Source organism: Rhizobium sp. 05L419, assembly GCF_056397845.1.
Genome location: NZ_JBFTOF010000005.1, coordinates 282864 through 339412, shown reverse-complemented (window position 1 = coordinate 339412; position 56549 = coordinate 282864). Strand labels below are relative to the sequence as shown.

Here is a 56549-nt window from a genome sequence, read left to right as displayed (position 1 = left end):
CTCGAGGGTGACACCGTCGCCTCGGCGCTGATCGCCAACAACATCCATCTGGTCGGCCGCTCGTTCAAGTATCATCGCCCGCGCGGCATTCTTTCGGCCGGTGCCGAAGAGCCGAATGCGCTGATCGACGTTGCCCGCGACAGTGCTCGCAAGCAGCCAAACGTGCGCGCGACGGTCCAGGAGGTCTTCGACGGCATGATCGTGCAGTCGCAGAACCGTTTCCCCTCGCTCGCCTTCGATATCGGCGCCATCAACAACCTGATGTCTCCGTTCTTTGCAGCCGGCTTCTACTACAAGACCTTCATGTGGCCGAAGGCGGCATGGAAGCACATTTACGAGCCGATGATCCGCCGTGCGGCCGGCCTCGGCGTCGCGCCGACGGAAGCCGATCCGGACCACTATGCCAGCCGCTACGCACATTGCGACGTGCTGGTGGTCGGCGCCGGCGTTGCCGGCCTTTCGGCCGCTCTTGCGGCCGCGCAGGCCGGTGCCAAGGTTGTCCTGTGCGACGAGCAGGCGGAAGCAGGCGGAGCGCTCCGCTTTGACAGCACCGTCAAGATCGACGGTATCGATGGCTACGAGTGGGCGCAAAAGACGGTTGCAGCACTCAGAGCCATGGAGAATGTGCAGGTCCTGACCCGCACGACGGCCTTCGGCTACTATAACCACAACTTCGTCGCCCTCGCCGAGCGCGTCACCGATCATATCGCAAACCCCGGCCGCGACCTGCCGCGCGAGCGTCTGTGGCAGCTGCGCGCCAAGCGCGTCATTCTCGCCAACGGCGCGATCGAACGCCATATGGTGTTCCCAAACAACGACCGTCCGGGCATCATGCTGGCGTCGGCGGCGCGCATGTACCTCAATCAGTATGGCGTTGCCGTCGGCCAGAAGGTCGGCGTCTACACGGCGCACGACTCGGCTTACGAAGCAGCCTTCGACCTGAAGCGTGCCGGTGTCGAGATTGCGGCGATCGTGGATTGCCGCCAGACGCCGGGTGCCGCGGTGCTTGCAGAGGCCCGTTCGCTCGGCATCGACGTTCTCGCCGGCCAGTCGGTGGTCAACACGTCAGGCAAGCTGCGTATCTCCTCGATGACGGTCGCCCGCAATGGCGGCGGCTCGCCGCGCAAGATCGCGGTCGACGCCCTGCTGGTCTCGGCCGGCTGGACGCCCTCGGTGCACCTCTTCTCGCAATCGCGGGGCAAGGTGGCGTTCGAGCCGGAAACCCAGCGTTTCCTGCCGGGTACCTACGCTCAGGATTGCCTTTCGGTCGGCGCCTGCAACGGCACGGACGACCTGCAGCAGACGATCGAGGAATCTTTGGCAGCCGGCGAACTGATGGCCCAGGCAGCAGGCAAGTCCGCAGGAGGCAAGATCAGCCTCTCGGCCGAGCAGGCGCATCAATGGACGGGCGGCATGATCGGCGCTGCCGAAGGTGCCGGTCCCGAGACCAGCGCCAAGGCGTTCATCGATTTTCAGCACGACGTCTGCGCCAAGGATATCCGCCTTGCGGTGCGCGAGGGCATGCACTCGATCGAGCACATCAAGCGCTTCACGACCAACGGCATGGCGTCGGACCAGGGCAAGCTCTCCAACATGCACGGTCTGGCGATTGCCGCAGAGATGCTGGGCAGGGAGATTCCACAGGTTGGTCTCACCACCTTCCGCGCGCCCTATACGCCGGTCACCTACGGCACGCTGATCGCCCATTCGCGCGGCGAGCTATTCGATCCGACGCGCAAGACGCCGCTGCACCAGTGGGAGGAAGCCCACGGTGCCGTGTTCGAGGATGTCGGCAACTGGAAGCGTGCGTGGTTTTACCCGCGCGCCGGCGAGACGATGCATCAGGCGGTTGCCCGCGAATGCAAGACGGCGCGTGCTGTCGCAGGCGTGTTCGATGCTTCGACGCTCGGCAAGATCGAGATCGTCGGCCCGGACGCGGCCGAATTCATGAATCTGATGTACACCAACGCCTGGGACACGCTGAAGCCGGGCAAGTGCCGCTATGGCATCATGACCCGCGAAGACGGATTCGTCTATGACGACGGCGTCGTCGGGCGTCTCAGCGAAGACCGTTTCCATGTGACGACCACGACCGGCGGTGCGCCGCGCGTGCTCCACCACATGGAAGACTATCTGCAGACGGAATTCCCACATCTCAACGTCTGGCTGACATCGGTCACCGAGCAGTGGGCCGTCATTGCCATTCAGGGGCCGAAGGCGCGCGAGATCATCGCGCCGCTGGTGGAAGGCGTCGACATTTCGAACGAGGCCTTTGCGCATATGAGCGTTGCCGAGTGCACGGTCATGGGCGTGCCGGCGCGCCTGTTCCGCGTATCGTTCACCGGTGAAGTCGGCTTCGAAATCAACGTGCCGGCCGATTACGGCCAGTCGGTGCTGGAAGCGGTCTGGGCGAATGCCGAGCCGCTCGGCGCCTGCGTCTACGGCACGGAAACGATGCACGTTCTGCGCGCCGAGAAGGGCTACATCATCGTCGGCCAGGATACCGACGGAACCGTGACGCCCGACGATGCGGGTCTTTCCTGGGCCGTTTCTAAGAAGAAGACGGATTTCGTCGGCATACGCGGGCTTAAGCGTCCGGATCTCGTCAAGGAAGGGCGCAAGCAGCTCGTCGGCCTCGTCACCAGGGATCCTCAGCTGTTGCTCGAGGAGGGCGCACAGATCGTCGCCAACCCGAACGAGCCGAAGCCGATGACCATGCTCGGGCATGTGACGTCATCCTACTGGTCGGAAAACCTCGGCAAGTCGATTGCGTTTGCGCTGGTTGCCGGCGGACGTACGCGGATGGGCGAAACGCTCTTCGTGCCGATGCCCGACAAGACGATCGCCGTCGAGGTGACCGACATGGTGTTCTTTGACAAGGAAGGAGGCCGCATCAATGGCTGATACGGCAGTTCGCAAATCTGTTCTTTCCGGCCGTCATGGCGGTTCGGCCGCCGTACGGCTGACGCCTGCACCTGACGCAAGCCGCGTGGCGCTTCGTGCTCCGGCGGGTTCGCTCAAGGCTCTTTCTTCCGCCCTCGGCGTGACGATCCCCACAGCGCCCAAGACTTCGGGCCGCAAGGAGGGCCGCTCGGTACTCTGGCTCGGACCGGACGAATGGCTGGTCATCGACGAGAACGGCAGCGACCTGATGACGGCGCTGGCCAAGAGCGGCGTGCTGCATTCGGCGACCGATGTCTCCCACCGAAATGTCGCGATCGTCGTGTCCGGCCCTGGGGCCGAAGCGACGATTTCAGCGGGGTGCCCGCAGGATCTGTCGCTCGGCGCCTTCCCGGTCGGCGGCTGCACGCGCACACTCTTCGGCAAGGCCGAGATCGTTCTGTTGCGAACGGAAGACGATACGTTCCGCGTCGAATGCTGGCGATCGTTTGCCGACTTCGTCTTCGGGCTGCTCGCCGAAGGCGCGGAAGACGCCGCTCACTAGCGGGCGAACGGATCTGCACATGTTGAGAGGCCATCGACGCGGTTTTCGTGGCGTGGCCGTCGAAAGCATAGCCCCCTTGATGTTTGTCACCGGCGGCTTGTCACAATGGGTTGCTGGCCTTAGTCTCGGATGCTTCCGGTTGCGCATGCGCGACCAATGAGGGGCTACGTCCGATGATGCTGCATCACGTTTCCATCGTCACCGCGGATCTGGCGCGGTCGGCCGCTTTCTACAGCGAGGTCTTCGGTCTGCGGCAGATCGAGCGGCCACCGTTTGCCTTTCCAGGCGCCTGGTTTTCTTGCGGCGCGCTGCAGGTCCACATTATCGTCAATCCTGATGGTACCTTCCGAAAAACGGCGACCATCGATACCGCCGACACGCATTTTGCCTTTCGAACGGACGATTTCGAGATGGTGATTCGCAGCTTGACTGCAAAGGGTTTTCGCGAGGATGCCGTTGAAGGCGATCCCAAGCGGTTGCTCGTCAAACGCAATGGTCTCGCGGGCTTCCCGCAGGCCTACCTGCTCGATCCGGATCGCAACATTATCGAAGTCAACGGAGCACCTTGACGACAGTGGGGTGGCCGTAACGGTCGCGTCAGACGTTTTCCGGACGGTCCTTCGGGTCGAACTGGATGATCGTGGTCCATTTGGCCGTCAGTGCCGGCTTTCTCTCGTTCTCGATCTCGATCGAGACGTCGTAGGTGGTCATCAGCATGCCGGCGCCGCGGAAGCGGGCTTCGGAAAGGATGAAGTGGCCACGGATGCGGGCGCCTGCCTTGACCGGGGCGATGAAGCGGACGGTGTCGAAGCCGTAGTTGATGCCCATGGTCTGCTCGCGCACCTTGGGCAGGCAATTGAAATTCATGGTCGAGAGCAGCGAGAGCGTCAGGAAGCCATGCGCGATCGTGCCGCCGAATGAGCTTTCGGCGGCACGCACCGGGTCGACATGGATGAACTGATGATCGTCCGTCGCATTGGCGAAGGCATCGATCATGGTCTGGTCGACGACAATCCAGTCCGAAAGGCCGGTTTCAGTGCCGATCAGCCCACGTACGTCCGTGAGCGAGATTTCGTTGACCATTGATTCCCCATGAAAAGGCTGCTGTTCAAAGCCTTACAACGGCTTTGTGACGATTGCGACAAGGATTTTGTTGCAACCATGAAGCGGGCTAACTTTCGAGATAGAATGCGACAGTGCGTTGCGGCACGATGGTCTGCGCCTCGCTTTTCTGGGTCCCGCCGGCAGTGATCTGGCGCCAGGAGGCGCGCTCGCCAGGTAGCAAAAATGTCTGCTTCGACTGGGAGCGATTGAAGAGGACGGCGAGCCGCACCGTCTTGCGATTGCTGCCATCGACAGTCCGGAGAACCATGCCAAGCGTCGCGAAATCGGGCGTCTCCCAGTCGGACACCGTCATCGGCTGGCCGGACGGCGAAATCCACTCGACGTCGCCGTTTCCGGAGAAGAAGGAGGCTTGAGAAAACACGTCGAAGCGTTTTCGCAGCGCCGACACAAACGCTGCATGCGCAATCAACTCGTCATCCAGCGCTTCCCAGTCGACCCAGGTGATATCGTTGTCCTGGCAATAGGCATTGTTGTTGCCGCGCTGGGTGCGGCCGCCTTCGTCTCCTGCGGTCAGCATGACGCTGCCGCGGGTGACGAAGAGGGTGGACAGCAGAGCTTCCACGTCGTCGCGACGCTTCCTGACGATGTCGGGATATCGGGTTTGGCCTTCGACACCGTTGTTCCACGAGTGGTTTTCGTTGTGACCGTCGCGGTTCTCCTCGCCGTTCGCCTCATTGTGCTTGCCGCCATAGGAGACGAGGTCCTTCAGCGTGAAGCCATCGTGGGCGGCGAGGAAATTGACGCTGCGCGTCGCGATGCCGCCGTTGCGCGAGAAGATATCCGAGGAGCCGGCAAGGGCGGAGGCGAGCGGCCCGGTCTTGTAGGCGTCGCCGCGCCAGTAGCAGCGCAGGTCGTCGCGCAAGCGGTCGTTCCACTCCAGGAACGGGGCCGGAAAATTGCCGAGCTGGTAGCCGCCGGGGCCGATGTCCCAGGGTTCGGCGATCATGATGCGATCGGCCAGCAGGTCGTCGGAAAGCAGGGCCGCCAGGGTCTCGCCATGCGCCTCGAAACCGCCGGCGGTGCGGCCGAGGACCGGCGCCAGATCGAAGCGGAAGCCGTCGACACCCGCTGCGAGGACGAAATGGCGGAGGCTGTCGATGACCAGCTGCCTGACATAGGGGTGATCGCAGGCAACCGTGTTGCCGGTACCGGTGTCGTTGACGAGCTCGCCGGGTCGATCGGGCAAGTGGCGGTAGAAGGAGAGATTGTCGAGCCCGCGCAGCGACAGCGTGGTGCCGTAGCGATCGCTCTCGCCGGTATGGTTGAAGACCAGGTCGAGGATGACGCCGATGCCTTCGGCGTGGAGCTTGGCCACCGTCTCGCGCAGTTCCGCCATGCCGCCGGGGACGATACGCGGATCGAGCGCCATGAAGGCGACGGGGTTGTAGCCCCAGCCGTTCCTCAGGCCGAGCGGGGGAAGGTGGCGTTCGTCGATCCAGGCGGTCACGGGCATCAGTTCGACGGCATCGACGCCGATCCGTTTCAGATGCGCGATGATCGACGGATGGGCGAGTGCTGCGACGGTGCCCCGTTGTGCCTCAGGCACGTCGGGGTGCAGCATCGTGAAGGGCTTGACGGCGACCTCGTAGATGAAGCCGCCAGGCCTGAAGAGCGGCTTTTGAGGCTTCACATACACATCGCGAGTCACGATGGCCTTCGGGATGAGATGCCGGGTGTCTGCGCCAAAGGTGGCGAGCAGCGGGTCGTGATGGAATGGCCGGTCGAGTTCCTTGGCATAGGGATCGACAAGCAGCTTCGACGGATCGAACCAGAGCCCGTTGTCGGGAGCGTAGATGCCGTCGGCGCGATAGCCGTAACGCGCGCCCTCCTTCAGGCCGTCGACGAAGAGGCGATGCACATGGTCATCACCGCGCGCCATCGGCAGGCGAGTGAACTCCTTGTCGTCCTGATCGAACAGGCAAAGCTCGATCTGTCCCGCATGGTGCGACCAGACGGCGAAATCGACGCCGGTTTCGAAGATGACCGCTCCGCCTTGCCCCGATTGGTTCGCCGCCATGTCGCTCCGGTCAGGTTATGACGGAGGGAGCGTCGCGCCCCGTGCGGCTGCGAATATCGGCGATGGCTTCAGCTGCGGCGATCAGATCGGAAAGCGCTTCCTGGGTCTCGATGTTGTGACGGCTGGAATCCGCCTCGTAGCGCTCGATATAGACGCGCAGCGTGGCTCCCGAGGTGCCGGTGCCGGAGAGGCGGAAAACCACGCGCGAGCCGCCTTCGAACAGGATGCGGATGCCCTGATGCTCGCTGACCGATTTGTCGACCGGATCGTGATAGGCGAAGTCATCGGCCGCTTCGACCTTCAGCGCGCCGAAGGTCTTGCCCGGCAGCGTGGCAAGCTGGCTGCGAAGATTGTCCACCACGCCGTTGGCCGCATCGGTGTCGACGCCTTCGTAGTCGTGGCGCGAATAGTAATTGCGGCCATAGGTCTGCCAGTGCTGGGTGACGATGTCCTGGACGCTCTCGCCGCGCACGGCAAGGATGTTCAGCCAAAGCAGAACGGCCCAGAGACCGTCCTTTTCTCGGACGTGGTTGGAGCCGGTTCCGGCACTTTCCTCGCCGCAGATGGTCGCCATTCCGGCGTCGAGCAGGTTGCCGAAGAACTTCCAGCCGGTCGGCGTTTCATACATGCCGATGCCGCGCTTTTCTGCGACCCGGTCGGCGGCGCCTGATGTCGGCATGGAGCGGGCGATGCCGGCGAGACCGCCGGAATAGCCGGGCGCGAGATGGGCGTTTGCTGCCAGGATCGCCAGGCTGTCGGAAGGTGTGACGAAGATGCCGCGGCCGATGATGAGGTTGCGGTCGCCGTCGCCGTCGGAGGCTGCGCCGAAATCGGGCGCGTCGTCTCCCATCATCTCGTCGTAGAGTTCCTTGCAGTGGACCGGGTTCGGATCCGGGTGATGGCCGCCGAAATCAGGCAACGGCATGAAGTTGCGAACCGAGCCCGACGGCGCACCGAGACGGTTTTCGAAGATTTCCTTGGCGTAGGGGCCGGTGACGGCGCTCATGGCGTCGAAGGCGATGCGGAAGCCGAGGCTCACGAGATTGCGGATGGCGCCGAAATCGAAGAGCTCTTCCATGAGAGCGGTGTAGTCCTCGACGGAATCCAGAACCGCGAGCATCATCCCGCCCGGCATTTCGTCCTTGCCGATGCGGTCGAGATTGACGTCGGGGAAGTCGGCGATCTTGTAGCTGTCGATCACCTTGCTGCGGGCAAAGATCGCGTCGGTGATCTTTTCCGGGGCAGGGCCGCCATTGCCGATGTTGTACTTGATGCCGAAGTCTTCGGTCGGGCCGCCGGGATTATGGCTGGCGGACAGAATGATGCCGCCGAAGGCCTTGTATTTGCGAATGATATGGGACGCCGCCGGCGTCGACAGGATGCCGCCCTTGCCGACGATGACCTTGCCAAAGCCATTGGCGGCGGCCATCTTGATCGCCTTCTGGATGACTTCGCGGTTGTAGTAGCGTCCGTCGCCGCCGATGACGAGGCACTTGCCCTGGTAGCCTTCCAGCGAATCGAAGATCGACTGGATGAAGTTCTCGGCGTAGTTCGGCTGCTGGAATACGGGAACTTTCTTGCGGAGACCGGAGGTGCCGGGCTTCTGATCCTGATAGGGCGTAGTGGGTACGGACTTGTTCATTTTCTGTCACTTGCCTTTCGGGGCGAGGCTTGAATAGAGGGCAGCATAGCGCTCGGCGCTCTTCTCCCACGAAACATCCGATTTCATGCCCTGCTTTTGCAATTGGGTCCAGACCTTTTGATCAGCGTAGAGATGTAGCGCACGGCGGATTGCCTGCAACAGACCGGACGCGGTCACCGGTGAGAATTGTATGCCCGTTGCCACTTTGGCCGCAAGTGCCGCGTGATTGGCATCGATCACGGTGTCGGCGAGACCGCCGGTGTGGGCGACGATCGGCACGCATCCGTAGCGCAGCCCGTAGAGCTGCGTGAGGCCGCATGGCTCGAATCGCGACGGGATGATGATCGCATCGCAGCCGGCCTGCATGAGATGCGACATCGGTTCATTATAGCCGATGGAGATGCCAATGCGGCCGGGATGGCGCGCTGCTGCCGCCAGCAGCGACCCTTCCAGCGCCGGATCGCCGGAGCCGAGGATCGCAAGCTTGCCGCCCATCGCGACGATCTCGTCGGCGGTGGCGGCGATGAGGTCCATGCCTTTTTGCCAGGTCAAGCGGCTGATGATGCAGAAGATCGGCGCATTGTCGTCGTGCAGGCCGAAGAACTCGCAGATCGCGGCGCGGTTTGCCGCCCGGCTCTTCAGCGACGTTCCGGTGTAATGGGTGTGGACAACCGGATCGGTGGCGGGGTTCCAGACCTCGTGGTCGATGCCATTGACGATGCCGTGCAGATGCTCGATGCGGCTCCCAATCACGCCTTCCAGCCCCATGCCGAACTCCGCAGTCAGGATTTCGCCCGCATAGGAAGGGCTGACGGTGGTGATTGCATGGGCGGTCTGCAATCCGCCCTTGAGGAAGCCGATATGGCCATAATACTCGATGGCTTCGACGGAGAAGGCTTGCGGCGGAAGGCGCAGGCCGGGGAAAATCTCGGGGCCGAACTGGCCCTGGAACGCAATGTTGTGGATGGTCAGAACACTCGGCACTTCAGGCGTCGGGTAGTAGCGCATGTAGACCGGCGTCATCGCGCCCTGCCAGTCGTGCGCATGCACGATATCGGGCCGCCAGTCCGGTATCAGGCCAGCGGCGATCTCGGCGCCGGCCAGCGAAAGGGCTGCGAAGCGGCGCCAGTTGTCGGGGTAGTCCTTGCCGGTTGAATCGAGATAGGGGCCACCGGCCCTGTCGTAGTAGGCGGGGGCGTCGAGGATCAGGATATCCAGACCCTCGTGCCGGGCCTCCAGAACCGTCGCGGGCTCTCCCAGGAGATCATCGAACTGCAGCCTGACGACGGGATCGCGAATGGCCTTCATGACCGCGGGATARCCGGGCATGAGTGTCTTCATCTCAATCCCGAACGGCTTCAGCGCGATCGGCAGGGCGCCCGCCACATCGGCAAGGCCCCCTGTCTTGACGAGTGGGAAGACTTCGGACGAAACCGACAGAACTTTCATCTGTTACAAATCCAGCTTGTCGATCATGGGCTGCGTGATCAGGCAAATGCCGCCTTCGCTTCGCCGGAACCGCTTGGCGTCGAGTTCCGGATCCTCGCCGACGACGAGTCCTTCCGGAATGATGACACCATGGTCGATCACCACGTTCCTGAGCTGCGCGTGCCGACCGACTTTCACGCTCGGCAGAACGACGGCGCTTTCCAGCTTGGAATAGGAATTGGCGCGCACACCGGTAAACAGCAGGCTGTTGTTGAGCGTCGCACCGGAGATGATGCAATCGCCCGCCACGACGGACGAGGTGGCCGAGCCCCGGCGATCTTCGTCGTCGTGGACGAATTTTGCGGGTGGCGAGATCTCTGCATAGGTCCAGATCGGCCAGGACTTGTCGTAGATGTCGAGTTCCGGAACGATCGCTGTCAGGTCGATATTGGCCTGCCAGTAGGCGTCGATCGTTCCGACGTCGCGCCAGTAGGGCTCGCGCTCGAAATCGGAACGGACGCAGGAGTTGGCGAAGCGGTGGGCGATCGCCTTACCGTTCTTGACGATATAGGGGATGATGTCCTTGCCGAAGTCCTTGCTGGAGTTTGGATCGGCGGCATCGCGGCGCAGCGCCTCGATCAGGAATTTCGTGTGGAAGACGTAGATCCCCATCGACGCCAGCGCGAATTCCGGCTTGTCGGGCATACCCGGTGGGTTGGCGGGCTTTTCGATGAAGTCGATGATCCGGTCGCTCTTGTCGACATGCATGACACCGAAGCCGGCGGCTTCCATGCGCGGCACTTCGAGGCAACCGATGGTGACATCAGCGCCTGAATCGACATGCTGCTGCAGCATGTATTCGTAGTCCATCTTGTAGATGTGGTCGCCGGCAAGGATGACCATGTATTCGACACCGTAATCCTCGATGATGTCGATGTTCTGGTAGACGGCGTCGGCGGTGCCTTCGTACCACTGCGTTTCCGAGACGCGCTGGGAGGCCGGCAGAATGTCGAAGCTCTCGTTTCGCTCGGGGCGGAAGAAGTTCCAGCCGCGCTGCATGTGGCGGATCAGCGAGTGCGCCTTGTATTGAGTGGCCACGCCGATGCGACGGATACCGGAGTTCAGCGCGTTTGACAGGGCGAAATCGATAATGCGCGATTTGCCGCCGAAATAGACCGCCGGCTTGGCGCGGCGGTCCGTGAGTTCCTTGAGGCGGCTCCCACGACCGCCGGCAAGAACATAGGCCATTGCATCGCGGGCAAGTGGCTGAATGCGTTTTTCTACCATGACTTTCCTCCCACCAGTCTTCAAGTCTCGGGTTCAAGCATAATCGTCGCCAATGGCGGCAAGGTCAGAGACGCGGCGATGGTGCCGCCGGCATTGACGGCCTGCACGCGGCCGCCATTGCCCTTGCCACTGCCGCCATAGATGTCGGCATCCGTGTTCAGGATTTCCCGCCAGCGTCCCTCCGACGGCAGGCGCACGGCATAATTCTCACGATAGACCGGCGTCAGGTTGCTGATGACCGCGATCGGCTTTTCGCCTGGTGCCTTGCGCAGCCAGGCAAGGACGGAGTTTTCGTGGTCGTCGGCAATCAGCCACTCGAAGCCTTCGCCTTCGCAGTCGCGGGCATGCAGTGCAGCCTTGCTGCGGTAGGTAAAGTTGAGATCGCGCACCAGCCGGCGCATGCCCTCGTGCATGCGGTACTGCAGGAGGTTCCAGTCAAGCGAGCCCGCCTCGTTCCATTCGCTCCACTGGGCGAACTCCTGCCCCATGAAGAGCAGTTTCTTGCCCGGATAGCCCCACATGAAGGCGTAGTAGGCCCTTAGATTGGCGAACTTCTGCCAATCGTCGCCGGGCATCTTGGCGATCAGCGAGCCCTTGCCGTGCACGACCTCGTCATGCGAGAGCGGCAGCACGAAATTCTCCGAGTAGGCATAAAGCAGGCCGAAGGTCAGCTCGTTGTGGTGATGCTTGCGGTGAATGGGCTCGCGGCTCATGTAGCTCAGCGTGTCATGCATGAAGCCCATGTTCCATTTGAAGCCGAAGCCGAGACCGCCTTCGTGGACGGGCTGCGACACCTTCGGCCAGGAGGTGGATTCCTCGGCGATGGTCATGACACCTGGATGCTCGGCGTAGATGCGGGTGTTCATGCTCTGCAGGAAGCGTACGGCTTCGAGATTTTCGTTGCCGCCATATTCGTTCGGGATCCATTCGCCGTGCTTGCGGGAATAGTCGAGGTAGAGCATCGAGGCGACGGCATCGACGCGCAGGCCGTCGAGATGGAACTTCTCGGACCAGTAGAGCGCGTTGTTGACGAGGTAGGAAACGACCTCGGTGCGCCCGAAATTGTAGATCGCGGTGTTCCAGTCGGGATGGAAGCCCTTTCGGGGATCCTCGTGCTCATAGAGCGCAGTGCCGTCGAACCAGCCGAGACCGTGCTCGTCGGTCGGGAAGTGGGCGGGCACCCAGTCGAGGATGACGCCGATGCCGACCTTGTGGGCACCGTTGACGAAACGGGCAAAGCCTTCCGGCTCGCCGAAACGGGCCGTGGGCGCGTAGAGACCGGTGGTCTGGTAACCCCAGGACGGGTCGTAGGGGTGTTCGGTGATCGGCAGGAACTCGATATGGGTAAATCCCATGTCGACGCAGTAGGGGATGAGCCTTGAGGCCATTTCGTCCCACGAGAGGAACGAGCCGTCGTTGCGGCGCTGCCAGGAGCCGGCGTGAACCTCGTAGATCGAGATCGGCTGACGCCGCTTGTCCGTCTCGCTCCAGTGCTTCAGGTGGGCTTCATCCTCCCATTCCTGCAGCAATTCGGGCGCGGTCACCGAGGCGGTCTTCGGACGCAATTCGCTACGCCTCGCAAAGGGGTCAGCCTTCAGCGGCAGCAGCACACCGTCCTGCCCGCGGATCTCGAATTTGTAGCCGACACCGGTCGGAACGTCGGGCGCGAAGATCTCCCAGATACCCGCTCCGGCGCGCAGGCGCATCACGTGGCGGCGACCGTCCCAGTTGTTGAAATCGCCAACGACGGAGACGCGTTGCGCGTTCGGCGCCCAGACGGCGAAATGAATGCCCTGTGCGCCTTCGTGCTTGATCCAGTGCGCGCCCATCTTGTCGAACAGGCGCAGATCCGAACCCTCGCGCGCGTAGTAGTCGTCCATCGGCCCGAGAACCGGGCCGAAGCTGTAGGGGTCTGTTACCGCCCATTCCGCATCGCCGCGGCGGGCGCGGTAGCGCACCGGCTGCAGCTTGGTCACTGACACGGTTCCGGCAAAGAAGCCGTCAGGATGCTGCGGCTTCAACTCCCCGACGGCGCTGCCGTCGAGCGACATCGCGGTCACTTCCTCTGCGCCGGGAATGAAGCATCGCGCAACGTAGCCGTTGCCTGATTTGTGAACGCCCAGAACGGCGAAAGGGTTGGCATGCGAACCGGCGAGGATTGCCTTTATCTCGTCCGCCGAAATTTCCCAGGGAAGCTTGACGTCGGGGGCAGCCTTCGGCGTTTTCATCCGGCTCTCCAAATTTCCTTGGCATACTGCCGTATCGTGCGGTCGGACGAGAACCAGCCCATGCGAGCCGTATTGCAGATCGTCTTCTGGTACCACGAAGGCGTGTCGGTCCACAGCTCGTCGACTTCGCGTTGCGCCTGGGCGTAGGCGTCGAAATCGGCCGCGACCATGAACCAGTCATGCGCGTAGATCCCGTCGATCAGCTCCGAGTATCGGTTGCGGTCGTCGGGGGAGAAGACGCCGGAGCTGATGGCCGACAGCGCCTGCGACAGTTCACGGGAACTTTCGATGATCGCACGCGGGTTGTGGCCGTCGGCGCGCAGGTTCGTCACCTCGTCGGCCCGCAGACCGAAGATCTTGATGTTGTCGTCGCCGACATTGTCGCGCATCTCGACATTGGCGCCGTCGAGCGTTCCGATCGTGAGCGCACCGTTCAGCCCGAATTTCATGTTGCCGGTGCCGGATGCTTCCATGCCGGCCGTCGAGATCTGCTCGGAGAGATCGGCGGCAGGAACCATGATTTCGGCCAGCGAGACGTTGTAGTTCGGCACGAAGACGATCTTCAGCAAGCCGCGCACGGACGGGTCGTTGTTGATGGTGCGGGCAACGTCGTTGATCAGTTTGATGATCAGCTTGGCGTTGTGGTAGCTCGGCGCGGCCTTGCCGGCGAAAAGCTTGACACGCGGCACCCAGTCGAGCTCGGGGTGCGAGCGGATCTGGTCGTACAGGGCAACCGCCTCGATGACGTTCAGAAGCTGGCGCTTATATTCGTGGATGCGCTTGATCTGGATGTCGAACATCGCCGACGGGTCGATCTTCACCCCCATGCGGCTGGCGACAAGATTGGCGAGGGCCACCTTGTTGGCCCTCTTGACCGCGGCAAACTTCTCCTGGAAGCTCGTATCGGTTGCGAACTTGTCGAGCGGCTTCAGCTTTTCGGCGTCGTCCAGAAAGTCGTCGCCGATCGCCTCGCGGATAAGGCCCGTAAGTCCCGGATTACATTGCTGCAGCCAGCGGCGTGGCGTGATGCCGTTGGTCTTGTTGTTGATCCGGTCCGGATAGAGCTTGTGCAGGTCGGCAAAGACCGTGACCTTCATCAGTTCGGTGTGCAGCGCCGACACGCCGTTGATCGAGTGCGAGCCGACGAAGGCGAGGTTGCCCATGCGCACGCGGCGCTCGCCGCTTTCCTCGATCAGGGACAGGGAGCGGATCTCCGTGTCGGAGAAGTTCTTGCTCTTGCGGGCTTCGAGCAGGATCTTGGCGTTGATCGCATAGATGATCTGCATGTGGCGCGGCAGCAGACGCTCGAAGAGCGGGACAGGCCAGCTTTCCAGAGCTTCCGGCAGAAGCGTGTGGTTGGTGTAGGCGATGGTGCTTCGGGTGATGTCCCAGGCCTGATCGAACTCCAGCCCATGCACGTCGCAGAGCAGGCGGATGAGTTCGGCGACGGACACGGCCGGATGGGTGTCGTTCAGCTGGACTGCGACCTTGTCGGGCAGCGAGGTGAAGTCGTCGTACTGCTGCAGGTGGCGGCGCAGGATGTCCTGCAGGGAGGCCGACGAGAAGAAGAACTCCTGGCGCAGGCGCAACTCCTGGCCGGCAGGCGTCGCGTCTGCCGGATAGAGAACACGCGTCAGGCTTTCGGCCTTGTTGCTTTCACGCAATGCGCCGATGTGGTCGCCTGCGTTGAATGCGGCAAGCAGGATCGGGTCGATCGGCTGCGCCGACCAGAGGCGCAGCGTATTGACGCGGTTGCCGCGCCAGCCGACCACCGGGGTGTCGAATGCGGCAGCAATGACGCGCTCAGCCGGCTTCCAGACGTAGCGCGGCTCGCCTTCGGCGCTGTTGGCGACGTCCACCGTGCCGCCGAAGCCGATTTCGTAGGCGCTCTCGCGACGTTCGAATTCCCAGGGATTGCCGTGGGCGAGCCARCTTTCCGGCAGCTCGACCTGCCAGCCGTCGGCGAGCTGCTGGCGGAAGAGGCCATGCACATAGCGAATGCCGTAGCCATAGGCAGGCACGTCCACCGTTGCCATGCTTTCCATGAAGCAGGCGGCGAGGCGTCCGAGGCCGCCATTGCCGAGCGCCGCGTCGGGTTCGAGGCCGGCGATGACGGCGACATCGACGCCGAGCGAGGCGAGCGCATCGCGAACCTGCTCCATCAGCCCGAGGTTCGAGACGGCATCGCGCATCAGGCGGCCGATGAGAAATTCCAGAGAGAGATAGTAAACGCGCTTGTCACCGGTCGCATAGACCTTGCGGGTCGATTCCATCCACTTGTCGATGATCCGGTCGCGCACCACGAGAATGGTCGCGGTCAGCCAGTCGTGCGGCTTGGCGACCTTGGCATCCTTACCGATGCGGTAGGTCAGGCGTTCGATAATTTCTTCTGCGAGGATGTCGGGCTTTGAACTGCGGGGCGCGGGGGAGGGGATAGTCGGCTTCGCAACGGTGTTCATCGTCAATCCTCGCCAATTCTGATTGGGTTTCAGTATGTTATGCTTAGTTCAATCGATTAGTCTGACGCACTAAAGCACAGTTTATGCACCGTTATTACGCAGTTGCAACAAGTGAATTGTGCAAACGAGAAAATTGACGAAGCCTCGCATCCGGCTGCTGAAAGAACTTGATTTCAATCGGTTTTCCGACTTTGATGGGCGGGATTTGCGACGCAACGAAAAGCCGCCCCGGATGTTCCGGGGCGGCTTTTCTTGTCTGGGGCATTTATGCCCTTGCTAGTTCGTCAGGCGGGTCGTCTGGTTCGCGGCCTTTGCGCCGATCTTCTTGAAGGCGTCGAGCAGATCGTTCAAGCTCTCTGCTGCGAAATAGTGAGACGCGTCTGTGGCGCAATATTTCAGCAACGCCTGTCCGGTGGGAGGCGCCATGAAGGCGACCGTATAGATTTCAATGCTCTTGCCCTTGGCGGCGTCGCATGTCGCTTCGGTCAAAGTGTCGTATGAACGGCCGCCACTGCTGTCGTTATTGTTGTCGCCGTCGGTCATGAAGACGATGTACTTTTTGGGCGTCTGGCCGGTCTTGGCCTGGTGCAGCGCATTCTCGTTGTCATTTCCCGCGCTGTTCTTGGCGGTCAAGGATGTATAGGCAGTGTTCATCGCGCCGCTGGAGTTCGTGCCGTTCGCCGCAGACAGCGCGTTGACGTAAGCAGTGACCGCGCTGGTGCCCCAGGCAAGCTTGCTTGCCGTGTATTCCTTGATATCGTAGGAAACGGCGCCGGTGCGGGCATAGATATGCGTGGGATCGGCGGTGTTCAATTGGGAGGTCATGCTGCCGACTGCAAGTTTCAGAGCTTCAATTTTCGTATAGTAGTTGTCGCAGGTCTTTGGCTTCTTCGTGGTTCCGCAGCTTATCGTCGGCTGCGAGGCGTTAATTGTGGCCGTGGGATCGCCCATCGATCCGGATTTATCGAGCGCGAGGAACATCGAGACGGAGCCCTGCGTCTCGGAATAACCGCTGGCCGTCTGGCTTGACGCGCCGACGGTCGTGGTCTTGAAACCGAGTACCTGCGCGAGACCGCTCAGCTGAAGGCTATAGGAAGACGAGACACTGACGCTGTAGCTCGTTGCATTGCCCGAGGTCGTCATCGTGGCGCTTGCCGTAGTCGCATTCTTGAGAGCGGTTGTGTCGCTCAAGTAGTTTGCCATCTGGCCAGCGATAAAATCCTTGGCAAAAGTGGAGGCGCCAGCGGTCGTGATCTTGCCATCCGCCAATGCAGATGCTGTAGCGAGGGCAGCGGAGTCCGATGCTTCCTGCAACTCCCCCTTCGATCGCGCCGCGTTGGAAATATCGATCGCAACACTCGCTGTTCCGATCACAATCGGCATGAGTATCGCCGTCATCATCGCGAAGTTTCCGCCGCGGTCGTTCAATAGCCTAAGCATGCTGGTCTTCAGCGAATGCGAGGTGCGCATCATGTTCACCTGAGTTGGTTGCCCCATTGATGCCACCACTCTTGCGCCGCATGTCTTGAAGCCAAATTTAAGCGTTCGCTATAATTCTAATGAATTGTCGCTTTCCTGCGCGGATTCGTGCCCGCTTCGATACCTGAGAGGGTAAAAATTAGCTATTCCCGCATAGAGTGTGGAGTCTTCGTCTTCCGCCGCTCGTGCGCTTCGCCTACTTCAGCGGGATAACATCCACGGCCTGAACGGAGCGCTGGCTGCCGTAGCTCTTCAACACGCCGATGACGGGCGCGACGTCGGAATAGTCGCGGCCATAGGCGACGACGATATGGTCGGAGCCGGCCGGAATGTTATTGGTCGGGTCGAGTTCGACCCAGCCCAGCGTCGTGCCGCACCACACGCGCACCCAGGCATGCATGGCGTCCGCACCTTCCAGGCGCTCCTTGCCCGGCGGCGGAATGGTGCGCAGGAAGCCGGAGACGTAGCCGGCGGGAATGCCGAGGCTTCGCAGCGCCAGGATCATCACGTGCGCGAAATCCTGGCAGACGCCGCGCTTCAGCCGGAAGGCTTCCAGCGGCGACGTATCCACGGAGGTGGCGTCGGAATCGTAGGTGAAATCCTTGTGGATGCTGGCACAGAGTGCATTGGCGATCTGCAGGACGGTGCGTGACGGCGCCAGCGCCTGTTTTGCGTAGTCGGAGATCGCCCGCGTCTCGGTCAGCCTCGGGCTGTTGCCGAGGAAATGATGCGGTGAAGCCGGCTTCAGCGACCAGACGCCTGCGATCTCGTCCGGCAGACGCGTCAGCAAGGGCGAGAAGTCCGCCGCAATCGAATGGCTGTCCACCTGCACGCGGGCCTGCATGCGGATATCGAGCTTCTCGTGCGGAGCGCGCACCATGAAGGCGGTTGCCGGATGTTCGAAGAAATCGACGAAGTTCGACTGCTCTTCCGGCGTCGGCGAGACCCTGATCGAGCCGGCGACCAGGCGCTGGCGATCGGGCAGCGACAGCGGCATAAGCCGCATGATGTGGCGCGCGCCCGAGGCCGGCGTGTCGTAGATGTAGCCCATGTGCAGCGAGAGATCGTAGAGCACCGGCGTTACCCCAGGTAGGTCTGCGCCAGGAGATCGGACAGATGCTCCAGCTCGCGTTCGAGACGGTGATAGACGTCGTCGCTCATGGCTTCCGGCGTCATCACGGCGAGGCCGGAGTGGAGGCGCATGGCCTCACGGTAGAAGGGAGACATCTGGCCATTGACGAGCGCATTCGGCAATTGCTCGACCTCGCGATGGATTTCGTTCATCTGAAACAGGATCGAACGCGGGTTGAGCGGATCGAGCGCCAGCAAATCGGTGACCGTCAGGCGCGCCGTGTTGACGTTGTAGCGCCGGCGGTGGGTCATGACGCTGTCGCCGATCTCCAGCAGCATGTCGAGCGCGCCGTCGGGGGCGTCGGTGCCTGACATGTGGCCGAGCAGGCGCGTCATATGCAGCGCTCGCTCGATGTGGCGGCCGAGCGACAGGAAGCGCCAGCCGGTGAAGCGGTACATGTTTTCATGCACGAGACCGGCAAACCCCGCGAGCTTGCGCAGCAGGATCGTCATCGCATGGCTGGCGTCGTCGCCCGGCGAAACCGTCGTGTGAAAACGCCGCGCCGTCTTGGCGAGATCGGTCAGCGCCAACCAGCCGTCCGGCGAGAAGCGGTCGCGGATGTTGCTTGCCGAATAGACGGCGCTGTCGATGTTGCGCAGCAGGGTTTCCGGCACCGCGTCCTCGGTGTCGATGTCGACCGCGGCGAGATACTGCGAAACGTCGGCCAGCAGCGGCTGGCTCGGATCGGCGGCTTCTGCGAAGCGGGCGTGCCAGGCGCGCAGGATGCGCAGTGCGCCTTCGGCCCGCTCGATGTAGCGACCGAGCCAGAAGAGGTTGTCGGCGGCGCGGCTCGGCAGGCTGCCGGGCATGTTGCGGGTGAAGCTGCCTTCGGCGGGAAGCAGCGTGTGGCGCTCGACAGGCTTGTCGCTGACGATCCAGACGTCGGCTGCAGCTCCTCCCGATTGCATGGCGATCGCGGCGACGTCGTCGCCGGCGCCGATGCGGGCGAAACCGCCCGGCATGATCTGCCAGCCGTTGGCGGTGCGGGCGGCGAAGACGCGCAGGCTCATCGGCCGCGGCGTCAGCTTGCCGCCGACCCAGGCCGGTGTGGTGGACAGCGTCACCGTTTCCTGGCCGACGAGCTTCGGACCGTCGGAATTCAGCCATTCGCCGATCGAATCCCGGGCATTGGCGCGCAGGGCGGACCCGAGCACGGACTCGCCGTTGTCGTCGAAGAACGGCGCGCGGGAATAGGCCGGGCCGATCACCATCTTTTCGATATTCGCGGCAACATGCTCGCGCTCGCTCTTCTGGCCGCACCACCATGTCGCGATCGACGGCAGCTTCAGTTCCTCGCCGAAGAGCTCGCGACAGATCGTCGGCATGAAGGCGAGGAGGGCGCGCGTTTCCAGAATGCCGGTGCCGAGGGCGTTGACGATGGTGACGTTTTCCGCGCGCAGCGCCTCGACAAGGCCCGGCGTGCCGATGTGCGAATTCTGGTTCAGCTCCAGGGGGTCGGCATAGCCCGAATCGAGGCGGCGCCAGAGGACGCTGATCGGCTTCAGGCCCGCGACGGTGCGCACCATGACCTTGCCGTTGACGACCGCAAGATCCTCGCCCTCGAGCAGCATGAAGCCGAGATAGCGGGCGATATAGGCGTGTTCGTAGTAGGTCTCGTTGGCCGGCCCCGGCGTCATGACAGCGATGCGGTCGTCGCCGCTGTGCTTCATGCCCTGTAGCGCGTCGCGAAAAGCGCCGAAGAAGGAGGCCAGCCGATGGACCGGGGTTTCGGCGTAGATGTCCGAGAAGGCACGCGTTGTCGCCACGCGGTTTTCAAGCGCAAAGCCGGCGCCGGATGGCGCCTGGGTGCGGTCGGCCAGAACCCACCAGTTGCCGTCAGGCCCGCGGCCGATCTCGAAGGCGCAGAAGTGAAGGTAGTGGCCGCCGGCCGGCTTGACGCCGACCAGCGGGCGCTGGAACTCCGGGTTGGCGGCAATGAGGGCAGGCGGCAGAACGCCTTCCTCCACCAGCCTGTTGGGACCATAGAGGTCGGCGACGGTTGCCTCGAGCAGATCGGCGCGCTGCACGAGGCCGGCGGACAGCGTCTGCCACTCGCGCTCGTCGATCAGCACGGGAACGTGAGAGAGAGGCCAGGAGCGCTCGGCGCTGCCTGTGCTGCCGTAAGCGCGGTAGAACACGCCGGCATCGCGCAGGTAGCGTTCGGCGCGGGCGAAGCGCTCGGTCAGGTCCTTTTCGGGGATGCGATTGAGATGCGAGATGAAACGTTGCCAGACGGGGCGGATCGCACCTGTGTTGTCGACCATCTCGTCTGCGATGCCGGGAAGCGGCGCATAGCCGCGGGCCGCATCGTTGCCGATACGGTCCCTGATGTCTGTCCTCAGCTCTCTTGCCGGTTTCTTGCCCATAAAACCCTAAGTCTAAAGTCCTGCCGGTCGCCTCAGGTCCAGCGTCAGCGGGAATTCCGGGGAACCCGTTTCGGCGTGCGGAACGTAGCTGCCCGCCGTATGTCCCCATGGTTCGAATCGCGCCAGACGCCTTGCTTCCGCTTCGTTACCATTGACCGGGAAAGTGTCATAGGTACGCCCGCCCGGATGGGCAACATGATAAATGCAGCCGCCGATCGAACGCTTCGACCATGTATCATAGATATCGAAGATCAGCGGTGTGTTGACCGGCAGAACCGGGTGCAATCCCGACGCCGGCTGCCAGGCCTTGAAGCGAACGCCGGCGACCGAGACGCCTGATGTGCCCGTTGGTGTCAACGGCATGGTGCGGCCGTTGCAGGTGACCGTGTAGCGCGACGAATTGCTGGTTTCGAGGCGGAGCTGCAGGCGCTCGACGGAGCTGTCGACATAACGCACGGTGCCGCCGATGGCACCTTCCTCGCCCATGACGTGCCACGGTTCCAGGGCCTGGCGCAGTTCGAGCTTCGAGCCCTCGTATTCGACCTCGCCACAGAAGGGAAAGCGGAATTCGAGTTGTGCCTTGAACCATTCCGGGCTGAGATCGAAGCCGTTCTGGCGGAGATCGGCCAGCACGTCGAGGAAGTCGGCCCAGACGAAATGCGGCAGCATGAAGCGGTCGTGAAGCGAAGTTCCCCAGCGCACGAACGTGCCGTCCGCCGGGTTCGTCCAGAAGCGGGCGACGAGGGCGCGGACGAGAAGCTGCTGGGCAAGCGACATGCGCGCGTTTGGCGGCATTTCGAAGCCGCGAAACTCGACCAGGCCGAGGCGCCCGGTCGGTCCATCCGGCGAAAACAGCTTGTCGACGCAGATTTCGGCCCGGTGGGTGTTGCCTGTCACGTCGATCAAAAGATTGCGGAACAGACGGTCGGTCAGCCAGGGGAGCGGCAGCGCGCCTCGGCCCGGCGCCGGCACCTGCGCCATGGCGATTTCGAGCTCGTAGAGGCTGTCGTGACGGGCCTCGTCGACGCGCGGCGCCTGGCTCGTCGGGCCGATGAACATGCCGGAGAACATGTAGGAGAGGGCCGGATGGCGCTGCCAGTGCAGCACCAGGCTCTTCAACAGATCCGGGCGGCGCAGGAACGGGCTGTCGCCAGGGTTTGCACCGCCGACGACCACGTGGTTGCCGCCGCCGGTGCCGGTGTGGCGGCCGTCGATCATGAACTTGTCGGCGCCGAGGCGGGTCTGGCGCGCTTCCTCGTAGATCGTCGTGGTGATGTCGACGCAATCCTGCCAGTTGGAGGCGGGATGGATGTTGACCTCGATGACGCCGGGATCTGGCGCGACGCGGATGACGTTGATGCGCTCGTCCGGCGGCGGCGAGTAGCCTTCGATGTGGACGGGGAGGCCAAGTTCGGCGGCCGCGTTTTCGGCGGCTGCGACCAGTTCGAGGTAATCCTCGATCCGCTCGACCGGCGGCATGAAGACGCAGAGCCTGCCGTCGCGCGGTTCGACCGAAATCGCGGTGCGCACGGCGCCGCCGATTTCGCCGACCGTCTGCTCGACACGGTTCTGGCTGCTGTCATCGCTCTGGCGGGACGCTTCCGGCATGGCGCGACCGGCGGGAACGAATACCTCGGGAAGCGGTTGGCGCGGGATCGAGGGATCTGCGGTGTGGATATAGGGGTAACGGGCCGGGGGGACATAGGGCAGGGTGCCGAGCGGCAGGCGATAGCCGACCGGGCTGTCTCCGGGCACGAGGAAGATCTTGCCGCGGCGGGTGCGCCATTTCTCGCTGACCCAGCGGTGGCCCGAGGCCTTGGCGTTCCAGGCCTGAACCGGCAGGATGTAGCCTGTCGGGGTGGTCAGGCCGCGTTCGAAGACGCGGGCGATGCGGCTGCGCTCCTCCGGGTCCTTCAGCCTGGAATTCGAAGGATCGACGTTCTCAGGCAGGCTACCTTCCTTGATGATCCATTCGGCCGGGTCCTCGTAGGCCGGCAGCACCATGTCGGGTTCGATCGCCAATTCCCTGGCAATCGCGTTGAGGAGGTTCGAGGCGTCTTCCGGCTTGACGCCTGTATCCTTGCCTTCACCGGCGATCAGCTCCGGGTTTTGCCAGATCGGCTTGCCGTCCTTGCGCCAGTAGAGCGAGAAGGTCCAGCGCGGCAGGCTTTCGCCGGGATACCATTTGCCCTGGCCGTAGTGCAGGAAGCCGCCGGGGGCGAAGCGCTCGCGCAGCCTGCGGATCAGCTGGTCGGCTTTTTCACGCTTGGTCGGGCCGACGGCCTCGGTGTTCCATTCCGCGGACTCGAAGTCGTCGATGGAGACGAAGGTCGGTTCGCCCCCCATGGTCAGGCGGACGTCCTCGGCCGCGAGGATGCGATCGATTTTGGCGCCGAGCGCGTTGAGTTCGTCCCAGCTGTCGTCGGAGAAAGGCTTGGTGATGCGCGGATGCTCGGCAACGCGCGATACCTTCATGTCAAAATCGAATTCGGTGTTGGCCTGGCCGAAGAGCGCGCCCGAGATCGGCGCGGCGTTGCGGTAATGCGGGGTGGCGGCGAGCGGGATATGGCTCTCGCCGGTCAGAAGACCGGAGGTCGGGTCGAGGCCGACCCAGCCGGCGCCGGGCAGATAGACTTCGCACCAGGCATGCAGGTCGGTGAAATCGACGTCGGTGCCGGAGGGGCCGTCGAGCGCCTTCAGGTCAGGCGTCAGCTGGATGAGATAGCCCGACACGAAGCGGGCGGCGAGCCCGAGGTTGCGAAGGATTTCGACCAGCAGCCAGCTTGAATCGCGACAGGAACCGAGGGCAAGCCGCAGCGTTTCCTCGGGCGTCTGGACGCCGGGTTCCATGCGGATGACGTACTCGATGTCCTGCTTCAGACGTGCATTGAGCCCGACGATGAAATCGATGGTGCGTGTCGGGGTGCGGTCGATGCCGGCGACATAGGCCGCAAGCGCCGGCTCCATCGGCTGCGGCTGCAGGTAGATCTTCAGATCGTCGCTGATGTCTTCCGGATAGGCGAAGGGCCAGGTTTCGGCGCTCTCCTCGATAAAGAAATCGAAGGGATTGTAGACCGTCATGTCGGCGACGAGATCGACCTCGATCTTGAATTCGGTGACCGGGTCCGGAAACACGTAGCGGGCGAGATAGTTGCCGTAGGGATCCTGCTGCAGGTTCACGAAGTGATTGGACGGCGTGACCTTCAGCGAATGACTGATCACCCTGGTTTTCGAATGCGACGCGGGTTTCAGGCGGATGACCTGTGGGCCGAGACGGACCGGCCTGTCATATTTGTAGTGCGTCAGATGATAGATGCTGGCTTTGATTGACATATCTTGCCTTATCCGGCGCCACGTCTTTGCGCGGCATTTGCTGTTCCCGAAGGCAGTGTGTGCAATGCAGCGAAAGAATGCAAGGCGGAAAGGTTAATGCCGCTAGGCGTTTAGACAGCGCTGGCGAAAGTCACTGTCGCTTTGAGCCCTTTGCCGCCGGCCGCCGGCTCCAGGTCGAGGGCGGCATTGAAGAGGCCTGCAATCTCTTCGACGATCGGCAATCCAAGCCCTGCACCGGGGGGGCCGGACTGGTTGCCGCGGGAAAAGCGTTGGCGCACGGCGGCCCGTTTCTCCGGCGGAATTCCGGGGCCGTTGTCTTCGACTTCGAGGCGGACGGAATCGTCCTTGCGGCGAATGCGGACCGTCACCTCAGCTCCCTCGCCGGCATAGGCGATGGCATTGCCGACCAGATTGCGCAGGAGTTCGCCGATCAAAAGCGGCTCGGCGCGGATGGTCTGCGGGCCGTCGCCTTCGAAACCGAGATCGATGCCGGCGGCTCCTGCAGCTGGAATGAGTTCGCCGGTGATGTCCTGCGCGATCGCCGTCAGATCGATCGAGGAGGCTGTCAAAGCCTCCCTTGCCGCAGCCGCGTCGATCTTGGCCATCAGAAGCAGCTGCGCCAGGATCCGCTCCGCATGGGCGACCGCCTGGTCGCCTTTGAGGGCTGCAACCTGCGCATCCGGGAGCGAGGTGGCGCGGGCGGACAGGGCAAGCTGGGTGCGGATGATCGCAAGCGGCGTGCGCAACTGGTGGCTGGCGTTGCCGGTGAAATTTCGAAGCGCGTCGAGCGCCGATTGCAGGCGTACCATGAAGCCGTTGACCGTATCGACCAGCGGCTGGACCTCGCTCGGAACGGACTGCCGGATCGGGTGCAGGTCGTCGGGGCTGCGTTCGCCGATGGCGTCGCGCAGCTCGTAGAGCGGGCGCAGCGCCACGGTGACGGATATCCAGACGATGATGGCCGCACCTGCTATCATCAGCGAGAGACGCAGCGCCGAACGGACAAGGATTGCTCGTGCGAGCTGGCGCCGGGCGATCGTCGTCTCGGCGACGGTCACGGTGAATGGTACGGAGCGGATACCGGTCGAGGCCGAGCGCCTGAGCGTTGCGACGCGGATCGGTTCGCTGCGGAACGTGTCGTCGGCAAAAGCTGCGTTGTCGCCGCGTGTTCCCTTGAGAACCGGAAGCGCCTGATAGCCCGTGATGAACGTTCCCGGCGGTCCGTCGACCCGGTAAAAGACGCGGTCCTGTGCTGCAGAGGTCAGCATCTCCAGCGCGACATAGGGAATATCGACCTGCAGCGAGCCATCCTCGGCCACGACGACGCGTTCGGCAATCGCAAGGGCAGAGCCGGCAAGCACGCGGTCGGAGACGATGTTGGAAGTCTGCACCGCCTCGCGATAGGTGTCGGCCAGCGCCACCATGCCAATGATGGCGGTCGATATCAGCAGCCAGAACAGCAGCCTGCGTCGAAGCGAATAAGCCGCCGTCATGGAGCCCCTGGCAGCTTGTCGAGATAGTAGCCGATGCCGCGCGCGGTCTTCACCGTCAGCCCATAGGGCGAGAGACGCCTCCTCAGGCGGCTGACATATTGCTCTATGGCATTTGTCGAGATGTCGTCGTCGAAGGCGGTCAGCGACTGGATGATCGCATCCTTGGCGACGACCTTGCCGGCGCGCATGAAGAGGATTTCGAGAAGTCCGAGTTCGCGGGCGGGGATGTCGATCGGCGTCGAGCCGGCCGAGAAAGCGCGCGACCTGAGATCGAGCGAGACGCCGCCGAAGCTCACTGTCGCCGAGTGAAGGCCGGCCTGGCGGCGCAGCAGCACCCGCACGCGCGCCTCGAATTCCGCAATATCGAAGGGCTTTATGAGGTAGTCGTCGGCGCCGAGATCGAGCCCCTTCACCCGCTCTTCCGGGGTACCGCGGGCGGTGAGGATCAGCACGGCAGCCTGGTTTTTCCGGGCTCGCATGGCGCGCAGCACGTCGAGGCCGTCCACCTCCGGAAGGTTGAGATCGAGCACGACGAGGTCGAAGGCCTCGGCGGCCGTGACTGCATTTGCCGAGGCGCCGTCGTGGACGACATCGACGGCATGGCCGGTGCCGCGTAGAATGGCCGATAGCCCATCGGCCAGCGCGATATTGTCCTCGACCAGTAGAATGCGCACGGATATTCCCTTGATTTTCGGTGCAGATTACAGGGCGGCGGAAACGCTGTCACCGTCCGTTGTCTGCGGACAGGGCCGCAAGGCCTCTACTGTTGCGCGATGGCCGCCATCAGCCTGTCGAAACGCGGGTCGGAGCGGATGTTGTCGAGGTCGGAATCGTTGGTGAACCAGCCGAGCTGGTAGGACGAACTGTTCGGCACCAGGCGCTCGAGAAGATAGATGGCGTGGTCTACGTCGCCGAGAACGGCGTGAACGCAGACGGCATTGTAGCGCGTGATGACATCGTTCGGGTCCATGGCAAGCGCCCGCGTGATCCAGGATAGCGCGCGGCTCCGGTCTCCGAGCTGCGCGTAAGCCAGCGCTGCGCGGTGGACGGGTGCAGAATTGCCGGGGTTCTGCTCGGACGCCCGCTCGGAACGGGCAATGCCTTCGATTGCCCATTTTCGCCTCTCCTCCACGCGGCCGAGCGAGCGGCAGGCAGCCGCCAAAAGGATCGGGGAGACGTAGTCGTCGGCATAGATGGATGCGGCGCGCTCGAAATAGACGATTGCCTGCTCGAACTGTCCTCGCTTGAAAAGCCGGTGGGCGAAATGGAAATTCGCCTCGAAAAGATTGGGATCCAGCGCAAGCGCCCGCTCGAAATACGGATCGGCCTCATTGTCCTGCCCATTGTGATGCAGGGCTATGGCCCGCGCCGCGTGGGCTTCGGCAAGGTCGGGATCCAGCGTCAGTGCCTTGGCGCTCATTTCGAGAATCTCCTGGATCGGCAACTCGGCTGCATACCAGACGTGAAGGGCAGAATCGCAATCGGCAATCCCCGCATAGGCGCGGGCATAGTCCGGGTCCAGTTCGATGGCTTTCGAGAACATCCGTCTTGCCAGGCTCAGGTAGGACATCGTCATCGAGCGGGCGAATTTGCGTCCGCGGAGGTAGTAGGTATACGCCTCGACATTGCTGGTCGGCTCGGTTTCGATCGCCCGTATTTCTTCCGGCCTGAGCTTGATTTTCAGCTGACCGACGATGGCGTGGGCAATTTCGTCCTGGATCGCGAAGATATCGGTCAGGTCCCGGTCGTAGCGATCTGCCCAGAGGTGATCTTCGTTTCCGGCGTCGATCATCTGCGCGCTGATCCTGACGCGGTCCCCCGATTTGCGCACGCTGCCCTGCAAAACGTAGCGCACCGAAAGCTCGCGGGCGATGTGGCCAATCTTCGCGTGCCGGCCCTTGTAGGCGAATGTCGTGTTGCGCGGCGTCACCAGGAGGCCGGAGACTTTCGACAGGTCGGTGATGATGTCTTCCGTCAGTCCGTCGGAGAAATATTCCTGATCGGGGTCGCCGCTCATGTTGGTAAAGGGCAGCACCACGATCGACTGCTGGTCGGGAATGCCAGCGCTGGCAGGCGACCCGGCTATCTCCGCAGGCTGATCGAAGCGCACGGCGTAGACGCGAACAGGGTGCTGCATGTTCTTCAGCGATTGCTGGCCGCGGTCCTCAAAATGCAGACCCAGCCGCGTGCCGATCTGATCGCAGACGGTCTGCGAGACGGCGATGCCGCCGGGCTCGGCCACTGCCTCCAGCCGTGCCGCAAGGTTCACTCCGTCTCCGAAGATGTCGCCGTTCTCGACAATGACGTCTCCAAGATTGATGCCGATCCGCAACTGGATGCGGCGCTCCTGCGCGATACCTTCGCTTCGTTGCGCCATGGCGCGCTGGATTTCGACGGCGCAGGCGACCGCGTTGACGACACTTGCGAATTCCGCCAGCAGCCCATCGCCGAGGAGCTTCACCAGCCGGCCGCTGTGCTTGATGATCGCGGGTTCCAGCAGTTCGCTGCGATGACGGTTGACGGCTGCCAGCGTTCCCGCTTCATCGACGCCCATCATCCTGGAGTAACCGACAACGTCGGCGGCGAGAATGGCGGTCAGTCGTCGCTCCAATGCATCCTCCGCGGTAGGTTTGATAGACTTTAGCGGTTTTGGCGGGCTTTGTCCTGCGTCGCCGATACGTCTTTGGAGGGCGTGTCGCAGTCGCGGCGCTGTCTGCCGGTCCCTTGTGCCGGTCCCTTGTGCCGGTCCCTTGTGCCGGTCTTCGCCGTCATGCATTCTAGGCGGATGAGGAGACTGACTTTACTTGCACTTTTGATGCTTTGCCCGGGCATTGCGCTCGCGGACGAAGTATTTTTTCCAGCGAAATCGGCCAACCCGAATGCGCCCGTGCTGGTGGTCTATTCGTCGCTCGACGAGCCGTTGGCGCAGCCGATGATTCGGGGATTTCAGGATGCGAACCCCGATGTGGCGGTCAAATACGAGGACATGCTCACCGGCGAGATCTATGATCGCATCGTCAGGGAAACCGATGCCGGGCAGCGAACGGCGGATTTTGCTTTTTCCTCGGCCATGGACCTGCAGGTGAAGCTCTCCAATGACGGCTACGCGCAGCCGAGCGACTTGCCGATGAGCGGGCGCTGGCCGAAATGGGCGAACTGGCGCAACACCGCCTATGCGTTGACCTTCGAGCCGGCGGTCTTCGTCTACCACAAGCCGAGTTTCGTCAGCGAGCCGCCGCCGAGTACGCGGGCCGAGTTCGTCGACTACCTGAAGCGCAAGGGGGACGCCGTGCACGGGCGCATCGGCACCTACGACATCGAGCGATCGGGCGTCGGCTTCCTGTTCATGGCGCGAGACCAGGAGCAGTTCGGCGATATCTGGTCAGTCATCGGAGCGATGGGAGCGGCGGGGGTGAAGCTCTATTCGACAAGCTCGGCCATTCTTGAGCGCGTGGCCGACGGACGTTTCGTGCTGGGCTACAATATTCTTGGCTCCTACGCCGCCGATTGGGCAAAACGGCACCCTGATGTCGGCATCGTGCTGCCGAAGGACTATACCGTGGTGATGTCGCGGATCGGTCTGGTGCCGCAGGCCGCAGCCGACCCGGAGCTCGGGCGCCGCTACCTCTCGTTTTTCATGTCGAAGGAGGGGCAGACCATCATGGCGCGCGAATTGCAGATCCCGGCCGTCAGCCCCGAGGTGACCGGCGAGAACACGGCCAATACCATGCAGGAACTGCTGGGCGCACAGTTGCGGCCGGTGCCGGTGAGCCCCGGCCTGATGGTCTATCTCGATCAGGTCAAGCGTGCCCGGCTGATTGCACGCTGGAACGAAGTGCTGCGCACGCAGTGACAGATGACGTCAGAGGAGGCCCGCCGCCTCTCGACTAGATTTTTCGACGCCGGGGAACCAACGTCGGGGATAGCCGTTTCCCGTACTCGCGCAGAAGAGCGCTTGATCGAGACGGGCAATTTCCGCATGAAAGTTCTCATTGTCGAAGACGAGTTGCTCATCGCGCTCGATCTTGAATCCATCGTTCAGGCTCTTGGGCACGAGGTGATTGGTCCGGCACGCAACTTCCATGAGGCCATCGAGCTTGCACGGGAGGCCGAGGTGGCGCTGGTCGACGTGCACCTTGCCGATGGCATCACGGGTCCCTCGATCGCAAAGTGCCTGGCCAGTGCCTACGGAGTGACTGTCGTTTTCATGACCGGCAATCCGGAAATGGTTCGCGACAGCGGCAGTGCGGTGGGCGTCGTCTCGAAGCCGTACTGGCCGGCAAAGGTATCCGAAGCCCTCGAATACGCCGCGGCGGTTCGGCGGGGTTATCCTTCGGCATCCCCACATTTTCTCACGCCCCTTGCTTCCTGAACGAGAGCTCGCCGCCGATGCGATCCGACGACGCGCTTCACGCTTCGGATCCCGGCCGTCGTGTCAAAGAGCCAGGCAGCCGCCGAGTAATCAGGCAGCCTCGGCAACCCCGTCTTCGTGGCGCTTAGCGGAAAAGGCACGGCCGCTGCCCGTTCGCTAGCAGCTCCTGTTTCGTCGCAAACGATCCGAACAGGGTCAGGAGGCGCTTCTCCTTGCCTTGTCCAATCTGTGGCGTCGCGCGAAATCCCGCACGCTCCATACGTCCCGCAGACGGTCATTGTCATTTATCTGGATATCGAGAGGAGCACTCACAGCGCCATCTCCCTCATTCAGACCCGAAACGCCGACGGCGCAATCAGGTTTCAGCGATGGCGTTTTTATTTCGCAGCACGCGGCAGGGTCACGGCAGGCCATGTCACATCCGCCAAATGCGGCAAAAAGGTGCCGGCGTTACTGGATAACCGGCGGATGTCAGCTAAATGACAGCTTATTGTGGTCCGTTTCGCATAACTTCTGGTCCGTGGAGGCGGAGAGCAGAAGTTTCGGGAGGAATTTCACTTGTTTTATCGGACCTCGAGTCCGTCTGCGGTGTGCCTTCCCGATTCCATCGAGAACAATTGCGCGGTCCTCAGCCGTGCCATGGAGGACACACTATGAAGCACACTTTCCTTGCGACCATTTTTGCAGCCGCGATCGCGCTGCCGGCTTATGCGGGCGACTACACCATCATGGCGCCGGCAGCGCCGGGCGGCGGCTGGGACCAGACGGCACGCTCGCTACAGGCCGTCATGCAGAAGGAAGGCATCGGCGGCAACGTTCAGGTTCAGAACGTTCCGGGCGCGGGCGGTACCATCGGCCTGGCGCAGTTCGCCAGCCAGAACAGCGGCAATCAGAATGCGTTGATCGTCGGCGGCTATGTCATGGTCGGCGCGATCCTCACCAACCAGTCGCCCGTCACACTGAAGGACGTCACGCCGATCGCCCGCCTTACCGGCGAATATGAAGCCATCGTCGTCCCGACTGCGTCCGACATCAAGACGATGGGCGATCTTGTCGCCAAACTGAAGCAGGACCCGGGCTCGGTCTCCTGGGGCGGCGGTTCGGCGGGGGGCACTGACCATATCGCGGTCGGCCTGATCGCCAAGGCTTCCGGCGTCGATCCGACGAAGATCAACTACGTCGCCTTCTCCGGCGGCGGCGAAGCGCTTGCAGCCATTCTCGGGGGACAGGTCACGGCTGGCATCTCAGGCTACGGCGAGTTCGAGTCACAGGTAAAGGCCGGCCAGCTTCGTCTGCTCGCGGTCTCCAGCGACAAGCGCATCGACGGCGTTGACGCCCCGACGCTGAAGGAAGCCGGCGTCGATGTCAGCGTGCAGAACTGGCGGATGATTGCCGCGGCACCCGGCCTGACGCCCGAGCAGACGGCTGCCGTGACTGCGGATTTCGACAAGCTGTCGAAGTCCGCAAGCTGGCAGGAAATCCTGAAGACCAAGGGCTGGGCCGACACCTACCTTGCCGGCGACGCCTTCAAGGCGCAGCTTGAGAAGGATGTTTCGGCGACCGAAGGCATCCTCAAAGAGATCGGACTTGTTCAATGAGCCAGGGTAGCGCACCCTTGGCAACGAAGCGTCGCCCGGATTGGGCGGCGCTGGTCATTGCCATCTGTCTTTTCGTTGTTGCTGCGGTGATGCTCTGGGACGCGACGCATCTCAAGACGATCGCGCAATATGCCCGTATCGGACCGGCCACCGCACCCAAGGCCGTTGCCATCGGGCTGATCGGCCTTGGGATCTGGACGGTCTTTGAGGCCTTTCGCGGCGAGTTCCCGGAGCGCGAACATCAGGAAATCGCTCCAGTCGTCTGGGTCATCGCCGGCCTTGCCGCGCAGATGCTGCTTCTGAAGACCGCCGGTTTCTCGATTGCGACCGGCATCCTATTCGCCTTCACCGCGCGCGGGTTCGGCCGCCGCAAGCTCTGGTTCTCGATCCCCTTCGGCATCGTCTTCAGCTTCGTCGTCTGGGCCATCTTCTCGCAGCTGCTGCAGCTCACCCTGCCAGCGGGGCCGCTTGAAAGACTCTTCTTCTAGGATTGGATGCGATGAGCACCTTCGAATTCCTCTTCCAGGGCATCCTGGTCGCCATGCAGCCGATGAACCTGCTTTATGCCTTCGTCGGCGTCACCCTCGGTACGGCCGTCGGCGTCCTGCCGGGCATCGGTCCGGCGTTGACAGTGGCCCTTCTCCTGCCCGTGACCTACCAGCTCGACCCGGCCGGTTCGCTGATCATGTTTGCCGGCATCTATTACGGTGGCATGTACGGCGGATCGACGACCTCGATCCTGCTCAACACGCCGGGCGAAAGCGCTTCTATCGTCACCGCGCTCGAGGGCAACAAGATGGCGCGTGCGGGCCGCGGCGGCCCGGCGTTGGCAACGGCGGCGATCGGCTCGTTCGTGGCGGGTCTGATCGCAACCTTGGGGCTTGCCTTCATCGCGCCCTTCATCGTCAAGCTGGCGCTGGTCTTCGGGCCGCGCGAGTATTTTGCGCTGATGGTTCTCGCCTTCGTCACCGTCTCCTCGGCATTCGGGGATTCGGCGTTGCGTGGGCTCACCTCGCTGTTCATCGGCTTTGCGCTCGCCATGGTCGGCATCGACCAGCAGACCGGGCAGGCACGGCTTTCCTTCGGCGTTCCCGATCTTCTCGACGGCGTTGAAGTGACGACGCTCGCGGTTGCCATGTTCGCGATCGGCGAGACGCTTTACATCGCAGCCCAGGGCCATCGCATCGAAGACAAGATCGAGGCGGTCAAGGGTTCGCTGTGGATGACGGCCGAGGACTGGTCGCGCTCGTGGAAGCCCTGGCTGCGCGGCACGCTGATCGGCTTTCCGATCGGCGCGATGCCGGCGGGCGGCGCCGAGATCGGCACCTTCCTCTCCTATGCCACCGAAAAGCGGCTGGCGAAGAACCCCGAAGAGTTCGGCCACGGCGCCATCGAAGGCGTGGCCGGTCCGGAAGCTGCCAACAACGCCTCGGCGGCCGGCACCCTGGTGCCGCTGCTGACGCTCGGCCTGCCGACGACGGCGACGGCGGCGATCATGCTTGCCGGCTTCCAGCAATACGGCCTGCAGCCCGGTCCGCTGCTTTTTGCGACCAATCCGCAGCTCGTCTGGGGCCTGATCGCCAGCCTGCTCATCGCCAATGCGATGCTGCTCGTGCTAAACCTGCCGATGATCGGCCTCTGGGTGCGTCTGCTGACGATCCCGAAGCCCTGGCTCTATGCCGGTATTTTGCTGTTCGCGACGCTGGGCACCATCGGCGCCAACCCCTCGGTGTTCGAGCTCGGCATGCTGCTCGCCTTCGGCATCCTCGGCTACATCATGCGCCTGTTCGGCTACCCGATCGCTCCGGCGGTCGTCGGCCTGATCCTCGGGCCGCTTGCCGAGCAGCAGTTGCGCCGGGCGCTGGCGATCAGCCAGGGTGACGTGACGACGCTGGTGATGTCGCCGATCGCCGCAGGCTTGCTGATTGTGGCCGCCGCAGCGTTCCTGATCCCGCTGATCCTCAGAATCCGCGGTCGCGGCCAGGTTCTCTCGCAATTGGCGGCCAACGAAGACTAAACAAAAAGACTATGCGAACCCACAGCTTGCGGCCGGCGATGGAGACATCTGCCGGCCGTTTTCCGTCTGGTCGATGGGCGAAATGGCGCCTAGGTGGCCGCTTTGCTTTGGCAGGCAACCCTGTGCCCAACCAGGACCAGTGGGCGAATTCCAGGCCTGTTCCTTGCGATGGACGATTGATGGCCGGTGAAGTCCCAGACCTGCGCACGGAATGCTCCGAGACTTTCGGCAGCGAAATGCCGCCAATTTGGAGCGGCAACTGTGCGCCATCTCCAGACATCGTACCAGGCTGGGCGCCGTTCAGACGAGGTTGGTCGCAACATGGATGTTGCCGTGGGTAGCCTTGGAGTACGGGCAGATGCCGTGTGCCGCGTCGAGCAGCTCACGCGCAACTTCAGGGTCGACGCCCGGCACGCTGACGTTGAGGCGCGCCCGCAGGAAGTAGGAGCCATCATCGACGTTCAGATCGATCTCAGCATCGATCGCAATCCCCGCCGAAAGCTTGATGTTTCTCTGGGCGGCGGCGGCCTCGATCGCTCCCATGTAACAGGCCGACCAAGCCGCGCCGAATAGGTTTTCGGCAGCCGGGTGCGGCTGCTTCAACTTGATGTCCAGCTGGCCGTCGCTGCTGCGTGCTGCGCCGTCGCGACCGTTCGTATTGTGGGTCTTGCCAGTGAAGAGAACTTTCTCAGTCATAACGCAGTCCTTTCTGATGTCATTAAGACGCATCCGATTGTACCACCACTCGCCCCTGACCTTCGCACGGGAAAGGGAATGGTCTGAGGGGGGCACAAGGGGAAGTCGGGGGCGCCAGCTAGCGCGCTTCTCTCAGTGGTTCGCATGTTCTTGCATGGCAGGGCTGAATTTCCGTCGCTTGTGATCACGCCTGCGCAGGCACACATGTGAGCAGTCAATCATAAAGCAGGAGAGAAAGAAAATGTCCTTCCGCCAGGCTATTCGCGACGGCTTGCTTGGTCGCGCCTTTGCGATGATCGGTGCTGCCAATGCCGTCAGTGCGACMATTGAATCCGGCCGTCACCCGAAGCATCGCGATCTGCGCGAACTCGGCATCGACCCGAGCATGTTCGCCAAAATCAACCACTGACGCCTCGCGCCTGAACAGGCGATATGGTCGCCGGCCTGTCAGATCGCCAGATACGAATTAGCCCGCAACCGGATGGTCGCGGGCTTTATTTTTGACGGGAGGCAAGCCACAGCCTGTGCTGCGGCTTCATGGGCGTCAGGACTGCAGCTGTTCTTGTGTCGCGGCGTGTTCCTCGGCCTGTTCCTTCCGGTTGTGGCGGATGGAGGACCATAGCGAGATGCCGATCAGCGTTGCGCCGCCAAGGCCGGTGATGACCTCGGGGATATGCACCATCGTCTGAACATACATGATCACCGAGAGGATCAGGATGGCATAGAAGGCGCCGTGCTCGAGATAGCGGTATTCGGCAAGCGTTCCTTTTTCCACCAGCATGATGGTCATCGAGCGCACGTACATGGCGCCGATGCCGAGACCGATGGCGATGACGAAGAGGTTCTGCGTCAGTGCGAAGGCGCCGATGACGCCGTCGAAGGAGAAGCTGGCGTCGAGCACTTCGAGATAGATGAAGGCGCCGAGGCCACCCTTGGCGGCAGCGCTCATCGTCTGCTGCGAGGCATCGAGCAGACCGCCGACAACCTCGACAGCGAGGAAGGTCAGCAGGCCGTAGATGGCGCAGTGGACGAAGGTGGTGGCATCCTCCGCTTCAAGGAACGAGGAGAAGACCAGCACGAGCGCCAGTACGAGCGCGATTTCGATGCCCTTGATGGTGGCGGAGCGCGCCATCAGCTTTTCCAGCCCGGCGATCCAGTGGACGTCCTTCTCGTGATTGAAGAAGTAGTTGAGGCCGACCATCATCAGGAAGGTGCCGCCGAAGGCGGCGATCGGCAGGTGCGCGTCGTTCATGATGCGGGCGTATTCGGCAGGTTCCCGTGCCGCGAGCACAAGCGCCTCCCAAGGGCCGATCTTGGCTGCGATCGCGACGATCGCCAGCGGGAAGACGATGCGCATGCCAAAGACGGCGATGACGATGCCCCAGGTCAGGAACCGGTGTTGCCAGGCCGGCGTCATTTCCTTGAGCTTGTTGGCGTTGACGATGGCGTTGTCGAAGGAGAGCGAAATCTCCAGCACGGCAAGGACCGTACACACGAAGAAGACGGTGGCCATGCCGCCGATCGTGCCGGTGGTCTGCCAGCCGAGGGCGGCCCCCAGGATCAGGCCGAGGACGGTGACGATGAAGGCCCAGCGGAAATAGCTGAGCGAGGATTTTTGGGTGGAGGTTGGGTTCATGGCCTCACCTCGCAGCCAGAAACGCTGTTTGGATACGGGGATACGCAGGAGAAACGCGACATACCACAACGGGCATGCGCGTGAGGCATGGTGTGCTTTTTCATAGGAAAAAATCCGCCGGCTCATTTGCAGGCGGTACCGACATCACGAGAGCGCCGCAAAAACTCTCGCCAGAGGGGCCCGGCACCAGGTTGCCCCGTCAGCCGATGTCTGAGGCCGCGGGATGAGGCAAAGGTAGTGAACTTCCGCTGCCAGTCAAGGCTGGGCGGTCGGCGGCAGAGCGCTTTTCTTTGGAACCATCGAGGCCTTCAAGTCGTTGGGGTTGGGTTGAGTTGAAAAGGAGGCCCATGATGCACACTTCGACCCACGTTCCCGACAAACGCACCGAAGCGCCGGACCGAATGAAAAAGGCACGGCCGAACCGCATGAAAATGGCGCAGGTGATGCCGCCGCATCAGGTTGATCTGACGTTGCCGCCTGGCGTGCTTCACGACGTCCATGTCCCCGCCCATGTGAGCGGTGCAGACCTGTCGCGCGGCGGCCCACAGCCTGCCGCAGACGAGGATGGAACGATTGCGAAAGCCCAGCCGCTGACACGGGCCGCTGGCGTTGGCCAATGATTGGCGAGAGACACATGAAGACAGATTTGGTGCCGCAGGACGTATACATGAAACACGAGAACGAGTGGCAGGCGCTACGCCAGGCTGCCGAAAACCGGATCGATATCGGATCGAGAGATCAGATGGGTCATATCAACGCTCCGGCCCTCAAGCCGGCTCGGCAGCAGAGGTTCCAAGCCATATCGAGCAGTCCCGTCTCGTCGCGGCCGCTCGGCTTTCGATCATCCGGTGATTAGAAACCGATGGTTTCCTCGAATTCATCCCAGGAACGGTAGACCGCATAACGGCTGAAACCGGGTATCGCGAAATGCCCGAAATAGGGGCTCAGTTGAAATTCGGCGAATGCCTCGCTGCGCTTGCTAACTGCCCCTACATAGATTGCCGCCGCCAGGCCGGTGCGGTTTGCGCCGTGTTCGCAGTGGATGAGAAGCGGTTTCGGCGCGTCGGCCATCAGCTGGGCCAGCCGGGTTGCTTCCTCGACCGGCAGATCGTTGGACGAAGAGATCGGAAAATCAATCAGTGTTATGCCGTTTCTCGCCGCTGCCTGTGCCTCCTGCTCGTACCAGTCCGTCCGTTTCTCGTCGCGCAGGTTGAGGATCGCCTTGATGCCGTAGGTATTGGCATAGGTCTGGATGTCGGACCCACTCGGTTGTGCGGAGCGGTAGAGCTCACCTGGGATGACTTCGTGAAAATTGCCGGACAGCTGTTCAACTCCGGCATGCGCAAGGACCAGCAAGCCGGCTGCGCCGACGAGCCGGATTGGCCACTTCAGAATTGAAAAAAGCCCGAGTGTCATACTCTCATCCGCAAACCAATTTCGCCTCGCCCCTCACATGGCGCACGCGGGCCTGGCGTGCCAGCGTTTCAAAAACAAATGTTCGTGATGTGTCCTCCCGACACGCCAAATGGCGCGATTGTGTGACGACGGGCTTTTTAAAAAAACTTGCCGGTGCCAAACGGCATTCGCCAACCTTTCCGAAAGGATTGCGCGGCGATAATCCGCCGATCACGGGATTCGGACACATGGCCAAGACAGCGACACGCCGCCGCAAATCATCGACACGGTCAAAAGGCAGGGGAGGCGGAAGCGCTCTCCCCTGGGCCATCATCGGCGCGATCGCCGTTGGCGGCATCGCGGTCTACGACAACTGGAAGAGCGTGAAGCCCATGCTGGCGGCGCATGCCCCCGCGCCCGCCGCCACGCGCCCCGTCACCGTTGCGAAAAGCGAGCCGGCACGCGATGCCGGGCCGAAACAGACCGCCTCGATCTCCGCGGTCTCGCGCGTGCTGCCTCCCGCTGCGATTCCCATCCCGGCAAAGGCGCCGGCCGCACCTGAAAAGGCGGTACCCGTTTCGGTTTCCCCGGCACAGACGCAGGCCGCGAAGGCGGCATTCGGCTATTGCGGACAGGGCGAGCACATCAACTGCGTCGCCGATGGTGGCACCTTCTGGTACAAGGGCGAGAAGATCGTCATTGCCGATATCGTCAGCCCGGGCATCGACGATGCGCGCTGCGACGGTGAAAGACGTATCGGCTTTGCCGCCAAACTGCGGCTCTTGAACATCCTCAATGCCGGATCCTTCGCGATGAACCCGGCCGGGCAGCCTGGCAAGGCCGGAGCGCCGCGCGTCATCTCCCGCGACGGGCGGTCGATCGGCGTGCAGCTCATCGACGAAGGCCTCGCCCGCAAGCCGGGCAGCGGCGCGTGGTGCGCTTGATCAGCCGCCTGATGGCGCAGCTGCTGTCGCGCATCGAACGCGATGGCCTCGTCCAGCGGCTCCCCGATCCCAAGGACGGACGGAGCCGCCTGATCACCCTGACAGAGCAGGCAGAGGAGCGCCTTCCCGGCGCGCAATCCTGATGGAAGGCAACCGGCAGGCATTGTCGGGCTTCACGGACGAGGAAGTCGACACGCTTCTGAAGCGGCTGAACCAGAATCTGGACGCCAACGCGGGCGATCCGACGGCGGGGTAGGCATCCGTATCCCGTTGACGCTACTTCTGCTTCGGCGACTTGCCGTTGGTGCGGAAGTTGCCGGCAAAGGCGGTATCGGCGCTCTTGGCCGTGCATTCGATGGCGACCGGCTTACCGCCGTAGGGGTTGCCCATCGTGCAGGTGCCCGTCACCTTCACCTGGCCGGTCATCTTCTGACCGACGCCGGTGACGACGAGGCTGAGGGGCAGGCTGACGTTGCCGGCGGATGCCGGCTTGATCTTCGTGCCGTCGCCCTGGAAACCGAGCATCTTGCCGCCGGAGGTGAAGATCAAGGTGACCTGGCCGTTGATCAGCGTCACGCTGGCGATTTCGCCCTGGCACTCCTTCGTCGCATCGACCTTGCCGACCACGAGCTTGGCGCATTTGCCGGCAAGCGTCAGCGCGCCCGGCGCGCCGGGGAAATTCTGGGGTGCGGCATTGGCCGTCGAAGCAAGCGCCGTTGCAAACAGCAAAGCCGTGGCCAGAGTTAGCAGTTTCACCTTCATACCTCGCAAGCGGTCCAGTGGCGGCGCGCCGCGAACGGGCGCCTCTCATGAGCAGTGCCATGCCATCCTTCTGTGTCCGAAATTGGTCGAATCAGCGGTCTGGCCGCGTCACTTCTGGCAAGGCTCGATGGAGAATGGAAGCCATGTGGCGTTTTCAGGCTGAACATCATGAGCCGTTCGGCTTGACCTTGTCATACGGCGTGGCTTAACTGCGCCCGACGGTTCCCCGACGATGACTCCGAGGGGATTAATAGGGAACACGGTGCGGACGACCCAACAAGGGACCAAGACCGTGGCTGCCCCCGCAACTGTAAGCGGATTGCCGATCATCCCAGTGGCGCCCTTTTCGGGCGCCATGCCACTGCGTGACACTCGTTTGCGCGGGAAGGCAGATGAGACGCATATATTCGCGAGCCAGGAGACCTGCCGTCGAAGATAGATCCAATCAACCGGGCGGGGATGCCCGGAACAGGAGCGAGCATGATCGATCTCGACATCGGTGCGAACCGCGTGGCCGTCGCCAATCCCAGGCTTGATTGGGCCATCCATCTTTAGCAACGGCTGACGCAAATCTGCGTCCCGACGCATGGACCGAGGTCCGGCGCCGGGCGGCAGCTGCGAACCCGTCTTCACCCTCGCGTTTCCCGCCCGATCGGCGGGCGCGACGCGTTTTCCTCCATTCTACAAAGGCACTCCATGCGTCACATGCTTCAATCGTTCAGTCTCGTCCTTTTCGTCGCCGGGCTGTCGGCTCCCGCCATGGGCGCGACCCAGTATCCTCTCGCGCTTTCCAATTGCGGCCGGACCGTCACCTTCGACAAGGCACCCGGCAGGATCGTTTCGATCGGCCAGGGCATGACCGAAATTCTCCTTTCGCTCGGTCTCAAGGACAATATCGCCGGCACGGCGGTCTGGGTCGGGCCGGTCCTGCCGCAGTTTGCCGCCGACAACCAGACCATCAAGCGTCTCGCCGACAATGACCCGAGTTTTGAATCCGTCGTTGGCCAGGAGCCCGACCTGGTTGCCGCGGAATTCGAGTGGCATGTCGGCCCCCAGGGCTCGGTCGGCAAGCGGGAGCAGTTTTCCGAGCTCGGCATCAACACCTATATCGCGCCCGCCGATTGCGTCGCGAAGGTCAACGCCGATGGTGGAGACGGCGTGCGCAAGGAGCTCTTCACGATGGAGCTGATCTATCGGGAGATCGGCGAACTTGCCGAAATCTTCGACGTCACGGACCGTGGCGACGCGCTGGTTGCAGCCCTGAAGGCGCGCGAGGCGAATGCGGCAGCATCGATTGCCGACGCCGGCGGCAGCAAGCTCCCCGTCGTCTTCTGGTTCTCCAGCAAGGAGGTGAACGGCGACGCCTTCATTGCCGGCAAGAACAGTGCGCCTGCCTATATCCTGAAGGCGATCGGTGCCAGAAACGTCGTGACGAGCGAGGAGGAGTGGCCGCTGGTCGGCTGGGAAACGATCGCCGAGGCCAACCCCGCGATCATCGTGATCGCGACCATGGACCGCCGCCGCTACGCTGCCGATGACCCGGCGGTGAAAATCGACTTCCTCGAAAAGGACCCGGTGACGAGCCAGCTCGAGGCGGTGAAAGGAAGGCGCTTCGTGATGATGGATGCGCAATCGATGAATCCGACGATCCGCACCATCGACGGGATCGAGGGTCTGGCAAAGGGCATCAAGGCCTTCGGGCTGAGGCAGTGAGCTCCGGGATCGCTGTTTGCGGCAGGTGGTGGGTGCTGAGTGCGCTCATTGCCGTCTCTCTGGTCCTTCTCGCCTTCATGATCAGCCTTGCCGTCTCGATCGGCGAGATCGCCATTCCGCTGCCGACCACGGCAATGGCCGTCGCCAACCGGGCTTTCGGCACGGCGTTCGAGCTCAGCCGCATCCATCAGGGCATCGTGTGGGACTACAGGCTGAGCCGCGCACTCGTGGCGGCAAGCGTGGGAGCGGCGCTGGCGCTCTGCGGGGTGATCCTGCAGGCGCTGCTCCGAAACCCGCTGGCGGAGCCCTACGTGCTCGGCATATCGGCCGGCGCCTCGACGGGGGCCGTGGCCGTCATGATCCTGGGGCTCGGCTATGGGGTGCTGACGCTGTCGTCCGGGGCATTTATCGGCGCGGTCATCGCCTTCCTGTTCGTCGCGCTGCTGGCGGCGGGAACGGGCGGGCAGAACGACCGGGTCGTGCTCTCCGGTGTGGCGGGCTCGCAGCTCTTCAATGCGCTGACATCCTATATCGTTACGACATCGGCCAATGCCGAGCAGGCCCGCGGCGTCATGTTCTGGCTGCTCGGCAGTCTTGGCGGCGTGCGCTGGCCGGATGTGTATCTGGCGGCGCCGATCGCCGGCGCCGGCTTTGTCCTATGCATGTTCCATGCCCGAGCGCTCGATGCGTTCGCCTTCGGTGCAGACAGCGCCGCAACGCTCGGCATCCCGGTCCGCAGGGTCCGCATCGTGCTGCTGGGGCTGACCGCGCTGATGACAGCCGCCGTCGTCAGCATCGTCGGCTCCATCGGCTTTGTCGGGCTGGTCGTCCCGCATGCGGCGCGTTTCATCGTCGGTCCCGGACACCTGCGGCTGCTGCCGGCGGCAACGCTGATGGGGGCAATCTTCATGGTCGGGGCAGACATCGTCTCGCGCATCATCATTCCGCAGCAGATCCTGCCGATCGGCGTCGTCACGGCACTGTTCGGCGCACCGGCCTTTGCGGTCATTCTTTACCGCGCGAGGAGCGTGACATGAGCATTTCAGCAAGTGAGGTCCGCTGGTCGGCGGGCAACAGGATGGTGGTCGATGGCGTCAGCATCGAGGTGGCGCCGGGCAGGACGCTCGGGCTGCTCGGTCCGAACGGATCCGGCAAATCCAGCCTGCTCAGGCTGATGTGCGGATTGCGCCATGTAAAGAGCGGTGTCATCCGTCTCGGCGATACCGACATTGCCGGGATGCGGCGCATCGACATCGCGCGGCGCGTCGCCTTCGTCGAACAGCAGACCGGCACCGACGCACAGCTGACTGTCGCCGACGTCGTCCGTCTCGGCAGGACCCCGCATCGCGGGCCGATCGCGCCGTGGGCTGAGGGCGATGAGCTTGCCGTCACCAGTGCGCTTGTGCAGGTCGGCATGGCGGATCGTGCGGCCCAGGCCTGGCATACGCTGTCGGGCGGCGAGCGGCAGCGGGTGCAGATCGCCCGCGCGTTGGCGCAGACCCCGAGCGAACTTCTGCTCGACGAGCCGACCAACCATCTGGACATCCAGCATCAGCTCGAAATCCTCTCGCTGGTTTCCAGGCTGGACGCCACCAGCATCGTGGCACTTCACGACCTCAATCTGGCAGCGATGTTCTGCGACAGTCTCGCCGTTCTTCACCAGGGCAGGGTGGTGGCAGCAGGGGGCCCGGACGAGGTTCTGACCGAGACCCTCATCCGCGACATCTTCGGCGTCGCGGCACGCGTGGCGCGCTCGGATTTTCACGGGCGGTATCACGTGCAGTACCGGATCGAGTGATCGTCAGCGGTCGGGGAAGGAGTTGGCATCTGGCGCAGAGCGGCACTTGCTTGCGCCAGAAAATCAGCTCGCCAAACCCCGAAAGGATCCATCGCCGGCAGACAATCTTTTGGGTTAGTAGAGCTTTTCTGACCTCGGTGACGATCTTATCGCCGACACTGCCGGGGGCGTCGAGCTCCGGCAAGGCTTGCAGCAGCTCATGTTCCTGAGGCTACGGTGTGATCAGAGCGAATGGAGGTGGTGGGCCTTCCGTGCCGAGCAACCGCGCCCCGAATTCGACCTCAAGGCTTTCGATCAGGTGGGTTTCCTCGGCCGTCAGATCGTCCTGGTAGATGAACCGCCAGTTGGCCCGATATAGGCTCCACGCGGTTTCCCGATCGATGGGAGCCGTCTTGCTCCTGTTCCAGCATAGGCTCTCAAGCCCGGGGAAGTCGGCAGGCGCGATTTCTGCTGTCATGTCCCTACTCCTGCTTCCCATAGTTCCTTCTTCTCGATCTAGCAGCAGGCGAGGCATAGCCGACGATCCGGCAGATACTTGTCCTCGCCGTTCACGACTTGCTGGCCGATCTTGAGGACGACTTCCGACGGCTTGCCGCAACGCCGGCAAGGGCCGGGGTCATATGGGGTGTCTTGCCCGGTCATCTGTTCAGATTACCTTTTCACCAGGCTTTCCACCACCTCGGGGCCGAGAACCCTTTCGAGGGCTTTCACCCCGTTCTTGGGCAGTCTCGCTAGGCCGCTGACTATGCCCTCTCTCCACGCACCCCCTCGCTCCCATGCTTCCTGCCAAGCATCGGCCAGCTCGTCGCCGTGGCGCGTCTCCACGAGGGCTTCGAAGAGCAAGGCGGCCTGCGATAGGTCTTTGTCGGCCTTCACGCGTCCCAGCGTGTCTGTGAGCCTTCTGGAGGACACGATGAGTTTGTGGACCGCATACCGCTCGGGGGTGGGGACAAGCACGGTTACGCCTTCACGATGGAGAAGCACCGTGCGGACAGGCTCGTAGATCAGGTAATCGAGGAACCGGAGGTTTTCCGCCGACGCGCCGCCGAGGGCAGGCATGGGCGACGGCTTGCCCGTGTGCTCGTCCGATCCCCGGTTTCCCGTCAGGAATTCCACCCGATAGCCCTTGGCGTTCTGGAAGGCGACCACCTTGGCTTTGTCCGCCTGGTGCGGAACCGCTCGGAATTCGGGATCGACCGACTGGAGGACTTCCAGCACCGGGGGCAGGCTGTCTTCGACCCCGGCCGAGATCGCGAAGTCTTGCGCGAAATCCGCGTCGCCCGTCTGCATTGCCGACGAGGGCAACCGAACGCCGATCATCCCCGCATAGGTACTGAATGCCACCGATCCGATCAGGACAGCCCGCAGCCGGAACAATCCGGCATCAGCGAGGGCCTTCGTGATATCGCCCGCGAACCCGTCGGGACCGGGGAGGCCAGCACGACGAAGCGAGCTTACCATACGCCTCCGCTCTTTGAGGGTGTCCTTGATCTCCTTGTGGGCTTTCACCCGCGCCGTGATTGCTGCGTCGCTGTGTGGGCCGACATAGCTTCGCTTGTCCTTGCCCTCGGGAGTAGGGAGATCAAAATACCAGTAATCGCGGCCCTTCACGGTAACGGTGGCGAACCATCCTTCCAGAGGGAAGTCAGCGAGAAACTGCCCGTCGTGCGTCCGCTGCACCAACTCCGCGAACATCGTCCGATAGCTGATGTCGATCTCTTTCATCATTGGCATCTGTTCCTTCTGGAGTGAGGCGGCTCTCTCGGCGGTAAGCTCGGCCCCACGCCTTGTCCATGCGCTCTTGCCTTCTTTTGAGGAAATCGTCTCAGCTCATTCTCCATCGCCGTTATAAGTGTCTGCCAAGACCTTATAACTCCCTTCGCAGTTGTCAATCCTTCTTGTTATAAGTCCCTGCCAAGACCTTATAACGAAGCCGGAACCCGCCCCCCATCATCCAAAGGTGGGCTGACAGCCGCCGTCGAATTTTTCTTGACCTCGGTGATGTCGACTTCTCCCCTCTCGGCCTCCCCAGCGCCGGTCTGCTCTGGCAATTGGATTTTGATGTTGTCGCGGTGGTCGCCACGCCCGTGCTGAAAAGCGGGATTGTCAAGCATTATAGCGATGGCGGCCAGATATTCGGGTTTGAGTCGCACGACGCCGAGACTGCGAGAAGGCTTGCGGCCATCCACGCCAAAGTGGGTACCGTCGTCGTGCGCGCTTCTAGCTCAGCCCAACTTCGCCAGCACATGCGCTGCCGTCATGTGGGTGTAGCGGAACAGCATCCGGGCATCCTTGTGCCCGCTGATCAGACTCACCTCCGGCACCGACAGGCCCCGCTCGAAGAACCGGCTGATTGCCTTGTGGCGGAGGTCGTGGAAATGGAGGTCATCGAGTGCGCTGCGGCTGGACGACTTGGAGCCGGGCGTCGCGGTATTCGGCAAATGCGGCCCCGTCGATCTGGGCGAGGGACTTGTTGCACCACGGTTGGCGGAGCATCGCGTTGACGATGATCGTCTCGATTTCGCACCCGCGCTTTTTGGGGATGACCTCGTCCCAGTAGCGCTCAAGGATTTTGCTCACGGTGATGCGGGTGAGGGCGCGGGGGTCTGCGGGTAGACCGGTTTGCTCGGCCTCAACCTCGGTGAGCCGTGCCCACGTCTTGGCGTCGTCCAATCGGGTGAATGTTTTGGAGATGAGGGTGTGCAACCCTGAATGCGGACCTGGACCTGAAACTTGCCGTTACGCTTGCGAATTGTCGCCATTGCAAAACCTCGTGCTGTGACCGTGGTGTGACAGCGATGATTTTCTATGGTTTTTGTGGCGACCGCCGCTCCGATAAGTCTTTGACTCAAAGGAGGATTTCGGATGGTGGGCGTGACAGGGATTGAACCTGTGACCCCTACGATGTCAACGTAGTGCTCTCCCGCTGAGCTACACGCCCATCCGATGGCGGCGCATAGACCACAAACCCTTTTTGCCGTCAATAGGCTTTTTTCGGATTTGCGACATGCGCCGTTCGAACCCTTACGCGGCAAGCATTTTGTTCACCTCGTCGACCAGGTCGCGCAGGTGGAAGGGCTTGGAAAGGACCTTCGCATCCTTAGGCGCCTTCGAATCAGGGTTTAGTGCGACGGCTGCGAAACCGGTGATGAACATGACCTTGAGGTCCGGATCGAGTTCGGTCGCACGGCGTGCGAGCTCGATGCCGTCCATCTCGGGCATGACGATATCGGTCAGCAAAAGAGAGAAGGGTTCTTCGCGAAGCCGGTCGTAGGCGCTGGCGCCGTTGTCATAGGACAGCACCTTGTAGCCGGCCTTTTCGAGCGCCTTCACGAGGAAGCGGCGCATGTCGTTGTCGTCTTCTGCAAGAAGTATCTTCTGAGTCATTATCCAGACCGCTGATCCGTGGGAATTTATGCGTGGGGCTTGAGCCATTTACACTAGAGTTCGCCCAGTAAACAACCGGTGAACTGCCCGCGCGAACCGTCATCCCCATGAGATAGTATGGACTTGGAGCCAAGCAACTGGCAACATGGGCGAAGCGGTAGCCTGCTGGCATGGTTAAGAGGGAAAAAGGTGCACGAAATCCCCGAATACGAGCTTTTTGAGATCCGGGAGCCTGTGTCGCATGCAATTCCCTTCGTTTATAACTCCCCCCACAGCGGCCGCATTTATCCACCGGAGTTTATCGCGCAGTCGCGGCTCCAGGGCATTTCGATCCGCCGCTCCGAAGATCACTACGTGGACGAGTTGTTCGCCGAGGCCAGCGCGCTGGGTGCGCCGCTGCTCGTTGCCAATTTTCCGCGGGCCTACCTCGATGTCAATCGCGAGCCCTACGAGCTCGATCCGCGGATGTTTGACGGGTTGTTGCCACCCTACGCAAACGTCAACTCGCTGAGGGTGGCGGGCGGCCTCGGCACGATCCCGCGCATCGTCGCAGAAAACATGGAGATCTACGGCCGGCGCCTTTCGGTGCAAGAGGGCCTCGACCGCATCGAGGCCGTCTACAAGCCCTATCATGCGGCGCTGCGCCGGCTGATTGCCCGCACGCACGTCCAGTTCGGGTTCGGCGTACTGATCGATTGCCACTCGATGCCCGGAAATGTCCGCGTTGCCGGAGCCACTACGCGGCCGGATTTCATCATTGGCGACCGCTACGGCACCAGCGCCTCGGCGGAGCTGTCGCGCACCGCGGTTGGCATCTTCGAGGAAATGGGCTTCGCGGCGATCCGCAACAAACCTTATGCCGGCGGCTTCATCACCGAACATTACGGCCGACCGTCGCGTGGCCTGCACGCGCTGCAGATCGAGGTGAACCGTTCGATCTACGTGGACGAGGTGACGCTGGAGAGGCGCCCCGACTTTGCGCTCGTTGCAGCCGCGATCACGTCGTTCATGCGCCAGATGGCCGACTATGTGGCCAAATTCGCCAGCGATACGGCGCTCGCTGCGGAATAAACTTCCACAACTCAAAAAAAGACCGCCTTGCGGCGGTCCAAGTCTAGGGAGGAAACACCCAAGGAGGGTATCTACAGTCAGAGACTGTATGAAGACACTACTGCTGCATTGCACAATTGTCAAGCAGCATATTGCAGTGCAAAAATATTGGGCAACAGGCTAAAAACTGCCGCTTGCGTTTGCAATGGAACGCATTTCCGTTAAGAAAAACGGCATTGCCTGCCACCGGATGGATTGCACCATGTTTCCTGACCGCTCGTTCTTCAATCGACTTGCCGAAGCCGCAAGGGCAGAGACATTGCCGCGCTTTCGCTCGGGCCTGGATATCGTGAACAAGCAGGCGGGCGGTTTCGATCCGGTGACCGAGGGGGACCGGGCGGCGGAGCTAGCCATCCGCGCTCTGATCGAAGAGCATTTTCCTGACCACGGCATTCTCGGTGAGGAGCATGGCAATATCGGCCTCGATCGCGAATATGTGTGGGTGATCGACCCGATCGACGGCACGCGGGCCTTCATCTCAGGCGTGCCGGTCTGGGGGACGCTGATCGGTCTGCAGCGGAATGGCCACGCGATCATGGGGATGATCGAGCAGCCGTTTACCGGCGAGAGATATTTCGCCGACGGGAGCGGTTCGTTCTACACTGGCCCGGAAGGTGAGCGGCAGCTCAAGGTGCGCGACTGCGGACAGCTTTCCGACGCCATTCTCTTCACGACGTCGCCACACCTCTTTGTGGGGGAGGAGATGGAGAAGTATCGGGAGATCGAAAGCCAGGTACGGCTCTTTCGCTATGGCACGGACTGTTACGCGTACGCGCTTTTGGCGGCCGGCCACATCGACCTCGTGATCGAGAACAGCCTGAAGCCCTACGATGTCGGCGGCATCATCCCGGTCATCGAAAAGGCCGGCGGCATTATCACCACCTGGGACGGCGGGCGACCGGAAAACGGCGGCTCGATCATCGCGGCCGGAAGCCGGGCGGTCTACGAGCAGGCGGTCGCCGTTCTCCGGCGCTAGTGCCTAGAGGGCTGTCGCGGAAGCCCGATCTCCTCGACGGTCGTCAAAGCGCATGGTTGGCCATGGTTCATCTTCTCGTCAGCTATCTGGAACAGGTCGCGCCGCCAGCCGGGCCGATCCTGTCGTCACCGATACCGGGCATACATGTTGCCAAGGAGCAGCTTGAACCGGAGGACTACCTCTCGCTCTACCGGTCCGTCGGTGATCCGTTGCACTGGGACGAGCGACTTCGAATGTCCAAAGAGGAGCTTGGCGCATTTCTTCTCCGGCCTTCGACAGCGCTCTACATTTTACGCGACCATGCGCAGCCCATTGGGCTTTGCGAGTTTGAAGGCACCGGCAAGCAGACTGTCGAGCTGAAGCATTTCGGCTTGATCCCCGATGCGCAGGGTAAACGTCTCGGCCCCTATCTTCTGGATTGGGCCCTGCGGGCGATATGGGCGTGCGAACCGCAGCGCGTCTGGCTCCACACGGACACGTATGACCATCCGAAAGCGAAGGCGACCTACGAGCGAATCGGGTTCAGAATCTTTGCGGAAAGGATCGAGGAGTTTGCTGACTGAACAAGCAGGTCGCTGTGCAGGAAGGCTCCGCCTATCTCGGGAAAGGCAGGCCGCGCGGGCGTGCCGCGTTTGAACAAAGCAGCTCGGCAGTGCCGAAACACTCCCTTAAAGATTGCCGTCTTTTGCCAAACTATCCGTATTGATTGAACATATGAACGATTTAGGAACATTCTTGCTCGCAAAAGAAGAACGTTAATAAACATGTAACGTTTCGCTGCAAGTTCTGCATGGGAGACTTGACGATCACCCCGGGTGCTGCGGTTTTCGGCGCGCCCCGCATCTTACGTAAAAGGTATCAAGAAATGCATATTTTACCTTTCACCGCCGGGGCTGATGCCAGGGCAGTTCTAGATGCGGTCAATCGCTCGCAGGCGGTCATCGAATTCGATCTCACGGGCAAGATTCTTTCAGCCAACGAGAACTTCTGCACCGCCATGGGCTATAACCTTGCCGAGATCGTCGGGCGGCATCATCGCATGTTCGTCGATCCGGCCGAAGCCGGGAGTGAAGACTACCGTGCGTTCTGGGACCGGCTGGCAAAAGGCAAGTTCGATCGCCGACAGTACAGGCGTATCGGCAAGGCCGGCCGCGAGGTCTGGATCGAGGCATCCTACAATCCTGTGTTCAGGGGTTCGACACCCTACAAGGTCGTCAAGCTCGCCACCGATATCACCGAGAGCAAGCTCAAGAGCGCCGAAGACGCGGGAAAGCTCGACGCACTCTCACGCGCGCAGGCGACGATCGAATTCACGCCTGACGGCCATATTCTCACTGCCAACGCGAACTTCCTCAAGACACTCGGCTATACGATCGAAGAAATCCGCGGCAAGCATCATTCGATGTTCTGCGACCGCGATTACGCGGAAAGCGCCGACTACACGGCGTTCTGGCGCAACCTCGGCGAAGGCCGCTTTGCTGCAGACGAGTTCTTGCGTATCGGCAAGGGCGGACGGAAGGTCTTCATCCAGGCGTCCTACAACCCGATCATCGACATGAACGGCAAGGTCTTCAAGGTCGTCAAGTTCGCGAGCGACGTGACCGAGCGCGTGCGCGCCGTGAACGAACTCGCGCAGGGCCTGCAGGCAATGGCCGAGGGAGATCTGGAGCAGGCGATCGAGCAGCCGTTCATTGCAACGCTCGACAAGTTGCGGACCGACTACAATGCTTCGGCAGGCCGATTGCGGGCGGCGATGCAGGCCATTTTCAGGAACGCGACGCAGATCGCTTCAGGGACGCGAGACATTCGTTCCGCCTCCGACGATCTCGCCAAGCGTTCGGAAACGCAGGCCGCTTCGGTCGAGGAAACCGCATCCGCGGTCTTGGAGATCTCGACGACCGTGTCGGATTCGGCGCGACGTGCGGCTGATGCGGGCCGGTTGGTTGCCGACACGTCGCGCAGCGCGCAGGAATCGGCCGGCGTCGTTCGGCAGACGGTCGAGGCGATGTCCAAGATCGAGCAGTCGTCCCGGCAAATCGCAGGCATCGTCGGCGTGATCGACGACATTGCCTTCCAGACAAACCTGCTGGCGCTGAATGCCGGCGTGGAAGCTGCGCGAGCCGGGGAGGCGGGCAAGGGTTTTGCGGTCGTCGCCCACGAGGTCCGGGAACTCGCGCAGCGCTCTGCCAGCGCGGCAAGGGAGATCAAGGCGCTGATCCGTGACTCTGAAAGCTCCGTGCGCGATGGCGTGACGCTGGTGGGCAAGACGGGATCGGCGCTCGAAGGGATCGCCGCGCAGGTGTTGCAGGTCCACGACAACGTGTCGGGGATCGTGGAGGCTGCCAAGGAGCAGTCTTCCAGCCTCAGCCAGATCAACGGCGCCGTCATGTCGATGGATCAGGACACGCAGCGCAACGCCGCAATGGTCGAGCAAACCGCTGCCGCCAGCCGTCGGCTTGCCTTGGAGGCAGAAGCGCTTTTCGAACTTGTCGGGCAATTCAAGGTCGGTGCGGTCAAGGTCGGTGGGGCCAAGGCCGACGCGGTCAGGGACGACAGAGGTGCGGTCGGCCTGGCGAAGGTCGCCTGACAATAGCTGCTGTGTATCGATCAGTCGTTGACATGCGCCTGCGGGCGCATGTCTCAGGCTATCCGCCTGCCAGGTCGAAGCCCGCCCTCATCCCAGCGCTACCCAACGCCGGACGAGGCAGGGGTACCGCCACGGTCGCTGGCAATTCGAAGCCGGTGTCCATGACCGCATCGGGCAGGGGCATCGGGGTGGGAACGGGGACGGCCGCTGGAATGAGCAGCTCGAACTGCGCCGACGCGGCGCTATGTGCCGGCAGGTAATTCATCGCGACTTCGTAGGCGGGCAGCGGCGACGGCGTTTGAAGCGTGCCATCAGCCCCGCGCTTCTCGTAGAATGCGTTGCCACCGGCCACTGCAACGTAGTGCATGTTGTCATAGGGAAACTTCAGGCCGTCGGTGTGGAAGAACATCGCTTCCTTGACCTCGGGGTTGCGTTCTCCGTGCAGAATGGCATCGGCGGCGAGGTCGAGGTCGGATTGGGCCTCGTCCTTCACCTCTCGTGTCATCACACCCGGCGCAAATTGTCGTTCCTGAGCGACGACGCCGCAAATCGAGTCGGGATAGGCTCCAGACGTCAGCCGATTCATGATGACCGTTCCGACCGCCATGTAGCCCTCGTGGCTCGAACGCTCGGACTCGAAATACATGGCGCGCTTCAGACAAGAACGGTCTTCGGATGTATAGTCGTAGGTCACTTTTGCCGGTTCAATCCGCTTTGTGGAATGAGTGGCCGAGGCAGGCGTCACTTTCGGCGCCGTCGTGCAGCCCGCAGTCGCCAAACCAACAAACAGGATCCCTGAAAGGGATCTTCCCAAGACGTTTCGCGCCCTCAACGCCAGGTGCCTCCTATGTGATTGGTGCAGCCCTCATCGATCAGTGGCGACGTTTTACATGACATTTCGGAGAAATTCAAACGCATAGCGTTCATAAAACGCGCGCCAGGCCGGCGATCGACGCTCGAAGCCCTCATGTGAGGACGACGACGAGCCTCTGGCGCCGGCTCAGGTGCCGAAACCTTCGACCGCCTCGGCGGCTTCCGCATCGCTGCCGGGGATGAAGGCATGGAAGGCGGCAAGCGCTGCCTTGCGATAGATGTCGCGCTCCTGCAGCACTTCGTGGCGGGCGCCATTGATCGGCACCAGCTGGCCGGCACGGAAGTAGCGTGACAGTCGCTCCTGCGCGATATAGGGCACGATCGTGTCGCGCGTCGGGGCGATGACGACAGTCGGAATGGTGATCGAGAACAGGTGGCTCGGTGAGGTCACGCGGTCGATCGTGCTGAAGGATTCGAGCAGCCAGCGTGCTGTCGGCAGGCCGAGCACAAGATCCGGGTGAGCGGCGGAAATCGCCTGGTTGCGTTCGAAGCGAACCTCGTCGGAGGTCAGCGGATTGTCCGTGAACGGCATTTCCCTGAGCGTGCGGGCAAGCGGAAACGAGCCGAGCCCGAGCGAGCAGGCAACAGTCGCCAGACGCCGAATCGTACCGGATGACGCCGCCTGACCGGCGAGGCCGATGAACGGTGCCGTCAGTACCATGCGGTCGATGCGGCTCGACAGGTAAGGTGCTGCCGACAGTGCGATCAGCGCGCCGGTGGAATGCGCAAGGACATAGAACGGCAGGCGGGTATCGGGCAGCACGATCTTTTCGAGGAAGGTGTCGAGGTCGTGTTCGTAATCGACGAAACGGCGGATATGCCCATAGTGGCGCGTCTTGAGAAGACGGGCCGAATTGCCCTGACCGCGCAGATCGAACGTCGCGACCCAGAGACCCTTCTCCGTCAGGTCGCGGATCGTTTCGTAGTACTTCTCGATGTATTCGTTGCGCCCATGCAGCAGGACGACGGTGCCCTTGGCGACGGACGCGGTGGACCGAAAAACCGCATAGCGCAGTTGCAGGCCGTCATGTGTTTCGAAGAAGCCTTCCGTCCGGTTTTCCGGGATCGGATTGCCGGGTGTTGAAAAAAGGACCTGGTCCATGGCAGCTCGATCGCGTCCTTCATGCCTATTCGGATAGGCAGTAAAGCGGATAGGGGATTGCCGTGTCAAATCAAGAAAAAAAGGGCGGGACCTGCAATGCGGTCCGCATCATGCCGGCACGCGCCGCCGAGCTTTTCGACATTGAAGAAAAAGAAGCCGGCATGCGGACCTTGAGGGGGTCCGCGATGCCGGCCGGAGGTCGGGCTGAAGACGAAGGGACGATACACTTCAGCCATCGGGCCAATGTGATCCGATGACGCAATCACTAGCCTAACGCGCCTGAACGCATGCCGAACCGAGCGTTCATATGCGGTTCACGCCACGTGGCGCGCGTTCCGGGACGCGCGGTTCAGAGCGGCTCTTGAACTGCGCAAAACGCATCACCATCTCATTTCTGCGGACGCCAAACGGGTCCGCGAAACCGTCCCGGAGCTGCCTGATAAGGGGCTTGCGGGGCAACTTATCGCAACACGTCGCTTCCCTAGGAGGACATCATGCGCCACGTAGACTTCTCTCCTCTTTATCGTTCCACGGTCGGTTTCGACCGGCTCTTCACCATGCTCGACAGCCTTGGCCAGCCGGACCAGGGGCAGACCTATCCGCCCTATAACATCGAGCGCACCGGTGAGAACACCTATCGCATCACCATGGCCGTTGCCGGTTTCGACGAGACCGAAATCTCGATCGAGGCGCAGGCCCACGCTCTCACCGTCAAGGGCGAGAAGAGCGACGACAATGCGGAAGGCAGCGAATACCTCTATCGCGGCATTGCCAAGCGCACCTTCGAGCGCCGCTTCCAACTCGCCGACCATGTCGAGGTGACCGCCGCTTCGCTGAAGAACGGTCTGCTTCACATCGACCTTCTGCGCAGCATTCCCGAAGCCATGAAGCCGCGCAAGATCGCGATTGCCGCCGAGCCGGTGAGCGCGCCGAAGGCGATCGAGGCTCAGGTCACCAACTAACCTATCCCTCCCAGGATAAGGCAAGGCAGGCGGCGCTCAGGACGGGCGCCGTCTTTTTTCTGTTTGCGGGTCGGGGCCAGAGCACGTCAAGCCGGGCTGGCTGCATCTTCTATTTCCGCCTCAGTTGCCCGGCGGTGGGCGGCGGTTGCATATTTCTGGGCGATCACCGCGCAGACCATCAGCTGGATCTGATGGAAGAGCATCAAGGGCAGCACGATTGCGCCGATCGACTGGCCGGCGAAAATGACGTTGGCCATCGGCACGCCGCTGGCGAGGCTCTTCTTCGATCCGCAGAAGGTGATGGTGATTTCGTCCGCCTTGTTGAAGCCGAGCCAGCGGCTGCCGTACATGGTGGCGCAGATGACGACGGCGAGCAGCATTATATCGGCGATGATGACGACGGCGATATCGGCCAGCGAAAAGGTATGCCACAGCCCCTCGACGACGGCCTTGCTGAAGGCGAGGTAGACGACCATCAGGATCGAGCCGCGGTCGACCGGCGTCAGCATCTTCTTCTTGGCGCGGATCCAGTTACCGATCCAGGGCTGCAGAAGCTGGCCGACGATGAAGGGCAGGAGCAGCTGGATAAAGATCTGCAGGAGAGCGTCCCAGGAAAAACCGCCGTGGCCGCCGACCGAAAACAGCAGGCCGACGAGCAGCGGTGTCAGGAACATGCCGAAGATGTTGGAGGCCGAGGCCGAACAGATGGCGGCGGGCACGTTGCCTCCCGCCATCGAGGTGAAGGCAATCGAAGATTGTACCGTCGAAGGCAGGACGCAGAGAAAGAGGATGCCGAGATAAAGCGGATGCGGCAGGATCGTCTCCGGCAGGAAGCCGAGGCAGATGCCGAGCAGCGGGAAGACGCCGAAGGTGGTGAGCAGGATCACCAGGTGCAGCCGCCAGTGCAGCAGGCCTGCGATCACCACATCGCGCGAGAGCCGCGCGCCGTGCAGGAAGAAGAGCAGGGCAATGGCGCAATCCGTGGCGATGCCGAAGTAACCCGCAAAGGTGCCGCTGGCCGGCAGCAGCGATGCGAGGATGACCGTGCAGACGAGCAGGATCGTAAAGGTATCGGGCAAGAAGCGGCGCATTGGCTTTACTCGGTATCGGGATGGATCAATCCTGTTTCTTCCATTACGATGCAGGATGCAAGGAATAACAGTTATCACGAAATGAGATGACGATGCTCGACCTGACCCAATTACGCAGCTTCGTTGCCGTCGAGCAGATGGGGAGCTTCACGCTGGCCGCCGAAAGACTGGGTCTCGGGCAGTCGACAGTCAGCCAACATATCCAGCGTCTGGAAGCGTCGGTGGGTCGCCGCCTGCTCGCCCGCGATACCCACAAGGTCGTGCTGACGACGGATGGCGAGGCGCTGCTGTCGCACGCCCGCGCGATGCTGTCGATCGAAGGACAGGTGCAGTCGCTCTTCAAGGGGCACAGCCTGCGCGGCAATCTGCGGCTCGGCGTCTCCGAGGATTTCGTGACCAGCCAGCTTCCAGCGGTGCTCGAGGATTTCGTCCGGTCGCATCCGTCCGTCGATCTGGAACTGACGGTGGCTCTGTCCGGTACGCTCTATGAAATGCAAGACAGCGGCGAGATCGATCTGGTGCTTGCCAAGCGGCGTCTGGGGGATGCGCGCGGACGGCTCGTCTATCGCGAGCCACTGGTCTGGCTGGCGCGCGATCCGGACCACATCTTGAGTGGCGGGCCGTTGCCGCTGATCGCCTTTCCGCCGCCGAGCGTGACGCGCAGCATCGCGCTCGAAGCACTCGGACGCCATCAGATTGCGTGGCGGATCGTCTGCACCTGCGGCAGCCTCAGCGGGCTGACGGCAGCCGCGCGCGCCGGCATGGGCGTGCTGGTGCAGCCGCGCAGCATGGCGCCCGCCGGACTGAAGGAGATCGGCAAGGGGAAACTGCCGGTGCTGGAGGATGTGGAATTCGTGCTGGTGCCGCGCAAGGGCGCGGATCAGGCGCTGGTTTCCGCACTGTCGGAGGATATTCTGGCGAAGGTCAGGAACTTGCGGTCGAGTTGAGGAGCCGTTGCGCCTTCGGATTCAGATAGCGTGTGGTTAACCCGGTTCGCGGCATTTTAAGGATCTCTCAACCCTGAAACTTAGGTATCTGGTCAGGTTCGTGGCCTAGCTTTGCTAGAGCCTTCTGGTCGACGTTCGGGGTAACAAGGAGAACGGACCGATGATCTATGGAGCACTCTTCATATCCGGGCTGGTTGCCTGTGTGATGCTCATCGCAGTGGCTGCTCACGACGAAAAAACGACGGACAATGGCGCGCCACCGTCCGCCGTCATCGTGCATCAGAATTAGCCTCTAGGCCGCAAGGCAGTTCAAGAACCCGTCGACATCCGCCTCGGTCGTTGCAAAGCTCGTCACGAGGCGGATCAGGGCTTCATCTTCACCCACCAGCTCGGGCGTCTCGGCCGGCACCGGCCATTGGTAGAACTTCGCGCCCCTGTCTTCAGCCGTCTTTGCCGCCGTCTTGGTGATGATGGCGAAGACTTCGTTTGCCGTGGTCGCCCAAGCCAGGTGGGCCGCGTTGCTGGCGTCGATGCCGGCGCGCATGCGGTCTGCCATGCCGTTCGCGTGGCCGGCGAGATCGAGCCAGAGGCGATCTTCGAGGTAGCCGTCGAACTGGGCTGCGATGAAGCGCGACTTGGAGAAGAGTTGCGCGGCGCGCTTGCGGATAAACGGCATCTCCTTGGCCTGGTCGGGATTGAAGAAGACGATCGCCTCTGCGCACCAGCAGCCGTTCTTCGTGCCGCCGAAGGAGAGAATGTCGATGCCGCGCTTCCAGGTCATCTCGGCGGGTGTCGCGTCCAGCGCCACGAGGGCGTTCGCAAAGCGCGCGCCGTCCATGTGCAGCGGCAGGTTTCTGTTGCTGGCGATGGCCGCGATCGCATCGATTTCGGACAGGGAATAGACGGTGCCGACCTCGGTCGCCTGAGTGATCGTGACAGCCGTTGCGCGACCATGCTGGACGGCGTCCTCGGGAAAGGCCGCGATCTTTTTTGCAAGCTTCGACGGATCGATCTTGCCGGCTTGGCCCTCAACAGGCACGAGGCGGGCGCCGCTGAAGAAATCCGGTGCGCCGCATTCGTCTTCGATCACGTGTGCCCCCGCATGGCAGAAGGTGATGCCGCCCGGGCGCTGGACGCTGGCAAGACCAA

Annotated in this window: 52 protein-coding genes, 1 tRNA gene and 1 riboswitch (2 of these 54 cut by a window edge); of the genes, 23 read left to right on the top strand and 30 right to left on the bottom strand. The window is 62.4% G+C overall.

Translation table 11 applies throughout. The annotated features are described in order from the left end of the window. The 3 genes from AC1DMK_RS09455 to AC1DMK_RS09445 form a co-directional block, all read left to right on the top strand. On the top strand, positions 1-2904 hold the 3' portion of the coding sequence (locus AC1DMK_RS09455) for a sarcosine oxidase subunit alpha (RefSeq protein WP_477858583.1). Its footprint begins 90 nt before the window's first position; 2904 of the gene's 2994 nt are visible here — the last part of the coding sequence; its start codon lies off the left edge, out of view; its stop codon occupies positions 2902-2904. Beyond that, positions 2897-3445, top strand: coding sequence for a sarcosine oxidase subunit gamma (locus AC1DMK_RS09450; protein WP_477858582.1), 549 nt, complete (start codon positions 2897-2899; stop codon positions 3443-3445). The genes AC1DMK_RS09455 and AC1DMK_RS09450 overlap by 8 nt, the downstream gene beginning before the upstream one ends. Before the next feature lie 173 nt (positions 3446-3618). Continuing rightward, on the top strand, positions 3619-4014 hold the full coding sequence (locus tag AC1DMK_RS09445) for a VOC family protein (RefSeq protein WP_037069588.1): 396 nt from the start codon (positions 3619-3621) through the stop codon (positions 4012-4014). A 28-nt stretch (positions 4015-4042) separates the two neighbouring features. Here AC1DMK_RS09445 and AC1DMK_RS09440 read toward each other — a convergent pair whose 3' ends face one another. From AC1DMK_RS09440 to AC1DMK_RS09375, 14 genes are all read right to left on the bottom strand, one after another. Continuing rightward, positions 4043-4528, bottom strand: a complete 486-nt coding sequence (locus tag AC1DMK_RS09440; RefSeq protein WP_477858581.1) for a MaoC family dehydratase — start codon at positions 4526-4528, stop codon at positions 4043-4045. Positions 4529-4616: 88 nt separating this feature from the next. Beyond that, entirely contained in the window at positions 4617-6587 is a 1971-nt protein-coding gene (glgX, locus tag AC1DMK_RS09435; protein WP_477858579.1) for a glycogen debranching protein GlgX, read from the bottom strand. Positions 6588-6597: 10 nt separating this feature from the next. After that, entirely contained in the window at positions 6598-8229 is a 1632-nt protein-coding gene (locus tag AC1DMK_RS09430) for an alpha-D-glucose phosphate-specific phosphoglucomutase (RefSeq protein WP_037069580.1), read from the bottom strand. Positions 8230-8235: 6 nt separating this feature from the next. Continuing rightward, complete coding sequence (gene glgA, locus AC1DMK_RS09425) at positions 8236-9678, bottom strand: glycogen synthase GlgA (protein WP_477858576.1); 1443 nt, start codon at positions 9676-9678, stop codon at positions 8236-8238. A gap of 3 nt (positions 9679-9681) precedes the next feature. Next, positions 9682-10944 carry a glucose-1-phosphate adenylyltransferase gene (gene glgC / locus AC1DMK_RS09420; protein WP_477858575.1) on the bottom strand — a complete coding sequence of 421 codons (1263 nt, stop codon included), beginning with the start codon at positions 10942-10944 and terminating at the stop codon, positions 9682-9684. Positions 10945-10964: 20 nt separating this feature from the next. Next, a complete protein-coding gene (gene glgB / locus AC1DMK_RS09415; RefSeq protein WP_477858574.1) occupies positions 10965-13172 on the bottom strand; it encodes a 1,4-alpha-glucan branching protein GlgB in 2208 nt (735 codons plus the stop codon). Beyond that, positions 13169-15631, bottom strand: coding sequence for a glycogen/starch/alpha-glucan phosphorylase (locus AC1DMK_RS09410; RefSeq protein ID WP_477858572.1), 2463 nt, complete (start codon positions 15629-15631; stop codon positions 13169-13171). Before AC1DMK_RS09410 ends, glgB begins: the two co-directional genes overlap by 4 nt. Positions 15632-15907: 276 nt before the next feature. Further along, a complete protein-coding gene (locus AC1DMK_RS09405) occupies positions 15908-17101 on the bottom strand; it encodes a vWA domain-containing protein (protein WP_477858600.1) in 1194 nt (397 codons plus the stop codon). Positions 17102-17306: 205 nt separating this feature from the next. Further along, entirely contained in the window at positions 17307-18185 is an 879-nt protein-coding gene (locus tag AC1DMK_RS09400) for a transglutaminase family protein (protein ID WP_477858570.1), read from the bottom strand. Between the two features lie 5 nt (positions 18186-18190). Then, positions 18191-20608, bottom strand: coding sequence for a circularly permuted type 2 ATP-grasp protein (locus AC1DMK_RS09395; RefSeq protein ID WP_477858569.1), 2418 nt, complete (start codon positions 20606-20608; stop codon positions 18191-18193). A gap of 12 nt (positions 20609-20620) precedes the next feature. After that, positions 20621-23941, bottom strand: coding sequence for a transglutaminase family protein (locus AC1DMK_RS09390; protein ID WP_477858568.1), 3321 nt, complete (start codon positions 23939-23941; stop codon positions 20621-20623). Between the two features lie 110 nt (positions 23942-24051). Continuing rightward, on the bottom strand, positions 24052-25434 hold the full coding sequence (locus tag AC1DMK_RS09385) for a sensor histidine kinase (protein ID WP_037069559.1): 1383 nt from the start codon (positions 25432-25434) through the stop codon (positions 24052-24054). Continuing rightward, positions 25431-26108: a response regulator gene (locus tag AC1DMK_RS09380; protein WP_477858565.1), complete on the bottom strand. Its 678-nt coding sequence runs from the start codon at positions 26106-26108 to the stop codon at positions 25431-25433. Before AC1DMK_RS09380 ends, AC1DMK_RS09385 begins: the two co-directional genes overlap by 4 nt. An 86-nt stretch (positions 26109-26194) precedes the next feature. After that, the gene (locus tag AC1DMK_RS09375; RefSeq protein ID WP_477858563.1) at positions 26195-28045 is read right to left on the bottom strand and encodes a TPR end-of-group domain-containing protein; all 1851 of its coding nucleotides are present in this window, start codon (positions 28043-28045) and stop codon (positions 26195-26197) included. Between the two features lie 204 nt (positions 28046-28249). Between AC1DMK_RS09375 and AC1DMK_RS09370 the strand changes: the two genes are divergently transcribed. The 5 genes from AC1DMK_RS09370 to AC1DMK_RS09350 all read left to right on the top strand — a co-directional run bounded on the left by AC1DMK_RS09370 (position 28250) and on the right by AC1DMK_RS09350 (position 33421). Beyond that, on the top strand, positions 28250-29287 hold the full coding sequence (locus tag AC1DMK_RS09370) for an ABC transporter substrate-binding protein (RefSeq protein ID WP_477858561.1): 1038 nt from the start codon (positions 28250-28252) through the stop codon (positions 29285-29287). Positions 29288-29413: 126 nt separating this feature from the next. After that, entirely contained in the window at positions 29414-29806 is a 393-nt protein-coding gene (locus tag AC1DMK_RS09365) for a response regulator (RefSeq protein ID WP_477858559.1), read from the top strand. Positions 29807-30459: 653 nt separating this feature from the next. Beyond that, complete coding sequence (locus AC1DMK_RS09360) at positions 30460-31404, top strand: Bug family tripartite tricarboxylate transporter substrate binding protein (RefSeq protein ID WP_477858557.1); 945 nt, start codon at positions 30460-30462, stop codon at positions 31402-31404. After that, positions 31401-31892: a tripartite tricarboxylate transporter TctB family protein gene (locus AC1DMK_RS09355; RefSeq protein WP_477858555.1), complete on the top strand. Its 492-nt coding sequence runs from the start codon at positions 31401-31403 to the stop codon at positions 31890-31892. Before AC1DMK_RS09360 ends, AC1DMK_RS09355 begins: the two co-directional genes overlap by 4 nt. Before the next feature lie 11 nt (positions 31893-31903). Further along, positions 31904-33421, top strand: a complete 1518-nt coding sequence (locus tag AC1DMK_RS09350; RefSeq protein WP_477858553.1) for a tripartite tricarboxylate transporter permease — start codon at positions 31904-31906, stop codon at positions 33419-33421. Between the two features lie 300 nt (positions 33422-33721). Here AC1DMK_RS09350 and AC1DMK_RS09345 read toward each other — a convergent pair whose 3' ends face one another. Further along, the gene (locus AC1DMK_RS09345; RefSeq protein ID WP_477858551.1) at positions 33722-34117 is read right to left on the bottom strand and encodes an Ohr family peroxiredoxin; all 396 of its coding nucleotides are present in this window, start codon (positions 34115-34117) and stop codon (positions 33722-33724) included. 241 nt (positions 34118-34358) lie between these two features. Here AC1DMK_RS09345 and AC1DMK_RS09340 point away from each other — a divergent pair, with 241 nt between their 5' ends. Then, entirely contained in the window at positions 34359-34526 is a 168-nt protein-coding gene (locus AC1DMK_RS09340; protein WP_477858549.1) for a hypothetical protein, read from the top strand. A gap of 135 nt (positions 34527-34661) precedes the next feature. On the opposite strand, the gene AC1DMK_RS09335 is transcribed toward AC1DMK_RS09340, so the two are convergent. Beyond that, a complete protein-coding gene (locus AC1DMK_RS09335; protein ID WP_477858547.1) occupies positions 34662-35753 on the bottom strand; it encodes a DUF475 domain-containing protein in 1092 nt (363 codons plus the stop codon). Positions 35754-36100: 347 nt separating this feature from the next. Here AC1DMK_RS09335 and AC1DMK_RS09330 point away from each other — a divergent pair, with 347 nt between their 5' ends. Beyond that, the gene (locus tag AC1DMK_RS09330; protein WP_477858545.1) at positions 36101-36373 is read left to right on the top strand and encodes a hypothetical protein; all 273 of its coding nucleotides are present in this window, start codon (positions 36101-36103) and stop codon (positions 36371-36373) included. A gap of 14 nt (positions 36374-36387) precedes the next feature. Beyond that, the gene (locus AC1DMK_RS09325) at positions 36388-36609 is read left to right on the top strand and encodes a hypothetical protein (RefSeq protein ID WP_477858543.1); all 222 of its coding nucleotides are present in this window, start codon (positions 36388-36390) and stop codon (positions 36607-36609) included. Here the strand turns inward: AC1DMK_RS09325 and AC1DMK_RS09320 are convergent. Continuing rightward, entirely contained in the window at positions 36606-37169 is a 564-nt protein-coding gene (locus tag AC1DMK_RS09320) for a dual specificity protein phosphatase family protein (protein ID WP_477858541.1), read from the bottom strand. The genes AC1DMK_RS09325 and AC1DMK_RS09320 overlap by 4 nt on opposite strands. 227 nt (positions 37170-37396) lie before the next feature. On the opposite strand from AC1DMK_RS09320, the gene AC1DMK_RS09315 reads away from it, so the two are divergent. Further along, positions 37397-38092, top strand: coding sequence for a hypothetical protein (locus AC1DMK_RS09315; protein ID WP_477858539.1), 696 nt, complete (start codon positions 37397-37399; stop codon positions 38090-38092). After that, on the top strand, positions 38080-38235 hold the full coding sequence (locus AC1DMK_RS09310) for a hypothetical protein (RefSeq protein WP_477858537.1): 156 nt from the start codon (positions 38080-38082) through the stop codon (positions 38233-38235). Before AC1DMK_RS09315 ends, AC1DMK_RS09310 begins: the two co-directional genes overlap by 13 nt. A gap of 133 nt (positions 38236-38368) precedes the next feature. Here AC1DMK_RS09310 and AC1DMK_RS09305 read toward each other — a convergent pair whose 3' ends face one another. After that, positions 38369-38854, bottom strand: a complete 486-nt coding sequence (locus AC1DMK_RS09305) for a hypothetical protein (RefSeq protein ID WP_477858535.1) — start codon at positions 38852-38854, stop codon at positions 38369-38371. 202 nt (positions 38855-39056) lie between these two features. Next, a riboswitch (cobalamin riboswitch) is annotated at positions 39057-39299 on the top strand. 251 nt (positions 39300-39550) lie between these two features. Here AC1DMK_RS09305 and AC1DMK_RS09300 point away from each other — a divergent pair. Genes AC1DMK_RS09300 through AC1DMK_RS09290 form a run of 3 tightly spaced genes read left to right on the top strand, consistent with a single transcriptional unit; the run spans position 39551 to position 42365 of the window. Then, on the top strand, positions 39551-40567 hold the full coding sequence (locus AC1DMK_RS09300; protein WP_477858534.1) for an ABC transporter substrate-binding protein: 1017 nt from the start codon (positions 39551-39553) through the stop codon (positions 40565-40567). Continuing rightward, the gene (locus AC1DMK_RS09295; RefSeq protein ID WP_477858532.1) at positions 40564-41604 is read left to right on the top strand and encodes a FecCD family ABC transporter permease; all 1041 of its coding nucleotides are present in this window, start codon (positions 40564-40566) and stop codon (positions 41602-41604) included. Before AC1DMK_RS09300 ends, AC1DMK_RS09295 begins: the two co-directional genes overlap by 4 nt. Beyond that, positions 41601-42365: an ABC transporter ATP-binding protein gene (locus AC1DMK_RS09290; protein ID WP_477858530.1), complete on the top strand. Its 765-nt coding sequence runs from the start codon at positions 41601-41603 to the stop codon at positions 42363-42365. The genes AC1DMK_RS09295 and AC1DMK_RS09290 overlap by 4 nt, the downstream gene beginning before the upstream one ends. Before the next feature lie 211 nt (positions 42366-42576). Here AC1DMK_RS09290 and AC1DMK_RS09285 read toward each other — a convergent pair whose 3' ends face one another. The 8 genes from AC1DMK_RS09285 to cpdR1 form a co-directional block, all read right to left on the bottom strand. Then, the gene (locus AC1DMK_RS09285; protein ID WP_477858528.1) at positions 42577-42822 is read right to left on the bottom strand and encodes a hypothetical protein; all 246 of its coding nucleotides are present in this window, start codon (positions 42820-42822) and stop codon (positions 42577-42579) included. 38 nt (positions 42823-42860) lie between these two features. Then, entirely contained in the window at positions 42861-43007 is a 147-nt protein-coding gene (locus tag AC1DMK_RS09280) for a hypothetical protein (protein ID WP_477858527.1), read from the bottom strand. 9 nt (positions 43008-43016) lie between these two features. After that, positions 43017-44093, bottom strand: a complete 1077-nt coding sequence (locus AC1DMK_RS09275) for a nucleotidyltransferase family protein (RefSeq protein ID WP_477858526.1) — start codon at positions 44091-44093, stop codon at positions 43017-43019. A gap of 194 nt (positions 44094-44287) precedes the next feature. Further along, the gene (locus tag AC1DMK_RS09270; protein ID WP_477858524.1) at positions 44288-44554 is read right to left on the bottom strand and encodes a hypothetical protein; all 267 of its coding nucleotides are present in this window, start codon (positions 44552-44554) and stop codon (positions 44288-44290) included. A 36-nt stretch (positions 44555-44590) separates the two neighbouring features. Further along, on the bottom strand, positions 44591-44806 hold the full coding sequence (locus AC1DMK_RS09265; protein ID WP_477858522.1) for a tyrosine-type recombinase/integrase: 216 nt from the start codon (positions 44804-44806) through the stop codon (positions 44591-44593). Continuing rightward, positions 44751-45071 (bottom strand): hypothetical protein, encoded by a 321-nt coding sequence (locus AC1DMK_RS09260; RefSeq protein ID WP_477858602.1) that lies wholly within the window; start codon positions 45069-45071, stop codon positions 44751-44753. The genes AC1DMK_RS09265 and AC1DMK_RS09260 overlap by 56 nt, the downstream gene beginning before the upstream one ends. Positions 45072-45231: 160 nt before the next feature. Then, a tRNA-Val gene (locus AC1DMK_RS09255) sits at positions 45232-45306 on the bottom strand. Positions 45307-45389: 83 nt separating this feature from the next. Then, positions 45390-45752 (bottom strand): response regulator CpdR1, encoded by a 363-nt coding sequence (cpdR1, locus tag AC1DMK_RS09250; RefSeq protein ID WP_003542883.1) that lies wholly within the window; start codon positions 45750-45752, stop codon positions 45390-45392. Between the two features lie 189 nt (positions 45753-45941). Here cpdR1 and AC1DMK_RS09245 point away from each other — a divergent pair, with 189 nt between their 5' ends. The 4 genes from AC1DMK_RS09245 to AC1DMK_RS09230 all read left to right on the top strand — a co-directional run bounded on the left by AC1DMK_RS09245 (position 45942) and on the right by AC1DMK_RS09230 (position 50425). Further along, complete coding sequence (locus AC1DMK_RS09245) at positions 45942-46823, top strand: N-formylglutamate amidohydrolase (RefSeq protein WP_037069526.1); 882 nt, start codon at positions 45942-45944, stop codon at positions 46821-46823. 241 nt (positions 46824-47064) lie between these two features. Then, positions 47065-47838 carry a histidinol-phosphatase gene (gene hisN, locus AC1DMK_RS09240; protein WP_477858520.1) on the top strand — a complete coding sequence of 258 codons (774 nt, stop codon included), beginning with the start codon at positions 47065-47067 and terminating at the stop codon, positions 47836-47838. Between the two features lie 62 nt (positions 47839-47900). After that, positions 47901-48401, top strand: coding sequence for a GNAT family N-acetyltransferase (locus AC1DMK_RS09235; RefSeq protein WP_477858518.1), 501 nt, complete (start codon positions 47901-47903; stop codon positions 48399-48401). Positions 48402-48703: 302 nt separating this feature from the next. After that, positions 48704-50425, top strand: coding sequence for a methyl-accepting chemotaxis protein (locus AC1DMK_RS09230; protein WP_477858515.1), 1722 nt, complete (start codon positions 48704-48706; stop codon positions 50423-50425). 58 nt (positions 50426-50483) lie between these two features. On the opposite strand, the gene AC1DMK_RS09225 is transcribed toward AC1DMK_RS09230, so the two are convergent. Together AC1DMK_RS09225 and AC1DMK_RS09220 are read right to left on the bottom strand one after the other, a co-directional pair. Next, entirely contained in the window at positions 50484-51257 is a 774-nt protein-coding gene (locus AC1DMK_RS09225) for a cell wall hydrolase (protein ID WP_477858513.1), read from the bottom strand. A gap of 168 nt (positions 51258-51425) precedes the next feature. Further along, complete coding sequence (locus AC1DMK_RS09220) at positions 51426-52400, bottom strand: alpha/beta fold hydrolase (protein ID WP_477858512.1); 975 nt, start codon at positions 52398-52400, stop codon at positions 51426-51428. 494 nt (positions 52401-52894) lie between these two features. Between AC1DMK_RS09220 and AC1DMK_RS09215 the strand changes: the two genes are divergently transcribed. Then, positions 52895-53362 (top strand): Hsp20 family protein, encoded by a 468-nt coding sequence (locus tag AC1DMK_RS09215; RefSeq protein WP_037069516.1) that lies wholly within the window; start codon positions 52895-52897, stop codon positions 53360-53362. 86 nt (positions 53363-53448) lie between these two features. Here AC1DMK_RS09215 and AC1DMK_RS09210 read toward each other — a convergent pair whose 3' ends face one another. Beyond that, on the bottom strand, positions 53449-54453 hold the full coding sequence (locus tag AC1DMK_RS09210; protein ID WP_477858510.1) for a bile acid:sodium symporter family protein: 1005 nt from the start codon (positions 54451-54453) through the stop codon (positions 53449-53451). A 92-nt stretch (positions 54454-54545) separates the two neighbouring features. Between AC1DMK_RS09210 and AC1DMK_RS09205 the strand changes: the two genes are divergently transcribed. Beyond that, positions 54546-55400, top strand: a complete 855-nt coding sequence (locus AC1DMK_RS09205) for a LysR substrate-binding domain-containing protein (protein WP_037069977.1) — start codon at positions 54546-54548, stop codon at positions 55398-55400. A 160-nt stretch (positions 55401-55560) separates the two neighbouring features. Further along, positions 55561-55689 (top strand): hypothetical protein, encoded by a 129-nt coding sequence (locus AC1DMK_RS09200; protein WP_477858508.1) that lies wholly within the window; start codon positions 55561-55563, stop codon positions 55687-55689. A 3-nt stretch (positions 55690-55692) separates the two neighbouring features. On the opposite strand, the gene AC1DMK_RS09195 is transcribed toward AC1DMK_RS09200, so the two are convergent. Next, positions 55693-56549, bottom strand: the 3' portion of a protein-coding gene (locus AC1DMK_RS09195) for a threonine aldolase family protein (RefSeq protein ID WP_477858506.1). The gene runs 193 nt beyond the window's last position; the window shows 857 of its 1050 coding nt (coding positions 194-1050); its start codon lies beyond the right edge, outside the window; it ends in the stop codon at positions 55693-55695.

Bases quoted from the DNA above. Each gene is read 5' to 3' on its own strand.
- AC1DMK_RS09200 (WP_477858508.1), top strand. From the start codon at position 55,561: ATGATCTATGGAGCACTCTTCATATCCGGGCTGGTTGCCTGTGTGATG.
- AC1DMK_RS09320 (WP_477858541.1), bottom strand. From the start codon at position 37,169: ATGACACTCGGGCTTTTTTCAATTCTGAAGTGGCCAATCCGGCTCGTC.
- AC1DMK_RS09450 (WP_477858582.1), top strand. From the start codon at position 2,897: ATGGCTGATACGGCAGTTCGCAAATCTGTTCTTTCCGGCCGTCATGGC.
- AC1DMK_RS09210 (WP_477858510.1), bottom strand. From the start codon at position 54,453: ATGCGCCGCTTCTTGCCCGATACCTTTACGATCCTGCTCGTCTGCACG.
- AC1DMK_RS09405 (WP_477858600.1), bottom strand. From the start codon at position 17,101: ATGCGCACCTCGCATTCGCTGAAGACCAGCATGCTTAGGCTATTGAAC.
- AC1DMK_RS09330 (WP_477858545.1), top strand. From the start codon at position 36,101: ATGATGCACACTTCGACCCACGTTCCCGACAAACGCACCGAAGCGCCG.
- AC1DMK_RS09430 (WP_037069580.1), bottom strand. From the start codon at position 8,229: ATGAACAAGTCCGTACCCACTACGCCCTATCAGGATCAGAAGCCCGGC.
- AC1DMK_RS09385 (WP_037069559.1), bottom strand. From the start codon at position 25,434: ATGACGGCGGCTTATTCGCTTCGACGCAGGCTGCTGTTCTGGCTGCTG.
- AC1DMK_RS09215 (WP_037069516.1), top strand. From the start codon at position 52,895: ATGCGCCACGTAGACTTCTCTCCTCTTTATCGTTCCACGGTCGGTTTC.
- glgC (WP_477858575.1), bottom strand. From the start codon at position 10,944: ATGGTAGAAAAACGCATTCAGCCACTTGCCCGCGATGCAATGGCCTAT.
- AC1DMK_RS09355 (WP_477858555.1), top strand. From the start codon at position 31,401: ATGAGCCAGGGTAGCGCACCCTTGGCAACGAAGCGTCGCCCGGATTGG.
- AC1DMK_RS09325 (WP_477858543.1), top strand. From the start codon at position 36,388: ATGAAGACAGATTTGGTGCCGCAGGACGTATACATGAAACACGAGAAC.
- AC1DMK_RS09205 (WP_037069977.1), top strand. From the start codon at position 54,546: ATGCTCGACCTGACCCAATTACGCAGCTTCGTTGCCGTCGAGCAGATG.
- glgB (WP_477858574.1), bottom strand. From the start codon at position 13,172: ATGAAAACGCCGAAGGCTGCCCCCGACGTCAAGCTTCCCTGGGAAATT.
- AC1DMK_RS09440 (WP_477858581.1), bottom strand. From the start codon at position 4,528: ATGGTCAACGAAATCTCGCTCACGGACGTACGTGGGCTGATCGGCACT.
- AC1DMK_RS09285 (WP_477858528.1), bottom strand. From the start codon at position 42,822: ATGACAGCAGAAATCGCGCCTGCCGACTTCCCCGGGCTTGAGAGCCTA.
- AC1DMK_RS09275 (WP_477858526.1), bottom strand. From the start codon at position 44,093: ATGATGAAAGAGATCGACATCAGCTATCGGACGATGTTCGCGGAGTTG.
- cpdR1 (WP_003542883.1), bottom strand. From the start codon at position 45,752: ATGACTCAGAAGATACTTCTTGCAGAAGACGACAACGACATGCGCCGC.
- AC1DMK_RS09335 (WP_477858547.1), bottom strand. From the start codon at position 35,753: ATGAACCCAACCTCCACCCAAAAATCCTCGCTCAGCTATTTCCGCTGG.
- AC1DMK_RS09445 (WP_037069588.1), top strand. From the start codon at position 3,619: ATGATGCTGCATCACGTTTCCATCGTCACCGCGGATCTGGCGCGGTCG.
- hisN (WP_477858520.1), top strand. From the start codon at position 47,065: ATGTTTCCTGACCGCTCGTTCTTCAATCGACTTGCCGAAGCCGCAAGG.
- AC1DMK_RS09290 (WP_477858530.1), top strand. From the start codon at position 41,601: ATGAGCATTTCAGCAAGTGAGGTCCGCTGGTCGGCGGGCAACAGGATG.
- AC1DMK_RS09220 (WP_477858512.1), bottom strand. From the start codon at position 52,400: ATGGACCAGGTCCTTTTTTCAACACCCGGCAATCCGATCCCGGAAAAC.
- AC1DMK_RS09390 (WP_477858568.1), bottom strand. From the start codon at position 23,941: ATGTCAATCAAAGCCAGCATCTATCATCTGACGCACTACAAATATGAC.
- AC1DMK_RS09230 (WP_477858515.1), top strand. From the start codon at position 48,704: ATGCATATTTTACCTTTCACCGCCGGGGCTGATGCCAGGGCAGTTCTA.
- glgX (WP_477858579.1), bottom strand. From the start codon at position 6,587: ATGGCGGCGAACCAATCGGGGCAAGGCGGAGCGGTCATCTTCGAAACC.
- AC1DMK_RS09280 (WP_477858527.1), bottom strand. From the start codon at position 43,007: ATGACCGGGCAAGACACCCCATATGACCCCGGCCCTTGCCGGCGTTGC.
- AC1DMK_RS09360 (WP_477858557.1), top strand. From the start codon at position 30,460: ATGAAGCACACTTTCCTTGCGACCATTTTTGCAGCCGCGATCGCGCTG.
- AC1DMK_RS09315 (WP_477858539.1), top strand. From the start codon at position 37,397: ATGGCCAAGACAGCGACACGCCGCCGCAAATCATCGACACGGTCAAAA.
- AC1DMK_RS09305 (WP_477858535.1), bottom strand. From the start codon at position 38,854: ATGAAGGTGAAACTGCTAACTCTGGCCACGGCTTTGCTGTTTGCAACG.
- AC1DMK_RS09395 (WP_477858569.1), bottom strand. From the start codon at position 20,608: ATGGGCAAGAAACCGGCAAGAGAGCTGAGGACAGACATCAGGGACCGT.
- AC1DMK_RS09365 (WP_477858559.1), top strand. From the start codon at position 29,414: ATGAAAGTTCTCATTGTCGAAGACGAGTTGCTCATCGCGCTCGATCTT.
- AC1DMK_RS09350 (WP_477858553.1), top strand. From the start codon at position 31,904: ATGAGCACCTTCGAATTCCTCTTCCAGGGCATCCTGGTCGCCATGCAG.
- AC1DMK_RS09370 (WP_477858561.1), top strand. From the start codon at position 28,250: ATGCTTTGCCCGGGCATTGCGCTCGCGGACGAAGTATTTTTTCCAGCG.
- AC1DMK_RS09235 (WP_477858518.1), top strand. From the start codon at position 47,901: ATGGTTCATCTTCTCGTCAGCTATCTGGAACAGGTCGCGCCGCCAGCC.
- AC1DMK_RS09300 (WP_477858534.1), top strand. From the start codon at position 39,551: ATGCGTCACATGCTTCAATCGTTCAGTCTCGTCCTTTTCGTCGCCGGG.
- AC1DMK_RS09345 (WP_477858551.1), bottom strand. From the start codon at position 34,117: ATGACTGAGAAAGTTCTCTTCACTGGCAAGACCCACAATACGAACGGT.